Genomic DNA, 57,671 nt, shown 5'->3' on the forward strand with positions numbered 1-57,671 from the left:
AGCGACGGACCTCGGGACGCTCTTACACCACGTCTGCGCGCGCCACCCACACCCCGATTTTTGGCAACAAAACCGCAGGTCGCGGATGCCCAAAACAGGGGTCTGGTCGACAGGTCTCGGTTTTTCACCGCACTTCCGGATTGGGCGCTCATTTAGCAACCTTGGTGTCTCCACATCCCCTAAAAAAGTTCTTAAAACAGCCTTAAAGGCGTTCCAACTCGCGTTGACAGCGTATAATACGCAGGTTTGACTATGACAGAAGTGGATTTTGGGGGAGGAGTACGCCATGGAGGTGCTGGTTGTTGGCAACACCGCATATGTTGACGATGACTTTTGCGCCAAGGCATTCCCTGGGGACCACGTTAAGGTTGTAGCCGCGCAGGAAGCGCGCCGCGATGAGTCGTCGCCCCATGCCTCGTGGAAAGAGCTGCTTCAGCACTTGGAGCAGGCCTACGAGTTCGACCGCGTGGTCTACCTGTCTAATTACCTAACCCCGCATACCGATACCGTGGGCGATATCGAGCTGCTGCGCTCGGTCTTTCGTACGTGCGCGGGTCGCCGGGTCCAACTGCTGTATGTAGCGGGGCCCGCGGGTGCCGAGGGTGCCGCCGATGCCGCGGGGCGAACGGGCAAGGGCATTATCGCGCACGCAGCCAACGACCTGTGCCGCTACTACGCTGCTCGCGAGGGCGTTCAGACCAAGATCCTGCGCGTGCCGTTCCTGTATACCGCGTCTGCCGCGCTGGAAGACCCGTTTTTGGTGCCGATGTTCGACGCATGCTCAACCGGATCGGCCGCTCTGCAGGGCGCGCAGGATGCGGCGTTTCCCCTGCTGTGTGCCGAGGAGCTTTCGGTGCTGGTACGCCGTATCTTCGACAGCTGGGATGGCAACTTTGAGACGCTCGACGTAGCCGATACCTTCCATCATACGGCGGGCGAGGTGGGCGAGGCCCTTCAGGCACTGTTCCCAGGGCTCTCAGTTGCCTATGGCGATTCTGCCGGCTACGCCCTGCCCGCCAGCGACGTCGCTCGCGTGCACTATGGCTGGTTTCAGCGCTACGACTTGCTGCGCGACCTCTCGACCATTCAGGCTCGCTGGGATGCTGGCCGTGCAAAGAAGGTCAACCCCTTGCGCGCGGCCATCGACCGCATTCAAATGCGCACGCTGCCTGTCAAATGCCTGGAGACGGCAGCCGCCTGGGTGCTCTTTGAAGTGCTGGAGCGCTTGTTCTCCCAATCGACCCAGCTCAACGTGCTCGATTATCGCCTGCTCTACGTGGTGCTCATCGGCACGCTGTATGGCTTGGACTTTGGTCTGGTTGCGGCGCTGCTGGCGTCGGTGGGTTTGGCTGCGAGTTACTTTACTTTGTACGGCTATACCTTCCAGGGCCTGTTCTACGAGCCGTCCAACTGGCTGCCGTTTATCGCGTACTTTGTTGTGGGTGCCGTGTGCGGCTATGTGCAGCTGCGCAACAGCGAAGCCATTAGGGCGGAGCGCGATCAAAACGAGCTCGTGCGCAACCGCAATACGTTCCTTACGCAGCTCTACCACGACGCGATCGAGGACAAGCGTGCGTACAGGCGCCAGATCGTGGGTCGCCACGACAGCTTTGGCAAGATCTTTGCCGTGACGCAGGAGCTCGACGTGCTCAACCCACGCGACATCTATCGCAAGTGCTGCGAGCTTCTGGGCGAGATCCTCGAGAACGATTCGGTGACGATCTACCATGTTTCTGGCGGAGCATTTGCACGCTTGGTGGCAGCAAGTCCCGCGATTGCCGAAGATGCCGCACGCTCGCTTACGCTTGAGCAGCTTGCGCCCCTTTTGGGCGACGGGGGTCGTTCGAACCTGTGGGTGAACCGCGAGCTGACGCCGGGGCTTCCCATGTTTGGATACACGATCGAGCGCGACGGGGCACCCGCCGTGTTGATCTTTGTACGTCGCGCGGCCGAAAACCAAATGACCCTCTATTATCAAAATCTGTTCCGCATCTTGTGCGGCCTGGTCGAAAGCGCGCTGGGCCGTGCCTTTGACTACGAGGCGGTGGCACAGGATAAACGCTGCGTTGACGGCACTTGCGTGCTCAAGCAGGCTGCCTTTGGCCAAGAGCTCGCGGCCGAGCAGGCGCTGGCAGATGGCAAGATGGGCAGCTTTTTGCTCCTGCGCGTGGTACCGGGCATGGAGTCTGTCGGCGAGCTGGTGGGCGCAATTGGGTCGGCAATCCGCGAGAGCGATGCGGCGGGCTTGGTCGATGGCGACGTGCTCTACCTGCTTATGCGCCAGGCAAAGGCGTGCGATCTGCCCATTATCCGCGAGCGCCTGAGCGCAAAGCAGATTGCGGTGGAGCCCGTCGACGGCGAGGACATCGTGGCGCTGCTGCGGCATATTGCTGACACCGGTGACGGTGAGGGGGGTGCCGCTTGATCTCGCTTGTCGTTGCCGCCGTCTTGTTGCTGATTCATGCGCTGGTTTGCCTGGTGCTGTGGACGCTTATGAAGTTGGGCCTGCTGCCGGTGCGCGGGCATATGCTGGCTGTGATAGTGCTGGTGCCGCTGTGGGGCCCGTTGCTGGTGGTTCTGCTATCGGTCCGCGGAACGGCGTTTGGCGAGGGGCTGAAAGAGTCTGCGCTGGAGTCGCTGCGCTTCAACGACGACCTGCATCGTAGTATGTCGGTACCGAGTGGTGAGGACGATGCAGGCGTAGTGCCGCTCGAGGAGGCGCTCATCATCAACGACCCGGCAGAACGGCGCCGCCTAATGCTCTCCATGCTCACCGAGGAGCCCGACGCTTACCTGGCGCAGCTGCAGGCGGCTAAGCTTAACGACGACGTTGAGGTGGCTCACTATGCCGCGACGGCGGTGGTGCAGATCTCCAAGGAGTCCGACCTTAAACTGCAGCAGCTGGAGCGTGCCTTTAAGACGGACCCGAGCGCGCAAAACCTCAACGAATACTGCGATTTTCTTGGTGAATACTTGGGCTCGGGCCTGGCCGAGGGGCGCGTGGCTCAGATTCAGCGCCAACAGTACGCGCGTTTGCTTGCGCGTCGCTGCGAGCGCGAGGACACCCTTGAGCTTCGCATTCGATACGCGACGGCGCTGGCCGATGTCGGACAGATCGACGAGGCGCAGGCCGTGACCGACCAGCTGGTGCTCGATGTGCCCGAGGAGCAGGAGGTTTGGATGCTTTGTCTGCGCCTTGCGGTGATGCGCCGCGACGGTGACGAGGTCCACCGCGTGATCGATGCGATTGACAAACAGCATGTATACTTGAGCGCCGCCAACCGCGAGGAACTGGCGTTTTGGCGCAACGGAGAGGAGGCCCGATGAGCGTGGTACAGCATATCCGCGACCGTGCGGGCCATTTTCGCTGGATGGGGCTGCTTGTGGTGTGGGCGGTCTTTATTGCCATGGCGGCCGTGCTGCTGGTGGAGCGCGCCGGCGTGCAGTACAGTGCGGGCCAGCATAAGCTGGGGATGCTTGCCGCCAACGATGCAGTTCCGGCCTCCTCGGCAATATTTGGCCAAAAGCCCACGTGCCTGGTCATTACCGATTCCGATCAAGCTGGCGTCGAGGACGTAAAGGAGCAGTTCGACCAGATTCTGCTCGACATGAAGATCGCGCACCGCGACGTGGACCTTGCCGTGGATGGCGCAGATGCCATTCCCTCGCTGACCTCCTACGATCTCGTGATTTTGCTCATGCCGTCGCTCGATGGGCTCGGTACGCACCTGAGCGACATTATGAGTTGGGTGAGTGCCGGCGGTTCGCTTATGCTGGGCATGACGCCAGATAACTCGAACTACCTGCAGACTATTGCTTCCAAGCTTGGTATCGAATCGGCCGGATATGACTATGCGACAGCCGAAAGTATCGTTCCGAGCGAGGACTTTATGTTGGGCGGGGGAGATCGCTACGAGCTCTCGGACCCCTTTGATTCGTCGCTTTCGGTTTCGCTGCGCGAGACGGCTCGTGTGTGGGCTAAGACCGCCGATGCGGGCGCCCCACTCATTTGGTCGAATGACTGCGGTAGCGGTCGCACCGTGGTGTGCAATATCGGCATCTACGACAAGGTCATGCGTGGGTTCTATGCTTCGGCCATAAGCTTGCTGGGCGATGCCACGGCCTATCCGGTCATCAACAGCGCCGTCTTCTATCTGGACGACTTTCCCAGCCCCGTGCCCTCGGGCGACGGCACCTACATCAAGCGTGACTACGGCCTTTCCATTTCGGATTTTTACACCAAGGTCTGGTGGCCCGATCTGCAAAAGCTCGCGCAAAAATACGGCATTCGCTATACCGGCGTGATGATCGAAAACTACGAGGATGCGGTCAACCAGACCGAGCCCGCGCGCCAGGCCGATACCACGCAGTTCCGCTACTTTGGCGGCATGCTGCTGCAGATGGGCGGCGAGCTGGGCTTTCACGGCTACAACCATCAGCCTCTGGCGCTCTGGGATACCGATTACGGCACGCTGTATGACTACAAGACCTGGAAGAACAAGGAAACGCTCGTCGCATCGCTCAACGAGCTTATCGCTTTCCAGGACGAGGTGCTGCCCAACGCGCACGGCTCGGTTTACGTGCCGCCGTCAAATATCCTTTCGGCCCGCGCGCGCAAGCTTATCGGCACCGACGTTCCGCGCATTAAGACCATCGCCAGCACGTATTTTGAGGACGGTACCGACCTGCCGTACGTGCAGGAGTTTGGCGTGGCGAGCGATGGCATTGTGGAGCAGCCGCGTATTGTCTCGGGCGGCATGGTCGACGATTCCTACATGCGCCTGGCTGCCGTGTCCGAGCTCAACATGCACTACGTGAGCACGCACTTTATGCATCCGGATGACCTTTTGGATCCCGATCGCGGCGCCAAGGAGGGCTGGGAGGTTTACAAGGGCGGCCTGATTGACTACCTGGACTGGCTTACCAAGTCTGCTCCCGACCTGCGTCGCCAGACCGGCTCGGAATGCTCGGGCGCTATCCAGCGTTTTTCGTCCATGACGGTGAGCGTGGATACAAGTGCGGATGCCTGGACGCTCAGCTTGGGTAATTTCCACGACGAGGCGTGGCTTATGTTCCGCGCCAACAACGGCGAGCCGGGTGCAGTCACGGGTGGCGAGATTACGCATTTGACGGGCGACCTGTACCTGGTCAAAGCCACGGACAAGACGGTGACCATTGCGCGCAAGGAGGGTGGCGACAAATGAGAATCTGCTTGGTACTCGAGGGTTGCTACCCCTATGTGCACGGCGGCGTATCTACCTGGATGCACGGCTACATACAGGCCATGCCCGAGCACGAGTTTGTGCTGTGGGTGATTGGCGCGCATGCTGCCGACCGCGGTAAATTTGTCTACGAGCTGCCCGACAACGTGGTCGAGGTACACGAGGTGTTCCTGGACGATGCCCTGCGGCTTTCGGGTGAGCAGCACGAAGCCAGTTTTGACGACCGCGAGCGCGAGGCGCTACGCCGCCTGGTGTCGCTCTCCAATCCGGACTGGGACGTGCTGTTCGATATCTTCCAGCGCCGCCGCGTGCATCCGCTCTCATTTTTGCAGAGTCGCACATTTATGGATATCTTTCGCGACGTGTGCCTGGCCGAGTACCCCTACACGCCCTTTGCCGATGCATTCCACACCATGCGCTCCATGTTGCTTCCCGTGCTCTACCTGTTGGGCAGCAAGGTGCCGGTGGCCGATGTGTACCATGCCATCTCGACCGGCTACGGTGGCCTGCTCGCCTGCCTTGGCTCAAGCGTTCACCATGCGCCGGTGCTGCTGACCGAGCATGGCATCTATACCCGTGAGCGCGAGGAAGAGATCATTCGCGCCGACTGGGTGGTGCCCTCGTTTAAGGACCGCTGGATTCGCTTTTTCTACCTGCTTTCGGAGGAGATCTACCGCCGCGCCTTCCGCGTGACGAGTTTGTTCCATAACGCCCGCAAGACGCAGATCGATATGGCCTGCGATGCGGGTAAATGCCTGGTCATCCCCAACGGCATCCAGTTCGACCGCTTTAAGGACATTCCCTTAAAGCCCAATGACGGCTGGGTGGACATTGGCGCGGTGGTGCGCCTGGCGCCCATCAAGGACGTCAAGACCATGATCTATGCGTTCTTTGAGCTGCATGAGCGCCTGCCCAAGGTGCGCCTGCACATTATGGGCGGCGTGGATGACGAGGAGTACGGAGCCGAGTGCCATGCGCTCGTCGATACCCTGGGCGTGCGCGACTTGATCTTTACCGGGCGCGTCAACGTGGTCGAGTACATGGAAAAGCTTGACTTCACCATTTTGACGAGCATCTCCGAGGGCCAGCCGCTCAGCGTGCTGGAGTCGCTTGCAGCGCGCCGTCCCTGCGTGACGACCGAGGTGGGCTGCTGTCGCGAGCTTCTCGAAGGCGCCCCGGGCGATGACTTTGGCGTGGCGGGTTTTGTGACGCCGCCTATGTATCGCAAGGGCTTGGCCGATGCCATGGAACGCATGTGCACAAGCCGCGCTCGTCGCATTGAGATGGGGGAGCGCGGCCAGCGTCGCGTTGCCACGTACTTCTTGCACGAGCAGATGCTCGCCAACTATCGCGCGCTGTACGACAAGACGGCGCAAGCGTTTGACCTGCCCAGAGAGGGGGAGTAGCCGGTGGCCGGAATCGGTTTTGAGCTCAAGCGCCTGTTTAGGCGCAAGGGTCTGTTTGCCTCGATGCGCGCCTATGGCTACGCTGGCATTGTGTGCACGGGCCCCATGCTGCTGGGCGTGCTGCTCCAGGTGGGTATCCTGGTGCTGTGCGGTCTGTGGGGCGTGGGGCGCGCCAACCAGGATCTGCTGGTGTGCATGGTGACCTATACGCTGCTGGCATCGCTCACGCTCACAAGCTTTTTCTCCATGCCGGTCACGCGCTTTTTGGCCGACATGCTCTTTGCCGAGCGCGAGGATGAGATCCTGCCTTCGTTTTGGGGCTCCAACGCCATCATGCTCGTTGCGGGCACGGTGCTCTATGGCGTCTTTTTGCTGTTCTCGGGCGCCACGCTGCTGCAGGGGCTGCTGTGCCTGTGGCTGTTCAACATTATGATCGTCAACTGGAACGGCATGAGCTATCTCACGGCCATCAAAGATTACCGCGGCATCCTGTGCAGCTTTGCGGCTGCCATTGGCGTGGCGTGCCTGTGCGCCCTGGCAGCGCTGGCGCTGGGACTGCCGCCGGTCGAGGGCCTGTTGGCGTCAATCGCCCTAGGCTACGGCGTCATGCTGGCCTGGGACGTGGTGCTGCTGTACCGGTATTTTCCACGGAGTGACCGGAGTCCCTGGCGTTTTTTGCGCTGGCTCGACCAATTTATGCCGCTTGCGCTTACGGGGCTGTTTACCAACTTGGGGCTTTTCGTACACCTGGTTATTATCTGGGCGGGCCCTATTGGCGTGCAGATCAAAGGCCTGTTTTACGGGGCTCCTTACCATGACGTGCCGGCACTCATTGCGTTTTTGACCACACTCGTCACGACCGTCAACTTTGTGGTGTCGGTCGAGGTCAATTTCTATCCGCGCTACCGTGACTACTACAGCCTGTTTAACGACGGCGGCGTGGTGGGCGATATTGTGGTGGCCGAGGAGGAGATGCTCTCCACGCTCAACAGCGAACTGCGCTTTTGCGCGCTCAAGCAGCTGTTTGTGACCGCGGCGGTCATCTCGCTCGAGACCACAGTGCTCTCGGCCCTGCCGCTGGGCTTTAACAACCTTATGCACGGGTATTTTCGCACGTTATGCCTAGGCTACGGCCTGTATGCCGTGGGCAACACGATCCTGTTGATCTTGCTGTACTTTACCGACTACAAGGGGGCCGTGCTGGCCTCGGGCCTGTTTGCCGGTGTGGCGGGGCTCGCGACCGCCGTGTCGTTGCTTTTGCCGCAGCAGTTTTACGGCTTTGGCTTTTTGTTGGGTGCCGCGGTGTTTTTTTTCGTGGCGCTGCTGCGGCTCGATACCTATACCGCCAACTTGCCGTATCGTATCCTGAGCCAGCAGCCCATTGTGGCGACCGACAAAACGGGTCGCTTTACACAGCTGCGCCGCATGCTCGACCGTGCCGAACAGCGCTATGAGGAAGGCCGCCATAAGGGTGTGCCGCACGGCGGGTTTCAGCGCGCAGTAGTTCGCGTGTATCGCAACCATTGGGGAGGTTCTGATGATCGATAAGTTGATGTCTCGTCGCTGTCTGATCGAGGCGGCTGCCGGCGCGCTGCTGCTTTCGGGCTGCTCATCTCAGGACGAATCCTCGACCAAAAAAGTCAAAAAACAGGGCAAGATAAAAAAAGCCGATGCTTCCGACCAGTCCAAGCATTTGCGCGATAAAGATGAGCTGTACGAGGTCTACGACGACTCGGACATTGTGACCATGTACCTGACGGTCTCGCGCGGCAACAGCTCCGAGAACACCGACCACAGCTGGGCCGAGATCAATACGTACTCGGTGTATGACTATGCCGACATGGGCGTGACGCGCTATCAGGTTATGGGCCTGCTGCAGGCGGGCGACGAAGACGGCCCGGTGGCCGGCGAGGTTGGCTATGGCGAGGAAGCGCCCAATGCCACCGTGCAGGTGCGCGGCCAGACGTCGAGCTCCTACACGCAAAAGAATTACAAGGTGGAGCTCAAAAAAGGCAAGGGCACCTGGCGCCAACAGCGCGCGATTGCGCTCAACAAGCACATGGGCGAGGGTATGCGTTTTCGCAACAAGATGGCCTACGACCTTATCCGTGGGATTCCCCAGATGATGGGTCTGCGCACGCAGTTTGTGCATCTGTGGGTGTGCGACCAAACCGAAAAGTCCAACGATACCTTTGAGGACTACGGCCTGTTTACGCAGGTGGAGCAGCTCAACAAGACGGCGCTTAAGGCACATGGCCTGGATAAGAGCGGACACCTGTACAAGGTGAACAGCTTTGATTTCCATCGCTACGAGGACACCATTAAGCTTGCCGACGATCCCGACTACAACCAGGCAAGCTTTGAGGGCATGCTCGAGATTAAGGGCGATTCAGACCACACCAAGCTCATCGAGATGCTCGACGCCCTCAACGACGAATCGCAAAAGATCGATGACGTGCTCGACACCTACTTTGATACCGAGAACCTGGTCTATTGGCTGGCGTTTCAGATTCTGACGGGCAACTGCGATACGCAGAACCGTAACTGCTATCTGTATAGCCCGCTCAACTCCAATACGTGGTACATCCTCGATTGGGACAACGACGGTATGCTGCGTAAGCTGGAGCTTTCTCTTGCCGGGTTCTCGGACTATGCGAGCTGGGAGCGCGGCGTAAGCAACTACTGGGGCAACGTGCTATTCAATCGTGCGCTGCGCAGTAAGGCGTTTCGCAGTGAGCTCGACCGCGCCGTCAAGGACCTGCGCTCGTATTTGACCGAGGCACGCCTGGCCAAGATGATTAAACATTATCGCGAGGTTACCGAATCGCTGGTCTTTGCTTCGCCCGATATCGACAATCTGCCTGTCACCAAGGACGAATACGTGCAGATTGCCGCGGCGATTCCCTCCGAGATCGAGGAGAACTACAAGAGCTTTCGCGAGAGCTATAAAAAGCCCATGCCGTTCTACATTGGCGTGCCGCAGATCGATAACGGTAAGCTGCGCATGAACTGGGATGCGTCTTACGACTTTAAGGCGCGTGACATTCGCTATACCGTGGAGCTGGCGCGCGACTATGCCATAAGCGACGTGCTTTTTAAGGCCGAGGACGTGCTGCTTCCCGAGGTGACCTGCGATGCGCCCGATGCCGGCCAGTATTTTGTGCGCGTGCGCGCCACCAACTCAGACGGCTATACGCAAGATGCGTTTGACTACTATGTGACCGACGACGGCAAGCACTACGGCATGAAGTGTTTTTACGTGCAAGACGGCGGTAAGGTCGTGGAGGACACGTATGAGGAGGGCTAGCGCGCTGCTTGAGCGCCTGGCGGCACCTCCTGCGCGTACCACGCAGGAGCGTTACCGCCATGAACTCAAATATCTCATTAACGAGGGCGAGCACGCCGCGCTTGCCTGCCGCATGGTGCCGGTTTTTAAACTGGACAAGCATGCGCGGGCGGGTGGTTACACCATTCGCAGCCTGTACTTTGACGACTACTGCAACTCGGCCTACGAGGAAAAAGACGCCGGTATTCTCATGCGCAAAAAGTATCGCGTGCGCATCTATAACGGCAGCGACAAGGTGATTAAGCTCGAGCGCAAAAAGAAGTACGGCAGCTGGATCTACAAGGAGGACGCGCCACTCACGCGCGACGAGTTTGAGCAGATTCTGGCTAGCGACTACGACTTTTTGCTGAGGAGCCCCTATCCGCTCTGTCGCGAGTTCTACATCGAGTGCATTTGCAATATGATGCGCCCGCGGACCATCGTGGACTACGAGCGCGAGCCGTGGGTGATGGACGAAGGTACCGTGCGCATTACCTTTGATAGCAACGTGCGTGCGGCGGTGGGAAGCTTTGACATCTTTGACGCGACGTTGCCCGCGTTGCCCGTGCTGGAGCCCGGCAAGCTGGTGATGGAGGTCAAGTTTACCGAGTTTTGCCCGCAGCTGGTGCGCGATATGGTGCCGCCAGGTGCGGCCGAACTCACGGCGGTCTCTAAGTACTGCCTGTGTTACGAAAAGACCGCCTACCTGCGCGGATTTAATTACTGGGAATCGGATTTTGAGAACCGAGGGGATATTTAGATCATGAGCACCAGGGACTTTTTTAAGAACTCCGTCTTGGAGGCGTTTGGTCAGGTCGACCCTGCCAAGATCGGCCTGTCGCTGCTCGTGGCGCTCGCCATGGGCATCCTGATCTATTACGTGTACAAGCGCTTTTTTACCGGCGTAGTGTATTCACGCAGTTTTGCCGTAACGCTCGTGGGCATGTGCGTGCTCACCTGCATGGTCACGCTCGCGATCTCGACGAATGTGGTCATCTCGCTTGGTATGGTCGGTGCTCTGTCTATCGTCCGCTACCGTACGGCGGTCAAGGACCCGCTCGACCTGCTGTATCTGTTTTGGTCCATTACCACGGGCATTACGGCGGGAGCCGGTATGTATGCGCTCGTGGGGCTCACGGCGGTGGTGATCGTGGTGATGATTGCCGGCTTTGCGAGCCACCAGGACAAGGCGCGCGTGTACATGATGGTCATCCACTACACGGGGCAGACCACCGGCGATGATATCGTGCGTGCATTTGGGCGCACCAAGTTCACCGACAAATCCAAGACGATGTGCGGTGACAAGGTCGAGATGGCCGTCGAGGTGTTCTCGGACGGCGTTGACATGCCCTATGCCGACGCGATTCGCGCGCTCGACGGCGTTGAGGACCTGACGCTCATCCAGTACAACGGCGAATATCACGGCTAATTTTGTTCCGGCGTTCTAACGAACGCCGGACCGCTCGACGCTGCGCGGGCATCTGCCGGGCGATCTGCCGCTCAAACCGTCGCTCGCGTACATGAAGTACGCGTCGCTCCTCTTTCACGGCACCTCGCCACGACAGCTGCCCGCTCGCTGGCGCGTGCTCTTCCAGGATGGCTAATTTGGTTCAGTTTTATTATTTAAGGGACGGTGTCGCGTGGACGTGCAACAGTTAGAAGAGGCCTGGGCTGCAAGGGCTGGTGCGCGTGAGGCGCGTCTTGTTGCGGCCTCGCATGTGCCGGCGGCGCTGTCGATGCTGGGGATTGTGCAGCCCGGCGATCGCTTGGTGGCCTTTGCGGACGACTTTGCCGATGCGTTTGCCTGCGGCTTTGATGGCTGCGATGTTGCGCTGGTGGGGGAGCCCGCGGCTGCGGCGTTTGCTGCTGCGTCCGAGGGCTTTGATGCTTCGTTTGATGCCGAGGGGCCGCACCTGTGGTGGTTTGTCAACTCCATCGGCGGGTTTGGTCTGCGTGTGCCCGACCTTCGCGCTCTGGGCCGCGCGGCTCGTGAGTCGCATGCGCTGCTCGTAGTTGATAACACTGTGTCGGGCGTCTTTGGGTGCAACCCGCTGCGTCTGGGCGCCGTGCTTTCGCTCGAGGCGCTCGACCGCGTGTGTGCCGGCGTTGCGCCGCGCAAGCTCGTCGCCGCTTCGGTGGCGCGCTCGCAGCTTAAGCGCCATCGCGTGGATGCCGCCGCCGAGTGTGCGCATGCGCTTCTTGCGGATTGCGGTGCGTCTGCACTCGACCTTTCTGTTAATGAGGCTTGCATGCTGGAGCGGGGGCTGTCTTCGCTCGACGCTCGCATGCAGGCCCACTTCGATCGCGCCCGTGCGCTGGCCGAGTATCTGGCCGCCAACGAGATGGTACGCAACGTGCGCTATCCCGGGCTGACCTCGCATCCCGACCATGCGGTTGCAACGGGAATCCTCGAGCACGGCTTTGGCCCCGCAGTTGAGTTTGACCTTATCGAGCGTAGCGCGGGTGATCTCTTCGATGCTTTGCCGGGGGAGTTTCGCACATCGCCCGCCGGCGGCGCAACGACGCGCCTTTCGGCTCCACGCGGCAAGCAGGGGAGCACCATCCGCCTCTTCGCCGGTACCGACGATCCCCTGGTTGTAGCGTCCACCCTAGACAACGCCCTTCGCAAGTTAGCTACTCTTTGATGCTGGCGATGAGGTCGTCGGCTTTTGAGGCGATGACGTTGTTGATGTCGGTCTGCAGCTCCTCGTAGACCGCTATGGCTCGCTCGCCGGCGGGGGTAAGCGTGGATCCGCGGGCGCCGTCGCGCTCGATGAGCTTGCAGCCCAGCTGTCCTTCGGCCTCGTTCACAATGCGCCAGGCCTTGGAATACGCCATACCCATGCTCTTGGCGGCACGGTTGAGCGAGTGCTCGCGGGCAATACCCTGCAGCAGCAAGACGCAGCCGTGGCCGAACACGCCCGGCAGATCCTTGTCGCACGCTTGAATGACCAACTTTGCCGTTGTCTTGTACTCCATGTGCTCCACGTCTCCCCGCTAAAGTGTTTGCTGGGCAAACGCAAAGCCTGCGTCAAACCCTCGTGTGCTCTTTCTAAACCATGCATTGTAGCAGTCAAAGTGCGTTAAGATACTTCCCCAGTATTGGGCGCCCAAGGTTGGGCTGGGTCCTACGAGGCCTGCAGCCGACCGGTCGCATGGAAAAAGGAGAAACATGGCTACGTTCTTTCCCGGTGAGTCCCACACGTTTTCGGAGTATCTGCTGGTCCCTGGTTACTCGTCCTCGCAGTGCATCCCCAACAACGTCTCTCTTAAGACGCCGCTAACCCGCTTCAAGCGCGGTGAGAAGCCGGCAATCACCCTGAACATCCCCATGGTTTCCGCCATCATGCAGTCCGTCTCGGGCGTCGACATGGGTGTCGCGCTCGCTACCGAGGGTGGCCTGTCCTTCATTTACGGTTCTCAGACCCCCGAGTCCGAGGCCGCTATGGTCAAGGCCGTCAAGGATCACAAGGCCGGCTTTGTTCAGTCCGATTCCACGCTGACTCCCGACATGACCATGGAACAGGTCATCGAGCTCAAGGAGAAGACCGGTCACTCCACCATGCCGGTCACCGACGATGGCACCCCCAAGGGCAAGCTCCTGGGCATCGTCACCAGCCGTGACTATCGCCCCAGCCGCGATGACCACCAGAAGAAGGTCTCCGAGTTCATGACCCCGCGTGAGCAGCTTATCGTGGGCGACAAGAACATCAGCCTCAAGGTTGCCAACGACGTCATCTGGGACAACAAGCTCAACGCTCTGCCCATCGTTGACGACAACGATCACCTCATGGGCATCGTCTTCCGCAAGGATTACGACAGCCACAAGACCAACCCCAACGAGCTGCTCGACGGCGACAAGCGCTATATGGTCGGCGCCGGTATCAACACCCGCGACTATGCCGAGCGCGTGCCGCTGCTCATCGAGGCTGGTGCCGATGTCCTGTGCATCGACTCCTCCGAGGGCTTCAGTGAGTGGCAGAAGCGCACCATCGAGTGGATTCGCGCCAACTACGGCGAGGACGTCAAGGTCGGTGCCGGTAACGTCGTCGACGCCGAGGGCTTCCGCTTCTTGGCCGACTGCGGTGCCGACTTCATCAAGGTCGGTATCGGCGGCGGTTCCATCTGCATCACTCGCGAGACCAAGGGTATCGGTCGTGGCCAGGCCACCGCGCTGATCGACGTCTGCCGCGCCCGTGACGAGTACTACGAGGAGACCGGTGTTTACGTGCCCGTGTGCTCCGACGGCGGTATCGTATACGACTACCACATGACGCTCGCCCTTGCTATGGGTGCCGACTTTATGATGCTGGGTCGCTACTTCGCCCGCTTCGATGAGAGCCCGACCGAGCGCGTCAACGTCAACGGCCAGTACATGAAGGAGTACTGGGGCGAGGGTTCTGCGCGTGCTCGCAACTGGCAGCGCTACGACCTGGGCGGCGCGGCGAAGCTCAGCTTCGTCGAGGGCGTCGACTCCTACGTTCCCTATGCCGGTTCCCTCAAGGACGGCGTGGGCGGCACGCTCTACAAGGTCAAGTCCACGATGTGCAACTGCGGCGCCCTTTCGATCCCCGAGCTCCAAGAAAAGGCACGTCTGACCCTGGTGAGCTCCACCTCCATCGTCGAAGGCGGCGCCCACGACGTAGTCGTGAAAGACTCCCAGCAGTCTGTGTCTTATCGATAGGATAAGAGCTGCACATAAAGGTTGAGTTTCAACCACGTTATTTAGATAAAGCGAGATGCCTGCAAGTCGCAGGCATCTCGCTTGTCGTATTTGCTATCATCATGCGAGTTAACGATGTGGCGGGGCGTTCTTACCTTTGCTCACTGCAAGTTCCGCACGAGCCGAAGAGCACTTAATGTGCTCTTCGTGCGAGCAGGACTGTCCGCAGCAGCGAGTAAAGGTAAGAACGCCCCGCCCCAACCGAGATAACAAAGGAGCTGATATGTGCGATTGCACAGATCATAAGGACGAGATCCCTGCCTACGACGCGCAGGCCATTGAGTCCAAGTGGATGAAGGCCTGGGAGGACTCCAACCTCTTTGCCGTCGACACCGACGCCAGCAAGCCCAAGAAGTACGTGCTCGAGATGTTCCCGTATCCGTCGGGCGACCTGCACATGGGCCACGCGCGCAACTATACCATCGGCGATGCCATGGCCCGTCAGGCCCGCATGCGCGGCTACGATGTGCTGCACCCCATCGGCTTTGACGCCTTTGGCCTGCCTGCCGAGAACGCCGCCATCAAGCACAACACGCAGGCTGCCGCCTGGACGTATAAGAACATGGACCAGGCGCTCGCCACGATGAGGCGCATGGGCTTCTCCTACGACCTGGATCGCACCGTTAAGACCTGCAGCCCCGACTACTATCGCTGGGGCCAGTGGATCTTTGAGAAGATGTGGGAAAAGGGCCTGGTCTATCGTAAGAAGAATCCGGTTAACTGGTGCCCCACCTGCAAGACCGTTTTGGCTAACGAGCAGGTGACCGAGGGCAAGTGCTGGCGTTGCGGCACCGAGCCCGAGAAGCGCGACCTTGAGCAGTGGTACTACAAGATCACCGACTACTCCCAGGAACTGCTCGACGACTTGGAGAAGCTTCCCGGCTGGCCCGAGCGCGTCAAGCAGATGCAGGCCAACTGGATCGGTCGCTCCGAGGGCGCCGAGGTCGACTTTACCCTGTGCGATGCCGATGGCGAGCCTATCGAGGGCGACGAGGGCAAGATCACCGTCTTCACCACGCGCGCCGACACGCTCTTTGGCGTTTCCTTCTTTGTCCTGTCTCCCGAGTACGCCCGTCTGCACGAGCTCGTCGAGGGCACTCAGTACGAGGAGGCCGTCACCAAGATTGTCGAGGACTCCAAGCATATCTCTGCCGTCGAGCGTGCCCAGGGCACTCTCGAGAAGCACGGCGCCTTTACGGGCCGCTACGTGGTGAACCCCGTCAACGGCGAGAAGATCCCCGTGTGGGTTGCCGACTACGTCGTGGCCGATTACGGCACCGGTGCTGTCATGGCCGTTCCCTGCGGCGACCAGCGCGACTTTGAGTTCGCCCGCAAATACGATCTGCCGATCGTGCCGATCATCCTGGACGATGACGACCGCGCTGCCGTCGAGGCCAACGGCGAGACCATCGATACCTTCCATGCCGAGACCGTCGACTGGGATTGCGCCCATGCTGCCGAGGGCACGCTCGTCCAGTCCGGCAAGTACACCGGTATGCGCGGCGGCAAGCACTCCGAGGGCGAGGCTGCAATCGTTGCTGACCTCGAGGCCATGGGCTGCGGTCGTCGTAAGGTCGAGTTCCGTCTGCGCGACTGGCTCATTTCCCGCCAGCGCTATTGGGGCAACCCCATCCCGGCCATCCACTGCGAGCACTGCGGCATCGTGCCCGTGCCCGAGGACCAGCTGCCGGTAACGCTGCCCGAGAACCTGGACCTGGGCGCCGGCGAGACCCTCGCCGAGTGTAAGGAGTTCTACGAGACCACCTGCCCGGTCTGCGGCCGCCCGGCCAAGCGCGAGACCGATACCATGGACACCTTCACTTGCTCCAGCTGGTATTACCTGCGCTATACCGACCCGCACAACACCGAGCTGCCTTTCTCCCGCGAGGCCGCCGACCGTTGGATGCCCGTCGATAACTACATCGGCGGCATCGAGCATGCCATTCTGCACCTGCTCTACAGCCGCTTCTTTACCAAGGCACTGCGCGACCTGGGCCTGCTGAGTGTGGACGAGCCCTTCACCAACCTGCTGTGCCAGGGAATGGTCAAGGACGAGAACGGCGACACCATGTCCAAGTCCAAGGGCAATGTCGTGCCCCCGAGCTCGGTCATTGAGCCCTACGGCGCCGACACCATGCGTCTGGCGATCCTGTTTATCGCCCCGCCCGAGAAGGACTTCGACTGGGATCCCAAGGCCGTCGAGGGCGCCAACCGCTTCATCAAGCGCGCCTGGCGTATCGTGTGGCAGCTCGTCCAGTCCGGCGACGCCAACGTGGCCTTCGACAAGTCCGCACTCGACGAGGTCGCGATGAAGCTCTATCGCGAGCGTCACCGCACCATCGCCAAGTGCACCGAGGACTTCGATCGTGGCCAGTTCAACACCGCCATCTCGGCCGTCATGGAGCTCGTCAACGCGGCGAGCGCCTACCTCAACGCCACCGAGGGTGCCGCCCGCGACAAGGCGCTGTGCTACGGCGTGGCTAAGGATATCGTGAGCGTCCTTGCCCCCATCTGCCCGTTCTGGGCCGACGAACTGTGGCACGAGGCCCTCGGCTGCGAGGGCAACGCCTACACCGCCGCCTGGCCCGAGTTCGACCTGGCCGAGTCCATCGAGGATACGGTGCAGATCGTCGTCCAGGTGCTCGGCAAGGTCCGTGGCCGCATCGACGTCGCCCGCGACGCCTCCAACGAGGAGATGCAAGCTGCCGCTGAGGAAGCCGTTGCCAAGTGGCTTGAGGGCAAGACGGTCGTCAAGGCCATCTGCGTGCCCGGCAAGCTGGTCAACCTGGTGGTCAAGTAAGCGCTGCGCGTAAAGCTGACATGCAATAAACGAGGGACGGTCCGGTTGGGTCGTCCCTCGTTTTGTGTTGTCTGCCCTGCTTAGTCAGTGCGTCGCACCGTCTTCTACGGGATGTGTACCAGGTCCCTAAAGTAAACGTTGCCCGTTGCCTCTTCGAACATCCAAATGTTGAGGTAGATGTCGTTGAGTTCGTTGTTCACATCAAAGTCCGGGTCGTCGAAGGTGCCTACAAAGGCGAGCATGGCGCGCGTTTCCTCGCCCGCTGCGACCTGCTGGCGCATGCGCACATCGCGGACCACGCCGTTGACGTAGGCATAGGAGTCCACATCGCCAAACATCATGTCGACATCGGTATTGTTGGTCACCGTAAAGACGAGCGCCGCGTCTCCGTAGCCGTCGGTGTCCTTGCCCACGCAGGTAACATGGACGTTTTCGTCTGCCTCAAGGTCGATGGGGAACTGTTCTTGGGGGTCGGGACCCAAGCCCTGGGGATCGACGGTGTCTTCGTTTATTTTGTCGAAGCTCTCCGATGACGTCGTTTTCTCGATGGCTTTTGTGCTGCCGAGATCCGGTTCGCATGGTCCGGTTTTGCCATCGATGTTGTTGCAGGCCGTCAGAGCGAACGAACAGGCAGCTACGACGAGCGCGGTCGCGCAGAGGGTGCCTAGGCGTTCCATGGATCCTCCTTGCCGTGGAGATACTGGAAGGTTGTGTGGTCAATGCGTGCGGCAGGCTTTCTCGCTACAGAATGCCTCTCAGCTTTAGTCTGGCCGATGTGCGCCCAGGGATGGAATGCCCATAGGGCCCGATTCGGTCGGCGCTCTGGGACGCATGGCCCGTTTTGGTGCTGTTGAGGGTGCGCCGCATGGGGCTCCTCGGTCAATTGTCCTATTCTTGTGGAGAACCTGTGCGCACGCTGACCTGCAGATTCGTACTGTGCTTGCGCGTTTCCGCAGCTATTGGTATAGTTTGCTTGCAAATGAAGTTGTAATTGAAAGAAGTGGGGTTTCGGCCCCGCTTCTTTTTTGTATGGATGGAGGTGCCGCAATGGTCAAGACCAAGACCGAGCAGGCGATCATCGACGCGCTCGAGGCCGTCGCTCCCCAGCACGATGTCGACATCGTCGACGTCGAGCTCGTGGGCGCCACCAAGGCCCCCTGCGTGCGCGTGCGTATCGAGGGTGCTGAGGGTCAGAGCCTGTCGCTCAACGACGTCACGGCCAACACCAAATGGGTCGGCGATGTAATCGAGGAGCTCGACCCCATCTCTTCGAGCTATACGCTCGAGGTGTCGAGCCCGGGCATGGCGCGCCCGCTGCGCCGTCCGCGCGACTTTGCCCGCTTTGTGGGCGAGAATTGTGAGCTCACCTCCACCGCCACCGAGGGCCGTCGCAAGTACGCCGGCAAGATTGCCGCTGCGACCGAGACCGACGTGACCCTCGAGCTCGAGGACGGCGAGTCCGTCACCCTCGATTTCTCTGATGTTAAAAAGTGCAAGTTGAAGCCCACCTACGACTTCAAGCCCGCGAAGGAAGGAAAGTAAGATGGCAGCATCCGACATGATGTCCGCCCTGATGGAGCTTTGCCAGGAGAAGCACATCGACCAGCTCTACCTGATCGACCGCCTGGAGCAGTCGCTCGCCAAGAGCTATGCCGAGATCCTGCATCTTGAGTGGGGCGCCAAGGTGACCATCGACCGCACCACCGGCAAGATCTATGTCTACCGCCTGGAGCCGATCGACGATTCCATGGACGAGGAGGGCAACTTCACCGAGTTCGAGGAGATCGACGTCACCCCCAAGAACACGAGCCGCATCGCCGCCCAGCACGCCAAGGCAGAGATCAACGCCATCGTGCGCAACTCCGCCCGCGAGCAGATCTACGAGGAGTTCTCCGGCCGCATCGGTGACCTCATCAGCGGTACCGTGCTGCAATCCACGCCCGACTTCACGATCGTCAAGATTCGCGAGGGCGTCGAGGCCGAGCTGCCGCACTTCGATCAGCGCCGTTACGAGAACGAGCGCAACGAGCGCCCGATGGGCGAGCGCTACCTGCACAACCAGCACATCAAGGCCGTGATCATCGACGTTCGCGACCCCAACTCCAACCTGCAGCCGGTTCGCGGCGAGCACAGCCGTCCGCCGATTGTCATCTCCCGCACCCACCCCGAGCTCATGCGTCGTCTGTTTGAGCAGGAGGTGCCCGAGATCTATGAGGGCACCGTCCAGATCAAGTCGATCGCCCGCGAGCCTGGCCAGCGCTCCAAGGTCGCCGTCCACTCGCTCGACGACCGTCTGGATCCCGTGGGCGCCTGCGTCGGCCCCAAGGGCAGCCGTGTTCGCGCTGTCGTGGGCGAGCTCCGTGGCGAGCGCGTCGACGTCATCCTGTGGGATGCCGATCCTGCCGTCTACGTCGCCAACGCCCTGTCGCCCGCTAAGGTCACCCGCGTCCTCATCGACGAGGAGAAGGCCTACGCCGGCGTCATTGTGCCCGACGACCAGCTGTCCCTCGCTATCGGCAAGGAGGGCCAGAACGCCCGCCTCGCCGCGCGCCTGACCGGCTGGCACATCGACATCAAGTCCGAGACGCTTGCCGCCGACATCCTCAAGAATGTTCCCGTTCACGAGGAGCCCGCCGCCGACCTGATCGGTGACGAGGAGGACGAGGACGTCCGCCGCTGCGAGTACGTGTCCGAGGACGGCATCCAGTGCCGCAACCAGGCTCGTCCCGGCTCCCGTTTCTGCGGTGTCCACGACACCGACGCCTTCGATGATGCGGAGGACCTGATCTAGCGCGCGGTCGCGCCGGGCAGGTCCCGGCGCGTCTCTCACGCTCGTTCAGTCTCTAGGCACCCAAGGTGCCAGAAAGGGTAGGTGAAGTCATATGGCAAAAGTCCGTGTGTCCACCCTGGCCAAAGAGTTCGGCATGACCTCCAAGGAACTGATGGGTCATCTCGCCGATATGAAGATTCCCGCTAAGTCCGCTTCCTCCACTCTGGAGGACGCCTATGTCGCCATGGTCCGCAAACAACTCGCCTCGGTGATCGAGGCCCGCGCTCAGGAAGTCGAGGCCGCCAAGAAGGCCGAGGAGCAGGCAGCTGCCGCCGAGGAGGCCGCACGCGCCGCCGAGGCCGAGCGCGAGCGCATCGCTGCCGAGAAGGCACGCGAGGAGGAGCGCCGCCAGTTTGCCGCAGCTCAGGCTGCCGAGGAGGCCGCCCGTGCCGAGGCCGAGGCCAAGAAGAAGGCCGAGCAGGAGCGCCTTGCTCGCGAGAAGGAGGAGGCTGCCCGCGAGGCCCAGCGCCGCGCCGTTCCCGCTTCCGACTCCGGTTCGCGCTTCCGTTCGCTGCTCGACCAGATCGCCGCACAGGAGACCGTGCTCAAGGAGAAGAAGGACGCCGAGGACAAGGCCAAAGCTGAGCGCGCCGCCGAGCGCGGTAACCGTCGTGGCGGCAACAACGACCGCCGCGGTGGCCGTCGTAACGATCGCAACGCCTCTGACAACAACTCCGAGCGCAACGCCTCCGAGAGCCGTCCGCACAGCCATCGCACCAACGCCAGCAACAACGTCGCTGCCGGCATGGACTTCCCCAACCCCGATAAGCAGGGCAAGGGCAAGAAGCGCAAGGGCGGTCACAACAACGAAGAGGACCACTATAGCCGCATGGCTCGCGAGGCCGAGGAGTATAGCCGCGAGAAGGTACTCGAGGAGGCTCGTGCTGCCGTCGAGGAGGCCTCTCGCGAGTCCACCGGTCGCCGCAAGAAGCGCAAGGAGAAGCGCGAGCGCGAGGCTGCCAAGGCTCAGGAGGAGCGCAAGATAGAGGAGGCGCTGGCCCAGGGCGTGAACCCCGAGGAGCTCGACGCCATCAAGGTCTCCCAGGGCGTTACCGTCCAGGAGCTCGCCGAGGCGCTCGACGTTCCGGCCAACGACATCATCAAGCGCCTGTTCCTGCTGGGCACGCCGCTCACCATGACGCAGTCCATGTCCGACGACCTCGTCGAGCTCGTTGCCGACGACCTGGGCCGACAGATCAAGATCATCACCCCCGAGGAGGAGAACACCTTCTCGTTCTACGACGATCCCGCCGACCTTAAGCCGCGCGCCCCGGTCGTCACCGTCATGGGCCACGTCGACCACGGCAAGACGTCGCTGCTCGACGCTATCCGTCACACCGGCGTCGCTGCCGGCGAGGCGGGCGGCATTACCCAGGCAATCGGCGCTTCGCAGGTTATGATCAACGACCGCAAGATCACCTTCATCGATACCCCGGGCCATGCCACCTTTACGGCCATGCGTGCCCGTGGTGCCAAGGTGACCGATATCGTCATTCTGATCGTGGCTGCCGACGACGGCGTCATGCCCCAGACCGTCGAGTCGATCAACCACGCCAAGGCCGCCGGCGTACCCATCGTCGTCGCCGTCAACAAGATCGATAAGCCGGGTGCCAACCCCGACCGCGTGCGCCAGGAGCTCACCGAGTACGGTGTCATCCCCGAGGAGTGGGGCGGACAGAACATGTTCGTCAACATTTCGGCCAAGCAGAAGATCGGTATCGACGATCTGCTCGAGACCGTGCTGCTCCAGGCCGACGTGCTCGAGCTCAAGGCCAACCCTGACACCTTTGCCTCCGGCAACGTCCTCGAGGCCAAGCTCGACAAGGGCCGCGGCTCGGTCGCTACCGTGCTCGTGACCCGCGGTACCCTGCACGTGGGCGATACGCTGGTCGCCGGCCTCACCTACGGCCGCGTCCGCGCTATGCTCGATCCCAAGGGCCGCGCCGTCACCGAGGCCGGTCCCTCCGACGCCGTCGAGATCCTGGGTCTGCAGTCCGTCCCCAACGCCGGCGATGAGTTCCGCGTGTTCGAGGACGAGCGCGAGGCTCGCGCCCTGGCCGACGAGCGTTCGCTCAAGGCCCGCATCGAGGAGCAGAGCCGCGTGAAGCATGTGACGCTCGAGAACCTCTTCGAGACCATCGCCGACGCCGAGGTCAAGGAACTCAACCTGATCATCAAGGCCGACGTCCAGGGTTCTATCGAGGCCCTTCAGGACTCCCTCGACAAGATGGACCAGTCCGAGGTGCGCATCAACACGATCCACTCCGCCGTTGGCGCCATCAACGAGACCGACGTCGTTCTGGCCGACGCCTCCAACGCCATCATCATCGGCTTTGGCGTCCGTCCCGACGGCAAGGCCCGCTCCGCCGCCGAGCGCGAGGGCGTCGAGATCCGTTGCTACGACGTCATCTACAAGTGCCTCGAGGATCTCGACGCAGCCCGTATCGGCATGCTCAAGCCCACCGAGGTCGAGGTTTCCACGGGCACCGCGACCGTTCTGGACACCTTCAAGGTGCCCAAGGTCGGCATCGCCGCCGGTGTCCGCGTCGAAGAGGGCGAGATCGCCGCGACCGATTCCGTGCGTCTGGTGCGCGACGGCATCGTGGTCTTCAACGGCAAGATCGCCTCGATGCGCCACTACAAGGACGAGGCCAAGAGCCTCAAGAGCGGTTCCGAGGGCGGCATTGGCCTGGAGAACTTCCAGGACATCAAGCCCGGCGACCAGATCGAGGGTTACCGCATCGACCAGGTTGCCCGTACCGAGTAGGGGGTAGCGCTATGAAGCAAACGCAGGCAACCCGCCGTCTGGGCGAGCAGCTTCGCGAGAAGCTCGGTTATATCCTGCTCTTTGAGGTTTCCGATCCGCGTCTCGACCTGGTTACTTTGACCGCGGTCGAGGTCGCGGTGGACCGTTCGTTCGCGCGTGTGTTCGTGTCGTGCGATGCGAGCCGCTACGACGAGGTCATGGAGGCGCTCGCAAGCGCCAAGGGCCGTATTCGCAGCCTGTTGGCTCGCTCGCTCGATTGGCGTGTTACGCCCGAGCTCGATTTTCGCATCGATCGCTCGACCGATGAGGCTGAGCGCATCACGCGTGCGCTGGAAAACGTTCCCGCCACGCTTGCGATCGAAAAGGACGAGGACGGCTATCCGATAGCGGATGCCGCCCAGGAGGCAGCTTTAGATGACTAATTCCGCCGACCTCGCCTCGTGCGAGTCTGCAGATATTCAGCGACGCATCCTCGAGCTCATCGAGGGTGCGTCCTCCATTGCGATTTCGGGACATACTTCTCCCGATGGCGATGCCTTGGGCTCCGTGTTGGGTCTGGGCCTTTCGCTCATGAAGTTTTTCCCCAACAAGGACATTGCGCTGCTGCTGGCAGACGATGATCCGGTTCCGCGCATCTACCGCTTTATGGAAGGCTCCGATCGCCTGGTACCGGCATCTGCGTATACCGGCAATCCGGACCTGTTCATCTCGGTGGACGTGCCGGTCGTCGAGCGTCTCAATAATTCCGCCGAGGTGCTTCGTCGCTCCAAGCATGTGGTGTGCTTCGATCACCATCCGGCGCGCGAGGAGTTTGCCGAGCTCAGCCTGAGGCGCGTCGAAGCTGCAGCCTGCGCCATGATCATCGACCGCTTCTTGGACAATTGCGGCATTGTCGCACGTGATGGCGTTGCAACCTGCCTGCTGTGCGGCTTGGTTACCGATACCGGCCGTTTTCAGTACCAAAACGCCGACGCCGCCGCGTTCCATGCAGCCTCGCGTCTGGTTGCCCACGGTGCCGATCCGGCGCGTGTGGCACTCGAGGTCTACCAGAGCATGCGCGTTGAGTTTTTGCACCTCAAGTCCATCGTTATGGGCCGCATTAAGACGGTGGCCCACGGGCGCGTCGCGTATAGCTACGCGTACCAGAGTGACCTTGAGGCGTGCGGTGTCACCTCGGATGAGTGCGACGGTCTGGTTGACGTGGTGCGCTCGGTGATGGGCGTCGAGGTCTGCCTGTTCCTGAAGGGCATTGAGGGCGATACCAAGGTGCGCGGCAACCTGCGCTCCAAGGGTGACCTCAACGTGTCCGAGATCGCTGCTGCCTTTGGCGGAGGCGGACATCCCGCTGCCGCCGGTTTCTCCAACAACGGAACGATTCTCGAGACGCTCACCGTGGCACTTCCCATGCTGGCCGAACTGGTAGGGGAGGATCCCGCTTCGGTGACCGTCGAGCTTTAACTTTTTGGATGGTACATGGCTCGTCGTACGCCTTCTCAACTGAATATGCTGCTCGCCGTCGATAAGCCGGTGGGCTGCACGTCCCACGATGTGGTTTCGCAATGCCGGCGCGCCCTCCATGAGCGACGCGTCGGCCATGCCGGCACGCTCGACCCCATGGCATCGGGTGTCATGGTGGTGGGTGTGGGCCAGGCCACCCGTCTGCTGGGCATGCTCACGCTCGATACCAAAAGCTATGTCGCCGACATCTCGTTTGGCGCCGAGACCAATACCGATGATGCGGAGGGCGAGGCGGTCCGCACGGTGGCTGTTGCCAACGAGCTCCGCGATCCTGCCTATGCCCGTGAGCGCTTGGCCGCTATGCTGGGTCCGCAGATGCAGGTGCCGCCGGCGTTTTCGGCTATCTCGGTCAATGGCGTTCGCGCCTACAAGTCTGCTCGCGAGGGCAATGCGGTGGACCTACCTCCGCGCCCCGTCGAGGTCTATGCCGCCGACCTGATCGCCGTGGGAGGCGAAGGTGATACGTGTGTGTGGACCGTGGCGTTCTCAGTGAGCAAGGGTACCTATATCCGTGCGCTCGCTCGCGATTTGGGCCGCGCCTGCGAGAGCGCCGCGCACATTTCCGCGCTGCGCCGCACGGCCTCCGGTGTTGTTTCCATTGGCGCTTGTCATGCGGTCGAGGAGCTTTCTCCTGAGTCCGCGGCTGGCTTTGCCCTGGATCCCATTGCGGCCTTGGGCGCCACGCGTGTTGACTTGCCGGGCAATCTTGCCGACGACCTGCTCTGCGGCCGACGCATTCCCGTTGAGCGTGCGCTTGCCGATTTCGATTCCGCGAAGGCGCCTTTTGCGTTGGTGCTCGATGGGGGACTCAAGGCGCTTGCCCGCATTGAGAGTGGCCGCTTTGTCATGGAGCACGTGTTTCCGCAGGCAATCGGCGGTGTTCGATGATGTTGTCCGCTCGTGAGCTCGCGCGTATCTTTTTCGAGGGCGAGTCGGACGAGGCCCGCATCGTCACTGCCGATGCGTTTGATGAGTGCGAGCACTTGGGTGCTGCATCGATTGCCATCGGCGTGTTCGATGGTGTGCACCGTGGACACCAGGAACTCATCGAAGCGCTTGTCCGTGATGCCCGTGCCCATGACTGCAAGGCTGTCGTGGTCACTTTCGATCCCGACCCGGACGTTGTGGTGAGTCCTTCGCCCGCTCAAAAATTGATGACGACGGCCGACCGTCTACATGCCTTGGCTCAGACCGGGGTCGATGCGGTGGTGGCCGTTCCCTTTACGCCTGAGGTTGCGGCACTCGACCATGTCGGTTTTTTCGCACTGCTATCACGCGTGGTCTGCATTCGTTCGATTCGCGTTGGCAGCGACTTTAGGCTGGGTCGTGGCGGTGCTTCTGGTGTTGACGAGATGCGCGCCTGGGGTTCCGAGCACGGCGTTGACGTGTATGGTCACGACCTGCTTTGCGAGGGCGGTGAGGCCATTTGCGCCACCCGCATTCGTCATGAGCTGGGACAGGGCCATGTGGAGCTTGCTGCTGAGTTGCTCGGCCGCCAGTATATGGTGCGTGGCAGTGTTGTTCGCGGCCGTCACGAGGGTTCTGGCATGGGCTTTCCCACGGCAAACCTGCAGGTTCCCGACGGCATTCAGGTGCCTGCCGATGGCGTGTATGAGGGTCTGGTGCTGGTCGATGACACCGCGTGGCCTGCTGCCGTTAACGTCGGCCTGCCGCCGACGTATGCCGACGACGCCGCTTCATCGCATCTCGAGGCTAACTTAATTGGTTATACGGGCGACCTGTACGGCGCTTCCGTTTCGCTGGCGTTTACGCGCTGGCTGCGTCCCTCGCGTGTGTTCGATTCGCTGGATGAGTTGATTGCGACCGTCGAGGGTAACATCGAGGACATTCGTCACAACTTGGGTGAGCAGGGGGTGGGCATCCGTGATTAGCGATGAGGAAAAAGACCAGGTACGCGCTGCGTCCGACCTAGTTGCTATCGTGCAGGAAACGGTTGAGCTCAAGCCCCGCGGCCATGAGTTTTGGGGTTGCTGCCCCTTTCATGGCGAAAAGACGCCGTCCTTCCACATTATCCCTGCCACACAGGTGTGGCATTGCTTTGGCTGCGGCGAGGGTGGCGACGTCTTCACCTATATCATGAAGCGCGAGAACTTGAGCTTTCCCGAGTCAATCCGATATTTGGCCGATCGCGCGGGTATTGAGCTGCATGACACCGGAGATCGCCGCGAACGCGGTACCAAGCGTGCCCGCATCTACGATCTGTGCGCCGAGACCGCCCAGTTCTACCACACCATGCTTATGCGCGGTAAGGACGGCCGTCCACGCGAGTACTTTGCCAGCCGCGGCATGGGTGGCGACGTCTGCCGTCGCTACTGCCTGGGCTTTGCACCGGGCCGCAACGCGCTGGTGTCGTACCTGTCCCAGGCGGGTTTTACCCCGCAGGAGATGATCGACGCCAACGTTGCCGTGAGCCGCGGGCGCGGGCAGCTTGCCGACCGCTTCTACGACCGCGTGATGTTCCCCATCTTTGACGAGCAGGGTCACAACATTGCCTTTGGCGGGCGCATCATGGGTGACGGCCAACCCAAGTACCTCAATACCGCCGAGACGAGTGTGTTTCATAAAAAGCGAAACCTCTATGGCTTTAATTGGGCCAAGGAGTTTATCGTCGCGCAGGATACGGCCATCGTGGTGGAGGGCTATACCGATTGCATCGCCTGCTGGGAGGCGGGGATCAAAAACGTTGTCGCCACGCTGGGCACCGCGCTCACGGAGCATCACGTCAAGACGCTCACCCGCTTTGCCAAGCGTATCGTGTATATGTTCGATGGCGATGCCGCGGGCCAGAAGGCCGCCCGTCGCGCGATTCAATTTATCGAGCAGGATTCGATGGACCTGCGCTGCGTGGTGCTGCCCGACGGCAACGACCCCATGGAGTTCATCACAGCGCATGGTGGACAGGAGCTTCAGGCGCGCATCGACGCTGCCGAGCCGCTCATGGACTTTGTCTACCGTTCGCTGCAGGAGTCGAGTGACATCACCACGCCGGGCGGTCGTGCCAAGGCGCTGGAAGATGCGCTGACGCTTATTTATCCGCTGCGCGATAGCTATATGATCGACACATACTTTATCCAGATTGCCGATCTGCTGGGTTTGGATCTGGAGACGGTTCGCGCGAGTTCGGGTCGCGTGTTTCGCGATGTCGCCAAGCGCGAAGATGCGGAACGACGTCGTGAGCAGAACTATGAACGCCAGCGGGCGCAAGCCGAGCGCTCTGGTAGCGCGGGCGGTCGGACGTCTGGTTCGCAGGGGGCATCTCGCGGTGCTTGGGCATCGGGCGCGACGCCGCCGGTGTCCGCGCCGGTCGAAGAAGAGCCGTATGACTACGTCCCGCTCGATGCCTACGGTGCCGCGCCCGTGGAGGTCGTCGACGACCTGCCGCCGATCGATGTGCCTGATGGTATGGGTGCTGTGCCTGTGACTGATGGTTCGGGCGCTCCGGCTGCGGCGGCGCCGATGGTTCTTACTGATCTTGAGCGCAAGTCCTTGGCAGGGGAGCGCGAGCTGTTGACGATGCTTACGAGCTACCCCGACCTGTTCCGCACGTATGCCGACCGCATCTGCTCCATCGAGTGGGTTGACCCACGTCACGAGTCTATCGCATGGGCCGTGCTGGCAACGCCGCCGGGAACCGATCCGGCAGCCTGCATGGATGCGGCGCGCTCGGTGTGTCCCGAGGCGGCAACGCTTGTGAGTGCCGGGCGCATCTCGGCGACGAGCAAGCACCCCACCGAGACGAATATCGTTTTTATGCTCGATACGCTCGAGCTCTACACCATCAAGCGGCGCATGCGTGCCGCACAGGCCAAGCTGCGCCAGGACCGTTCGCTCGACGATGAGGCCCGTCGCGCGCTGACCGTGCAGGCCGCGCAGGATTCGCAGCGTCAACGTGAACTGCAAAAGTCGATCGGCGGCGTGGCGGACCCGTTCCGTTTGATTGGTCTGGAGGCCGCAGGCACCGAACAGGCCTAGATGTTGTGGTCAACCAGCGTATTCTCGCCTATATCCAGTCCTCTTTTTGGGTATAGACGTCTATGCGTGTGCTAAAGTATTGAGTCCTGTGGACTATGAAGGGAGAATCTGTGCCAAAAAAGACTGAGAGCACGGGTACTGGGCTGGAATCCTACGTTGCAAAGCTCATGGGCAACGGCTCAAACAGGACTTCGGTAACCGAGGACGAGATTCAGGTCGCCCTGAAGGATATCGATGTTTCTGACGAGCAGCTCACCGCGGTGTATTCCGCGCTGCGCAACAGCGGCATCCAGATTATCTCCGCGAGCGGTAACGACGACGCCCCCATGGACGTCGACGATGACGATAACGATACCGATACCGACGATTTCGATGACGACGACGAGCACGATTCCGGCTCGCTCGACGATCATGAGCTCAAGATGGCCCGTCAGGCCGACGCCGAGATGGGTTCTTCCAAGAGCAAGAAGAAGCGCACCGTGCGCACGTCCCGTTCACGCTCGCGCGTGCGTGGCATCGATGCCTCCACGGTGATGCTGACCGGCGATCCGGTTCGTATGTACCTCAAGGAGATCGGCAAGGTCGACCTGCTAACCGCCTCCGAAGAGGTCGATCTGGCCATGAAGATCGAGGCCGGTCTCGAGGCCACCGAGAAGCTCGAGGCTGCCGATGCCGGTGAGCTCGAGCTCACGCGTGCCGAGATGCGTCGTCTCACGCGCATTGAGAACGTGGGCCTCGAAGCCAAGCAGGCACTCATCAGCGCCAACCTGCGTCTGGTAGTCTCCATCGCCAAGCGCTACGTCGGCCGCGGTATGCTGTTCCTGGACCTGATCCAGGAGGGCAACCTCGGTCTGATCCGCGCCGTCGAGAAGTTCGACTACCAGAAGGGCTTCAAGTTCTCCACGTATGCCACGTGGTGGATCCGTCAGGCCATCACGCGCGCTATCGCCGACCAGGCCCGTACCATCCGTATTCCCGTGCACATGGTCGAGACCATCAACAAGCTTGTCCGCGTGCAGCGCCAGCTCCTTCAGGACCTGGGCCGCGACCCGACCCCCGAGGAGATCGGTGCCGAGATGGACATGAGCGCCGACCGTGTCCGCGAGATCCAGAAGATCTCGCAGGAGCCCGTGTCGCTCGAGACCCCCATCGGCGAGGAAGAGGATTCCCAGCTGGGCGACTTCATCGAGGACTCCCAGGCCATCGTTCCGCCCGATGCCGCCAGCTTCTCCATGCTTCAGGAGCAGCTCACCCAGGTGCTCGACTCGCTTGCCGATCGCGAGCGCAAGGTTATCGAGCTACGCTTTGGCCTTGTCGACGGGCATCCCCGCACGCTCGAGGAAGTCGGCCGCGAGTTTGGCGTCACGCGCGAGCGTATCCGCCAGATCGAGTCCAAGACCTTGGCCAAGCTCCGCCACCCGAGCCGCAGCAGCAAGCTCAAAGACTATATCGAAAGCTAGTCAAGCAAGAAGCGCCCTCAAGCACATCCGCTTGGGGGCGCTTTCATGTGGTCATTGGGGACGTCCTCAATGACTAAGTCGGAAAAATTCTCAAAAAAGTTCTTGCCCTGAGCTGATTCGTCCGTATAATAAACTTCGTTGCTTGAGAGCACGCACCTATTCCTCGGTAGCTCAATGGTAGAGCACGCGGCTGTTAACCGCGCTGTTGTAGGTTCGAGTCCTACCCGGGGAGCCAGAATTTCTCAGCCCATTCCGCTGGGCTTTTTAATTCCTCGGTAGCTCAATGGTAGAGCACGCGGCTGTTAACCGCGCTGTTGTAGGTTCGAGTCCTACCCGGGGAGCCAGGTTGTAGAACCCGTCGCTTATGCGGCGGGTTTTTTCATGCCGCGACCACTTGACTCGAACGTTGCCATATCAACATTTCGTGTCGAGGATGTAATCCCGCGACCCACCACCTCAACATGGCGCGGTCGTTGTAGAATATTGCAATGATTGCTCCCACGACATGGTGCCGCAAGCACCAGATAAGGAGATTCTTGTGTCTGAGACCATTAACGGCAGCCTGAGCGTCTCGAACGACGTTATTGCCGATATTGCCGGTTATGCCGCGATGACGTGCTACGGCGTTGTCGGAATGGCTGAGCAGCTCCAGGGCGCCGAGAGCGTGCGCCTGCTTGCCGGCCAGCGCCTCCGCAAGGGCGTGCTTGTCTCCGCCGACGAGAACGGCCTTACGGTCGATCTTCACGTCGTGCTCGAGAACGGCGTCAACATGAAGTCCGTCTGCCACAATCTTTCGAGCTCCGTTGCCTTCACCCTGCAGGAGATCGCCCAGATCGATCCCGCCAGCCTTAAGATCGGCATCCATATCGACGCGCTCAAGAGCCGTCTGAACTAGCATCCGAAAACGGAGATTCAAATACCCATGATTGCAAAGACCATTCGCACCTGTTTTCCGATCGCTGCGGCTGCCGTTTCCGACAAGGCCGAGGAGATCAACAAGCTCAACGTCTTCCCCGTGCCCGACGGCGACACCGGCACCAACATGTCGCTCACGCTCGCCTCGGTGACCAAGGAGCTCTCCGCCCTTCCCGCCGATGCCGACATGGAGGCCATTGCCGGCGCCATCACCCACGGCTCCCTGATGGGCGCCCGCGGTAACTCCGGCGTCATTACCTCGCAGATCCTGCGCGGCGTGGCCGAGGGCCTTGTCTCCGCCGACGAGCCCATTACGTCCGCCAACATCGCCTTCGCCTTCCGTCGTGCCGTCAAGGTGGCCTTCCAGGCCGTCCGCAAGCCCATCGAGGGCACGATCCTCACGGTGCTGCGCGATGTCTCGACCAAGGCCGACGAGTGCGAAAAGAAGAAGTTCTCGGCCGAGGATGCGCTCGACGCTATCGTCGTCGAGGCCTACCAGTCCGTCGCACGCACGCCCGACCTGCTGCCCGTCCTCAAAGAGAACGGCGTGGTCGACTCCGGCGCCTTCGGCTTTGCCATCTTCCTGGAGAACTTTGTGGCTGCAGCACTTGGTCGCAGCACCGTTGTCGAGGATTTCTCCGCTACGTTCGATTCCGCTGGCTCTGCACGCGACGCCGCTCTTGGCCGCGTTGAGATCGAGGCCAACGACGATTGGGAGGGCTCGGAGTTCCGCTACTGCAACGAGTTCCTCTTTAAGGCCGACGCCCCGTTTGACGAGGATGAGTGCCTTAAGTTCCTGGGTTCCATGGGCGACTGTGAGCTACTCGTGGGCGCCTACCCCGATTACAAGATCCACGTGCACTCCAACACCCCCAACCTGGTGCTCGAGCACATGCTTCAGCTTGGTCAGATCTACGAGGTCTTTATCCACAACATGGAGATGGAGGCCCACGACCGTACCGCCAAGATTCATGAGGACCAGGAAAAGGCCGCCGAGCCCGCCAAGGCGCTGGGCTTTGTCGCCGTTGCCGCTGGGTCCGGCGAGGCAGACATCCTCAAGTCCCTCGGCGTCGACGTGATCGTGTCGGGTGGTCAGACCATGAACCCCTCGACTGCAGACCTGCTGGGCGCTGTTGACCAGGTCAACGCGACCTCGGTCATCATCCTGCCCAACAACGGCAACATCCGCATGGCCGCTGAGGCCGCTGCCTCAGCCTGCACCGACAAGAAGGTCGCCGTCGTTCCCACCAAGACCGTTCCGCAGGCCTTCTCCGCGCTGTTCGCGGTCCTGCCCGATTCCGAGCTCGAGGATGCCGTCGCCGCTATGGTCGACGCCATCAGCGAGGTCCGCGATGGCGAGGTCACCCGCGCCGTGCGCGACTCCAGCGCCTCCGACGGTTCGCCAATTCACTCCGGTGACGTCATGGGCATCATGGCCGGCTCCATCGATGTGGTCGGCTCCGACGTGAAGCAGGTCACGCTCGATTGCATCAACCGCATGCAGGAGGAAGAGGAGGGCGACGCGCTGACGATTCTGGCCGGCGAGGAGCTGTCCGACGAGGCCTTCCAGGAGATCGTCGACGCTATCGAGGAGGCTCAGCCCAACCTGGAGATCGACGCCCATCGTGGCGAGCAGCCGCTCTATCCCGTGATCTTCTCGATCGAGTAGGCATCTGCCCATGTCCGAGCTCTGCTCCGTGCCGCGCGTCTCGGATCGCTTTGCCCAGAGCAATGCGCTCGACGAGGATATCGCGCGACTCAAATATGTTTCGGGTAAACGTGAGGAGGCCCTTCGCCGTCTGGGAATTCGGACGGTGGGGGACCTCCTTCTCCATATCCCTCATCGATACCTGGACTTTACGCGCTCCTGGTCCATCGAGATGGCGCCCATCGGTACCGTGTGCACCATCATCGCCACGGTCGACCGTATCGTTCAAAAGCAGCCGCGTCCGCGCATGCAGGTGACCGAGGTCTCACTCGTTGACGAGACGGGCGTGCTGCAGGTCGCCTTTTTCCGTCAGCCTTGGATTGCCCAGCAGCTTAAGCAGGGCGACCGCCTGGCCGTGATGGGCAAGGTCGAGTTTGCCTACGGTTTTAAGCAGATGACCTCGCCGCACTTTGAAAAGCTTGATGACGGGCGTGCTGCGGGCACCATTTTGCCGGTCCATTATGTGAGTGACGGCGTGAGCCAGGCATGGATGCGCCGCATCGTAAGTGGCGCGCTCGAGGTCGTCGGCAATCCCTTCGACCCGATTCCCGCACGCTTGCGCGTTAAACGTCGCCTGATGAGCGATGCTCGTGCGCTTCGATCGATCCACTTTCCTTCGAGCATGGCTGAGCGCGATATCGCGCGCGCACGGCTTGCCTACGAGGAGTGCCTCTACCTGCAGCTGGCGCTGCGCCTGCGCAACGACGGCAGCCTGGTCGATGTGGTGCCCTACGCCCACGCCGCGGGCGAGCACCTGGCCGCGCTTAAGCAGGCCCTGCCGTTTTCGCTGAGCGACGAGCAGGAGGCCGCGTTCCAAGATATCCTGCGCGATATGTGCGATGGCGGGCGCGTGATGAACCGCCTGCTGCTGGGCGATGTCGGTACCGGTAAGACCGCCGTTGCCGCCTGCGCGCTGGCTGTGGCTGCCGATAGCGGCACGCAGGCCTGCGTTATGGCGCCCACGGGCGTGCTGGCGCGTCAATATGCCGATAAGACCGGCCCCTTGCTCTTGCAGGCTGGCATGACCTGGGCGCTCCTGACGGGCGCCACGCCGGCGGCCGAGCGCGAGCGGATCCATGCCCAGCTGGAATCGGGCGAGCTCGATGTCCTCTTTGGCACCCACGCGGTGCTTTCGGATAACGTGGCGTTTAAGCATCTGTCGCTCGTGGTCATCGATGAGCAGCACCGGTTTGGCGTCGGCCAACGCAACGCCCTGCGTGCGAAGGGCCCTGGTGCCGATCTGCTCGTTATGACGGCAACGCCCATCCCACGTACGCTGGCGCTTTCGGTCTACGGCGATCTGGACACGAGCATCATCCGCCATCGGCCCGTCCCTGGCGCTGGCGTGACGACACGCGTGCTTACCGAGTCGAGCCGCGACCTTGCCTATGGCGCCATCCGCGAGGCGCATGAAAAGGGTCAGCAGGCCTACGTGATTTGCCCGCTCGTGGAGCCGAGCGACTCGGCCGATGAGCTTGAGGATGTGCCCGGTATCGTCCGTGACGACGAGGGTCGCGTAACCGTGCCCGTGCCGCTGCACGATACGGCAACCGAGCTCGACCGCCTACGCCTGGCGTTGCCGGGGCTTACCATCGAGCGTCTTCACGGCCGCATGCCGGCGGGGGAGAAGGATCGCGTGATCGACGCCTTCAAGCGCGGCGAGATCGACGTGCTCGTTTCGACCACGGTGGTCGAGGTGGGCGTCGACGTGCCCAACGCCACCGTCATGGTCATCGAGAACGGTGAGCGCTTTGGCTTGGCGGCCCTGCACCAGCTGCGCGGCCGCGTGGGCCGCGGCAGCGTGTCGGGCACCTGCCTGGTCATGACGCACTCCAAGGGCAACGGCGGCGCTTCGGCGGCGCAAGACCGTCTCCAGTCGCTCGAAAAGACCTCGGACGGCTTTACGCTCGCCCAGATGGACCTTCGTCTGCGCCACGAGGGCGAAATCCTGGGGTACCGCCAGCATGGCGGTGTGACTCTGCGCTTTGTCGACCTGGATGCCGACGAGGAGCTGATCGAGTGGGCCCATTTGGACGCGGTCGAGCTCTTGCGGTATGCTTGCAACCTTGACTCCGTGGCGACGCGCCCCCTGCGCGATGCGGTCGCCATGCGATATCGACACATTTTTAAGGAGGTCAGCGGAGGATGAGAATCATCGGCGGCGAATGGCGCGGTCGTAAGATCGAGGAGCCCCGTGGTCGCGATGTCACCCGCCCCACGACCGATCGTGTGCGCGAGGCATGCGCATCTATGGTCATGTCGGCATTTGACTTCGATCTGGACGAGGTCCGCGTGCTGGACGCCTTTGGCGGCTCCGGCGCCTTAGGGTTAGAGATGCTCTCACGTGGCGCCCGCTCGCTCACGACGTTCGAGATCGATCGGAATGCCGCGCGGCTCATTACCAAGAATATCGAGTCGCTCTGCCGTGACCGTGCGCGTTGGCGCGTGGTAACGGGCGACATGCTGGCGAGCGCCTCGCGCGGTCGTGTGCCGGGCGGCCCCTTTGATCTGGTCCTGCTCGACCCGCCCTATGCTTTTGGTGCCGAGCCGGTCGAGATACTGCTGCAGAACCTGGCTCAGCAGGGTCTGCTTGCACCTGGCGCTTATGCCCTGTTTGAGCATGCCGCCGCCGATGCGGGCGCGCATCCGGCAGGCTTTGAGATCGTGCGCGAGAAGCGCTACGGCATTACCTCGGTCGACCTGCTTCGTTGGGTCGGCGATGACGATGGTGAGGAAGATTGCGCCGGCACCGATGCTCACAACACCGATGCCATGACGGTTCAGGAGAACGCCCATGAGTGACACCATCAACCGCGTGATCGTCCCGGGCACCTTCGATCCCATCACGTTTGGCCATATCGATGTCATCCGCCGCGCCCGCCGCATCTTTCCCAGCGTGATCGTCGCTGTCGCCGAGTCGCAGGGTAAAAACGGTGTGGGCACCACGTTTATGCTGGATGAGCGCGTGGCGCTGGCTCGTGAGGCGCTCGGTGATATCGACGGCGTCGAGGTCCTGCCCTTTACCGGCCTCTTGGTCGACTTCGCTCGCGAGCAGGGGGCGGGGGCTGTGGTCAAGGGCCTGCGCGCCATGACCGACTTTGAGTACGAGCTGCAGCAGGCAGACCTCAACTATCGCTTAGATAACGAGCTGGAGTCTATCTTTGTCATGAGTGCGCCGCAGTACGGCTATATCTCGAGCTCGGTCGTTCGCCAGATCGCCTCGCTCGGCAGCGATGTATCGACGTTTGTCCCGCTCAACGTGGTCGAAGCGCTCAGACATCGCTTTTCGTGACGTTTTTTATTGCCTGGTGGCATGTGGTAAACTAGCACGATGATATGTTACCTATGAAAGGAGACCGGATGCCGGGCGAGAATTTTCCTGGCGATAGGATCGTCAGCTTGGTCGATGAGCTCGAAGGGCTGATCGAGGAAGCCAAGCCGCCTTTCGGCAAGAACGCTCAGTTCAAGGTCATCGACGCCGACGTGTTCTTCAACATCCTCGACGAGATCCGCATGAGCTATCCCGAGGAGTGGCAGAAGTCCCGCCGTATCCTTAAGGAGCGCGAGGAGCTTATGGCTTCCGCCGCCGCTCAGGCCGATTCCATCATCGCCGACGCTCAGCAGCAGGCCCTCACCATTGCCGGTGAGCAGGAGATCGTCCGCTTAGCCCAGCAGCAGGCCGACGACATCCGCGATCGTGCCCAGCAGTACGAGCGCGAGACGCGTTATGCTGCCGAGGACTACGCAGAGCAGGTCTTTACGCACCTGGAGGAGAACCTCAAGAGCCTGACCGGCACCGTTACCCGTTGCCGTCAGCAGCTCAACGAGGGTGCCGCCCAGCAGAATGGTCAGTGGTAATGGCTGAGTTCCCGAGCGTTACCGTCGATCTTTCCGAGCAGCTCGAGTTTCCTGGTGATTCGTATCCGCTGACCGGTAAGGTCGACGTCGCCACCTACATGGTGGGCGAGAAGGAGTATCAGCTACAGGACGGCATCGACTACGACGTTGTCTTTACCAATGCCGGTACCGGTGTCTTGCTCACGGGCATGGTTCGCGCGCACGCCACCGGCGAGTGCGACCGTTGTCTGGAGCCCGCCTCGTTTGATATCGCCGGCGAGATCGAGGAGTTCTACCTCTTCGAGGAGCCCGAGGATCCCGAGGCCTACGAGGACGGCTACGAGCTCCTGGGTGAGGACCGCATCGTCGATTTGGGTGAGCCCATCAACGACGCGGTCGTCATGGACACGCCGTTTGTGGTGCTCTGCAAGCCCGATTGCCGCGGTCTGTGCCCCACTTGCGGTTGTAATCTCAACGTCGAGCAATGCGATTGCGCCGCCCAGGCAGAGGCAGAATGGGCCGCTGCCACGGAAAATCCATTTGCAGCATTGAAGAATCTCAAGCTCGATGAGTAAAACTGTGGTAGTATCGCTACTTGCGCGTAATCGCCACACTGGATAGTTCATAAGGAAGGTCACTATGCCCGTACCTAAACAAAAGCAGGGTCGTATCCGCACTCACACCCGTCGTTCCGCCAACATGAAGATTTCGGCTGCGGCTCAGTCCACGTGCCCCCGTTGCGGCGCTGTCAAGCTTCCGCACCACGTGTGCCCCAGCTGCGGTTTCTACAAGGACCGCGAGGTTATCGTTACCGAGTAACGGTATACTCTGGATGCGATGCCGTTCCAAATGGAACCACAATGGCCGGCTCAATGAGTCGGCCATTTTTGTATAAGGAGCATGTATATGAGTAACGTTCGCGTTTGTGTAGACGTTGTGGGCGGAGACGAGAAACCTCAGGTTGTTCTCGATGGTATCGAGGCTGCGCTTGCCGCCGATCCCGATATCGAGGTCTTGGCAGCTGGCCCCGCTGAAATCGTCAATCCCTTTGCTGCTTCCCATGCACGTGTTGAGGCTCTTGAGGCACCCGACGTTATCGCCATGGATGACGATCCCATTCGCGCCGTGATGACCAAGCGTAAATCGTCGATCGTGCTGTCGTGCCGTGCCATCAAGAAGGGAAATGCGGACGCGTTCTTCTCCGCCGGCTCGACCGGCGCCATGACAGCTGCCGCGACCGCCTACGTCACACCGTTTAGATATATGGCCGAAGGCAAGAAGCAGCCGGTGCGTCCCTGTCTAACCAATGCGTTGCCCAATCGCGCCGGCGGTTTGACGGTGCTGTGCGATATGGGCGCCAACCCCGATGTCGAGGTCGATGACATGGTGCGTTTTGCCCAGATGGGTAGCGCCTATGCCCGCGTCGTCCTGGGCATCGAGCATCCCCGCGTGGGCCTGCTTGCCAATGGCACCGAGGACGAGAAGGGTTCCAACTTTACCAAGGCCTGCTTCCCGGCTATGAAAGCCGCCGTTCCCGGCTTTGTGGGCAACTGCGAAGGCACCGACCTCACCTCGGGCAATTTCGATGTCGTCGTTGCCGATGGCATGTCGGGCAATATTGCGCTCAAGGCCACCGAGGGCGCTGCCAAGTTTTTGCTGCAGGAACTCAAGGGTGCCTTTATGGCCTCGCTCGGCACCAAGATCGCCGCGCTGCTCATCAAAAAGCAGATGCGCGAGATTAAGACCAAGCTGTCTGGTGATGCCAAGGGCGGCGCGATTCTTTTGGGCCTGCGTGGCGTGGTCCTGATCGGTCACGGTGCCACCTCGGTCGAGGCCGTCAAAAACGGTACGCTCGCGGCGGCTGAAGCCGTGCGCGCCGGGCTGGTCGAGAATGTCGCCAACTCTATGGACGGTATCGTTTTGTAAGAGCGAGTTAGAGCGCTGTTATGTGCCTCGCGGCCTGCTTCGTGGGGTAGAATCAGAACCGTGTCTTGGTACCGCCTGGGCGGTACCATTCTTTTGGTATTCATGCACTATGAGAGGAAGCGCTATGGACCGCTCCGAAATCTTCGACAAGATCGCCGAGGTCGCTGCTGACGTTCTGGGCGTCGATGTTGCCGAAATTAGCGATGAGACCACCTTTGACGACCTCGATGCCAACTCGCTCGAGCGCCTGCAACTGGTTACGGCTATCGAGGACGAGTTCAATCTCGAGATCGATGACGAGACCCTGCTCTCGCTCAACTCTGTCGCCGACGCCGTCGACGCGATCGAAAACGCCAGGGAGGCTTAGGTCTTGGCTTTATCCGAACGACTTACGCGCGCCCAGGAGATTCTGGGCCACGAGTTCAATGACAAGGTGCTGCTGCGCGCGGCCCTTACGCATCCTTCGGCCGTCGAGGGCCAGCCGGTTTCTGCCAGCTATGAGCGTCTTGAGTTTTTGGGCGATTCCATTTTGGGCGCCGTCGTCGCCCGTTCGCTCTTTGAGTCCTATCCCGAGTTTGACGAGGGCAAGCTCACGCGCCTGAAGGTGTCGCTTGTCTCGGGCGCTACGCTATCCGAGGTGTCGCATGAGCTGGGCATCGACGACATCATCATCTTTGGTGCCTCCGAGACCGGTACCGGCGCGCGCGGCCTGCACTCGGCGCTCGAGAACGTCTACGAGTCGCTCGTGGGTGCGCTGTACCTGGATGCCGGCTGGGATGTTGCGGCGGACTTTATCCATCGTACGCTCAAACCGCACCTGGCCTCCGAGCGTGCCGAGCACCCCGCGAACCCCAAATCGTTCTTGCAGGAGTGCGTGCAAGCCGACGGTCACGAACCCCCGGCGTATAAGCTCGTTGGCTCCGAGGGCCCGGCGCATGCGCCCACCTTTACCGCCGTGGTGTTGATCGATGGTATTCGCCAGGGTCGCGGCTCCGGCTCCTCAAAGAAGGAAGCCGAGGGAGCCGCTGCACTTGAGGCACTTGACCGCATGGGCTACACCACCAACGGCGTGATTCTCAACAAGAAGCCTGTTTAAGCGAGGAACCGTGTATCTCAAGTCCCTCACGCTCAAAGGGTTCAAGTCGTTTGCCGACCGTGCCCATATGACGTTTGAGCCGGGCCTGACCGTCATCGTCGGTCCCAACGGCTCGGGAAAATCGAACATCTCTGACTCGATTCTGTGGGTCCTGGGCGAGCAGAGCGCCAAGCAGCTGCGCGGCCAGGCCATGGAGGATGTCATCTTCTCGGGCTCGTCAGCGCGCAAGCCGGTGGGTGTCGCCGAGGTCACGCTGGTGCTCGATAACTCGGACCATATGCTGCCCGTCGACTTTGACGAGGTCGCCATCACCCGTCGTATGTATCGCTCGGGCGAAAGCGAGTACCTCATCAACTCGAGTCCGTGCCGCCTGATGGACATTCAGGACATCCTGCACGATTCGGGCTTGGGCAAGGATACGCATTCCATCATCAGCCAGGGCAAGCTCGACGCCATTTTGCAGAGCCGCCCCGAGGAGCGCCGTGCCCTCATCGAGGAGGCCGCCGGCATCTCCAAGCACAAGCGCCGCAAGGAGCGTGCGCTCAAAAAGATTAAGTCGATGGACGAGCACCTGACGCGTGCCCGCGACATCAATAAGGAAATCGCCCGTCAGCTGCGACCGCTGGAGCGTCAGGTCGATCGTGCGCGCAAGTACAAAGAGCTGTCCTCGCGCGCGAACGAGCTTACGCAGATGCTAGCCGTCGACGAGCTGCGTTCGCTGCAGTCGCAGTGGAACGACTTGGAGAGCCGCTCCAAGGAAGGTGCCGCCGAGCTGGAGCTTGCGCAGTACCGCTTGGGCGAAAAGGAACGCGAGCTCGAGAAGCTCCAGGTCATGCTCGAGGAAAAGGGCCTGTTTGTGGGCGATCTGGGCGAGCAGCGCCGCCATATGCAAGACGTGGTCGGCCGCATTAACTCCGATATGCGCCTGCTCGAGGAAAAGGGCCACAACATGGTGTCGCGCCTGTCCGACATGCGCGGCCAGATCTCGAGCTCCGAGCATCAGCGTCGTCGCGTGGTAGAGGAGCTCGAGGACGCGCGTGCGCAGCTTGAGGAAGTGACCGGCGCGCACATGCAGGCCCAGGAGGACGTTGACGCCGCCGGACCTGCCGCCGCCGAGCTCCACGAGCGGCGCGTGACGCTCGACAATCAGATTTCGCAGCTTACGCGTGAGCAACGCGATGTGCAGCGTGTGGCCGATAACGCGGCGCTTGAACTCGCCAAGGTGAAGGACTCGCTGAGCAACGCCGAGGTCGAGGACAACATGTATGCCTCGCGCCTGGAGCAGATTGATGAACAGCTCGAGGAGGTTACAGCATCGCTTGATAGCCGTCGCGACCGTGCTGAGGAGCTTGAGAGTGCCCTTGAGGCGGCTCGTCAGGCCCAGAACGATGCGCGCGAGGCCACCGAGACGGCACGCGCTGCCCTCAAGGACCTGCGTAATCGCGAGAGCGAAGCGCGCAACAAGCTGTCCGAGGTTCGCTCGGAGCTTGCCAGCCAAAAGAAGCTCGATGCCCGCATGGCAGACAGCTCGCCGCTGGTGAGCCGTCTGGTGGGCGCGCTGGGCGACGATGTCTCAGGCCGTCTGGGCGACGTGCTCGAGGCTCCTCGTGAGCTTGAGGGCCTGGTCGAGCAGCTGCTTGCCGGCGATATCGATGCCCTACTGTTTGATGACGCCGCTACGCTTGAGCGTGCCGGTCGTGCTGCTCTGGACCAAAAGAAGGCCTCGGGCGAGGCACTGCTGATGGCGCGCGGCGTGAGTGGCTCTGCTGCCGCCGAGGGCGCTGCCGGTACGCGTCTGGTCGATCGTCTGTCCGTGCGCTCCGGTTATGGCCCGGTTGTCGAGGCCCTTCTCGGCGGCTATTACGTGGTCGATGACTTGGCTGCCGCGTTGGCTGCCCCTGTCGTTGACGGTGTGACTTACGTGACCCCCGATGGCGCCCGCGTCGCCTGCGGCGGCCTGGTGCGTGTGGGCCTCGATGCTGGCGAGGCGTCGGGTGCCTTGGAGCGCAAGCGTCGCATTCGCGAGCTGGAGGGCCTGGAGCCCGATCTAGCTGCTGTGTTTGAGTATGCTTCGGACCAAGTCGTTGAGGCTAACGCCGCCGTCGAGGAGGCACGTGCCGCCGAGGGCGATGCCGCCGGCGAGATCGCCCGTCTTGAGGGCGAGCGCCGCTCGCTGCTCTCCGAGATTGGCCGCCTGGAGCAAAGCGCCTACAACGCCGAGGTCGAGCGCGTGCGCATCTCCAAGCGCCGCGAGCAGGCCGCCGAGGCCGTTCGCGCTGCGCGCCCGCGCGTTGACGAACTCACCCGTTCGCGCGACGAGGCCCGCGCGCAGGCAGGCGACCTGGGTCTCCAGATTGCCGAAGCCAACGACGAGCTCGATCGCGTGCGTCGTGACGATTCCGAGGCAGCCGGCAAGCTCGCCGATGCCAAGGTCCGCCTGGCTCAGACGAGCGAGCGTCTGCGTTCGCTGAAGGGCCGTGTGCCCGACTTGGAGCATCGACTCGAGGGCATCGACCGCCGTATCCGCGGAACACGCCAGGCCTCGCGCTCACTCGAGCTGCTGCGCCTGCGTGTCGACCCCATGCACGAGCGCTATTCGGCCCTGCTGGATCGCGCATCGGATTGGGCCGCGCGTCTGCGTGATCAGGCTTCGCTCGAGGAGGCGGACTCGGCCTCGCTCAAGAAGACCATCGAAGACGCCAAGGCCGAGGTCTCCCGCGCCAAGGAGCGGGTCGATGCCGCCACGGCGACGCAAAACGAGTTCAAGGTTTCCCGCGGCAAGCTCGAGGTGCAGGTGGAGGCGGCCATCAAGGCCATTACCGCCGATGGCACTACGGTGCTCGAGGAAGCGCTCATGCTTCCTGCTCCCACCGACCGCGACGCCGCCGAGCGCGAGCTCAACCAGCTCGTGCGCCAGATTAACAACCTGGGCCCTGTGAACCAGGTTGCCATGGAGGAGTACGAGCAGCTCAAGCGCCGCGCCGATTACATCGAGGAGCAGCTGGCCGATCTGGAGAGCGCGCGCAAGGCGCTCACCAAGATCACAGTGGCCATTGATCGCAAGATGCGCAAGGCGTTTCTGGTGACGTTTGAGAAGGTCGATGCGAACTTCCGTGAGATCTTCGCCATGCTGTTCCCGGGTGGCCAGGCTCATCTTGAGATGACCGATCCCGAGCATCCTGCCGAGACGGGCATTGAGGTTGTGGCGCAGCCGCGCGGCAAGCGCATTACTAAGATGATGCTCATGTCGGGTGGCGAGAAGAGTCTGACGGCGCTCGCCCTGCTCTTTGCCGTGTACCGCACGCGCACGGTGCCGTTCTATGTGCTGGACGAGGTCGAGGCGGCGCTTGATGACGCCAACCTGTCCAAGCTCATCGGAGCCCTCGATGTGCTGCGTTCCGATACACAGCTCTTGGTCATTTCGCATCAGCGCCGTACTATGGAGGACGCTGACGTTCTCTATGGCGTCTCGATGCAAGCCGACGGCGTCAGCCGCGTCGTCTCGCAAAAACTCGATCGCGAAACCGGAAAGGTCGTGAATGCATAATGGGATTCTTTGACGCTCTCTCGCGCGGACTTGAGCGCAGCCGCGAGGCCCTCAACGAGGTCTTCTACTTTGGTGGCGAGGTCGACGAGGACTTTTGGGAGGACCTTGAGGACACCCTCGTCATGGGTGACATGGGTGCCGAGGTCGCTATTCAGGTCTCCGATGACCTGCGCGATGCTGCTGCCAAGAAGAACCTTAAGACCGCCCCGCAGCTTCGCCGCGCTCTGGCCGAGCAGCTTGAGGGCCATTTTGTGCCTGTTGAGCGTGATCCGTTTTCCGATACGCCGAGCTGCGTGCTGTTTGTGGGCATCAACGGCGCCGGCAAGACCACAACGGTCGGCAAGATTGCGAGCGCCATGGCTGCCCGCGGCAAGAACGTGGTGATCGGTTCTGCCGATACCTTCCGCGCCGCCGCCATCGAGCAGCTCGATGTGTGGGGTCAGCGCGCCGGCGTCCCCGTCATCAAGCGCGATCGCGGTTCCGACCCGGCGAGCGTGTGCTACGACGTGCTCGATGAGGCCGATAAGCGCGGCAGCGACCTGGTGCTGATCGACACCGCCGGTCGTCTGCACACAAGCCCCGAACTCATGCGCGAGCTTGCCAAGGTGGTTAACGTGACGCGTAAGCGCGCCGCCAATATGGCCGCCGGCCCCATGCCCGTCTCGGTCGTGCTCGTGATCGATGCCGCCACCGGCCAGAACGGTCTGAACCAGGCGCTCGAGTTTAACGAGGCGCTGGGCCTGGACGGTATTATCATGACCAAGCTCGACGGCACGGCAAAAGGCGGTATCGCCATGGCCGTGGCTGAGAAGCTCAAGCTCCCGATCCTGCGCATTGGCGTGGGCGAGCAGGTCGATGACCTGCAGGAGTTCAATGCCAAAGATTTCTGCCGCGCCCTGGTGGGCGAGTCCAATTAAGGAGTAACCAGTGTTTGATTCTCTGAGCGATCGCCTCAACGACACATTTGACCGCCTGCGCGGCAAGGGTAAGCTGACCGAGGCCGATATCACCTCGGCCATGCGCGACATTCGCATGGCGCTGCTCGAGGCCGACGTTAACTTTAAGGTCGTCAAGGAGTTCGTTGCTAAGACCAAGGAGCGCTGCATGACCGCCGAGGTCATGGAGTCGCTGTCGCCGGCGCAAAACGTCGTCAAGATCGTGCTCGACGAGCTCACCGAGATGCTTGGCTCAACCGAGAGCAAGCTCGTTTTTAGCAACCGCATTCCTAATGTCATCATGCTCGTGGGCCTGCAGGGCTCCGGTAAGACCACGGCTGCCGTAAAGCTTGCCTACCTGCTCAAGAAGCAGGGCCGCTCGCCGCTGCTCGCCGCGTGCGACGTCTACCGTCCCGCTGCTGCCGACCAGCTTGCCACGCTCGGTGGCGAGATCGGCGTGCCGGTCTTCCGCGGTGACGGCGAGCACCCGGTCGACATCGCCAAGGGCGCCATCCAGGAGGCCGTCGACCACCTGCGTGACGTGGTCATCGTCGATACCGCCGGCCGCCTGCAGATCGACGAGCAGATGATGCAGGAGGCCGTCGACATCAAGAAGGCCGTCAAGCCCGACCAGGTGCTGATGGTCGTCGACGCCATGACCGGCCAGGATATCGTCAACGTGGTCTCGACGTTTGCCGAGCGTACCGACTTTGATGGTGTGATTATCTCCAAGCTCGACGGTGACGCCCGTGGCGGTGGCGCGCTTTCGGTGCGTCAGGTGACCGGCAAGCCCATCAAGTTTGTGAGCATGGGCGAGAAACCCGATTCGCTTGAGCCGTTCTATCCCGATCGCATGGCCAAGCGAATCTTGGGCATGGGCGACGTTGTCGGCATCATCGAGAAGGCCCAGGAGGCCGCCGATGCCGAACAGCTCGAGGCTGCCGAGCGCATGCTGCGCGAGGGCTTTACCATGAATGACATGCTCGACCAGATGAAAGCCGTCAAAAAGATGGGCGGCATGAAGGGTATCCTGGGCATGCTCCCCGGTGGCCAGCGCGCGCTCAACCAGATGGGCGGTAACCTGGACGAGGGCATCTTCGACAAGAACGAGGCCATCATCATGTCGATGACCAAGGAGGAGCGTCTGCGTCCCTCCATCATCAACGGCCAGCGTCGCGCGCGTATCGCCAAGGGCGCCGGTGTGACCCCCACCGAGGTCAATAGCCTTATGAAGCAGTGGGGCGAGATGAACAAGATGATGGGCCGCATGCGCACGATGGCCAATCAGGCACAGGCCGGCGGCAAGAAGGGCAAAAAGGGCAAGAAAGGCAAGAAGATGCGCATGCCCAATATCCCTGGGCTGGACGCTATGGGTCTGGGCGGCATGGGCGGCCTGGGTACGGGCGGTCCCAAGTCTGATATGGAGCTGCTGCGCCAGATGGAAGCGCAGATGCGCAATAAGAAATAGGGCTGTAATTCCAGCTTGATATGGCAAAGGCCACTCGGAAGCTACCGGGTGGCCTTTGTTGTTGGCTTTGATAGTTGGGCTGCGTTCAGCGTCGCGCCCCGAGCTCGCGGTGCCGTGCCGTTAGTGGCAGCCGCAGCCCTCGTGGCCCTCGGGCTCGTGATGGCCGTGGCAGCTGCGGGACTCGCCATGTTCGTGGGCGTGGTCGTGGTCATGGCCGTGGCAGCTGCACGTGGCCTCGCCGTTTTGTGCGAGCGTTCCGGCGATAAGGGCCTCGACACAAGCGTCGCAGCTGCCCTGAGCTCCTGCGTACACCGTGATGCCGGCTTGGGCAAGCGCGTTGATAGCGCCACCGCCGATGCCGCCGCAGATGAGCGTGTCCACGCCACCGTTGGCGAGCAGGCCCGCAAGGGCACCGTGACCGGTGCCGTCGGTGCCCACGACCTGCTCGTTGAGTACCTTGCCATCCTGAATGTCGTAGATCTTGAACTGCTCGCTGCGGCCAAAGTGCATAAAGATGTTGCCGTTGTCGTACGTGGTTGCCACCCTCATGGTGTCGACCTCCTTTGCTGGCCATACGGCCGTTGCCGTGGTAATGGGGGAGTACGCGATATTGCCGCCTTCGATGATGAGCGCCCGACCATTGACCAACGCGTTTGCCACCTTGCGATGCGCGCGGCTGCAAATAGCCGCCACCGTGGCGCGCGCGATACCCATCTGCTTTGCGACTGCCTCTTGGTTAAGGCCTTCCAGGTCGCACAGGCGCAGCGCCTCGAGTTCGTCGACCGTCATGTCGATGGCGTCTCCGCTGGCTAGGCCGTCAGGGGTAAAGCCGCGGTATTCGGGGATGATCCCGACGCGGCGCAGTTTCTCGCGTCTTCCTGCCATACGTGCTCCTTATCTGACATATGTCAACAATAGAATAGCGAACGCGCAGATTTACGCAAGGAATTTCTGGCATATGCCAGAAAATGAAGGCATATGTTTGGGCTGTGGGGCCGCATGTGCCTGGGATACAATGAATCTCGCTTTTAGGCGACTGACAGGAGGGTCAATGAGCAAGGCTGATCAACAGTTTGTAACCATGTGCCGCGATATTCTGGACCATGGCACCACCACCGAGGGCCAAAAGGTCCGCCCGGTGTGGGAGGATGGCACCCCTGCCTATACCATTAAAATCTTTGGTGTCACGGCACGCTATGACCTGCGCGAGGAGTTTCCGGCGCTTACCTTGCGTCGTACGGCCCTCAAATCTGCCATGGATGAGATCCTATGGATCTATCAAAAGAAGTCCAATAACGTGCATGACCTCAACAGCCATATTTGGGACGAGTGGGCCGACGAGACTGGCTCCATCGGCAAGGCCTACGGGTATCAGATTGGGCAGAAGAGCCATTATGCCGAGGGCGACTTTGACCAGATGGATCGCGTGCTGTACGACCTTAAGAACACGCCGTACAGCCGCCGCATTATGACGAACACCTATGTGTTTAGCGACCTGTCCGAGATGCACCTGTATCCGTGTGCCTACAGCGTGACGTATAACGTGACGCAGCGTCCGCAGGATGATAAACCGACGCTCAACATGATTCTCAACCAGCGCAGCCAGGATATTTTGGCTGCGAACAACTGGAATGTGTGCCAGTACGCCATTTTGCTGATGATGGTCGCGCAGTCGGTCGATATGATCGCTGGCGAGCTGCTGCATGTGATTGCCGATGCCCACATTTACGACCGTCATGTCGATATCGTTCGCGAGCTTATTGAGCGTCCGCAGTTTGCTGCGCCCAAGGTAACGCTCAACCCCGATGTGCATGACTTCTATGCGTTTACGACCGATGATTTGATCGTCGAGGGCTATGAGCACGGCCCTCAGGTCAAGAACATCCCCATTGCGGTGTAGGTGACGCGCATGAGGTGTAAGCTTTCTGCCATTGTTGCCGTGTGTGACGATTGGGGCATTGGGTGCGAGGGTGACATGGTCGTGTCCAATCGCGCCGACATGCGCCATTTTGTGGCGTGTACCAAAGGTTGCCCGGTCATTATGGGACGCAAGACGCTGCTGAGTTTTCCCGGCGGACGTCCGCTCAAGAACCGCCGCAATATCGTGCTCACGCGCGATGAGGACTTTGCTCCCGAGGGCGTCGACGTGGTGCATAGTATCGACGAGGCGCTTGCCGCGGTTGCCGATGAACCCGTTGCGTGGGTGATTGGCGGCGGCGAGGTATATCGACAGTTTTTGCCGTATTGCGTGGAGGCCGAGGTTACGCATAACCATTGCGTGCATGACGTGGATACGTACTTTCCCGATTTGGATGCCGATCCCGCGTGGGAGATTGCGCGGCGTGACGGTGTTGCCACGATTGCCTCGGGCGAGGGAGACGAGGGTGTCGATTATGAGTTCGTGACGTATCGTCGCGTTGAGGCGTAAATCGTCTGGCGTGAACGGTATCATCGGGTTGTTTGAATGCATGGGGCGGCGCTTAGCGTCGCCTCGTTTGGTATAGATGTGCTGTAAAGAAGGGTGCGGGCTGGCTGCTATGACTGATGCCGTTGAGGTGCTGCGAATCGATTCTCTCGAGGACGAGCGGCTCGATGCCTACGTGCGACTGACCGAGCGTGAGCTTCGCTGCGTGCTGGAGCCGCAGAAGGGCATTTTTATCGCCGAGAGTGCCAAGGTCATCGAGCGTACGGTTCGCGCCGGATACCAGCCGGTGAGCTTTCTTTTGGGCGAGCGCTGGCTCGACCAGATGATGCCGCTGTTTGAGCGCCTGATTGTGCGCGAGGGCGCGGGTCCGGTTCCTGTGTTCGTTGCCTCCATGGAGCTTATGGAGCAGCTGACGGGCTTCAATGTGACGCGCGGTGCGCTCGCGGCATTCCGTCGTCCACGTCAGATTCCGGTAGCCGAGTTCTTGGGTGGCGTCGTCGATGCGGCGGGGGAGCGCCCGGTGCGCGTGTGCGTGCTCGAGGGCATTGTCGACCACACAAACGTCGGCGCGATTTTCCGCTCGGCGGCTGCGCTGAACGTCGATGGCATTTTGGTGAGCCCTACGTGCTGCGATCCGCTGTACCGTCGCTCGGCCCGCGTGAGCATGGGCACGGTGTTCCAGGTGCCCTGGACACGCATTGGCAGCGAAGCGCGCGTATGGCCGCATGATGGGCTGGCGGCGCTACACGATGCCGGCTTTTCGTGTGCCGCTATGGCGTTGACGGATGATTCGGTGTCGCTGGACGATCCCGCGCTCCAGGAGATTGACCGCCTGGCAATCTTTATGGGCACCGAGGGTGCTGGCTTGGGCGCCAAGACCATTGCAGGCTGCGACCGCGCCGTGCGTATTCCGATGGCACATGGGGTCGATTCACTCAACGTGGCCGCGGCAAGCGCTGTTGCCTTTTGGCAGCTGTGCCCGCATGTGAGCAACGAGTACCACTACCAGCCGGGGCTGTATCACTAGGCAGATAGTTAGCACCGGGCTCTGGTTCGGGGCGTTTCGGCCGACGTCGGTCGGTGCTAAGCTGGTATTGGCTTTGGTCTTAAATTGCCGTTTTGTTGTTTGACGTATGCTGGTGGGGAGGGCGTGTGGCTAAGAAATCTACGGCTATCGATGTAACGCAGGGTGTCATTTGGCAACAGCTGCTGTCGCTGTGCGTCCCTATCTTCTTTAGCTCGTTTTTTCAGCAGGCTTACACGCTTATTGGTACGTATATCGTCGGCCAGTTTGGCGGCAAGCTCGCGCTGGGTGGCATTCAAGCCACGATGGTGCTCACCGAGCTCTGCATTGGCTTTTGCGTTGGCGTTGGCGCTGGCTGCGCGGTCATTACCGGTCAGTATTTTGGTCAGCACGATGATGAGCGATTGAGTCGTTCGGTCCATACGGCCATGACGCTCGCGCTGGCGGGCGGTATTGTCATTTCCATTCTCGGCATGGTGTTTGTCGAGCCGATGCTTGTGCTGATGAATACACCGCATGAGCTGCTGGCCGAGGGTGTGGCGTATGCCCGTTGCTACTTTGCCGCCATGTTTGCAGCGCTGCTGCTCAATATGGGGACGGCGCTGTTGCGCGCCGTGGGCGACACGCGTGGTCCGGCGGTCATTATTGCCTCCGGCTGCTTCGTCAATGTGGCATTCGACATTCTTTTTGTCGCCGTGCTGCACATGGAAGCGCTGGGCTGTGGCATCGCGGTGGCGCTGACTATCTGCACCAATGCCACGATGATTTTGATTCGCATGATGCACGCTCCGGGGGCGTGGCGCTTGTCGCTATCCAAGCTCGGTATCGATCGCGGCATTTGCAAGAGCATGCTTTCGTGCGGTTTGCCGCTGGGCGTTCAGTCTGCGGCGTATTCCATCTCCAACGTTTTGATTCAGGTGTCGGTCAACTCATTTGGAGCCGATGTCACGACCGCTTGGGGTCTTTCCGGTCGCCTGGACGGCATTATCTGGATGGTGACCGAGGCGCTCGGCGTGTCGATCACCACGTTCTCGGCGCAGAACTTTGGCGCGCGCAATTACGATCGCATGCGAAAGGGATACCACACGTCGCTCGTGCTTTCATTTGTGCTTATTGGCGGCCTGTCTGCCGTGCTGCTGGTGTTCTCGGGCCCGCTTTCGCGTCTGTTTATCGACGATGCCGCGATTTCGGCCTACACCACGACGATTCTTCATTTCATCGCGCCGTTCTACGCGATCTTCTCGATTATCGAAAACGCGTCCGGCTCCATCCGTGGCGCCGGCGTGAGCTTCCAGCCTATGATGCTCACGATCTTCGGCACGGTCGTGCTCCGCGTGGCGTGGGTGTTCGCGATTATGCCGCTCGACCCCTCGCTCGAGCATCTGCTGCTGGTCTACCCCGTAACCTGGCTCATCACGGCCACGATGTTCACCATCTACCACCACAGCGGCAACTGGCTCGGCCGCGCCACCGCCTAGTCATTGGGGACGTTCTTAAACGACTAGTATTCGATGCCTTGGCGGGCTAGGAGGCCTTCGTCGAAGTAGTGTTTGACGGGGCGCATTTCGGTGACCAGATCCGCAAGATCGGCGAGGGGGAGCAGGCCGCGGCCGGTGAGTACGAGCTCTGTTGTGGCAGGCTTTGTCGCAATGAGCGCCTCGACATCCTCGCGCGTCACAAAACCGCGGCGCATCGCCTCGCCGAGTTCGTCCAGAATGAGCACATCGACCTGAGAGATTTGTTCGCGTGCCAGCTCCATGATCTGCGCGGCGCACGTCTCGGGCGTGTCACGGTCGGCCTGCACGATACGCAGTCCCAGGCGCGGCGCGGCATCGTGCTCGGCGCAGTGTAGCTTCTTTGCAAACTGCAGCATAAGCACGTTGAGTCCAAATCCCGTGGCGCGCATAGCGAGCCCCAGCGCGGCCGTGGTCTTGCCCTTGCCGTCGCCCGTATAGATTTGAACCTTGCCGACTTCCAGTGATGCCATCTCTATCCTTTCGTGCCCGGCGTCGGTTTATCGCCGTCCCGGTTGGGTATTCTAGATAGCATTATCAACCCCAGTAGATGGAGTTCAAGCAGATGGAGATGGATGACAACAAACGTAGACGGAATATGATCCTCTACGTGCTCATCGCCTTCGTCGTCTACCTCGTGCTCTCGACCGTTCTGTTCCCCAACATCGGTCACACGCAGCAGATTACGAAGACCGATTACTCGACGTTTGTCAAAGCGCTCGATAAGAAGAGTGTCGACAAGGTCGAGTACAACACGGACGATTACACGATTTATTACACCAAGAAGGGCGAGGACGAGAACATCGCCTACAAGACGACCGGCGTGCCGAATGACGCGGGCTTTACCGATCGCGTGCTTGAGTCCGGTGCTTCGCTTGAGTCGGTCGTTCCCGATAAGAACTCGGGTCTGATGACCTACTACCTGCTCACCCTCATTCTTCCCATGGCGATTTTCTTCCTGATCGGCTGGTGGCTCAACCGCCGCATGAAGAAAGCCATGGGTGATGACGGTCCGTCGATGAACTTTGGCGGCGGTGGTTTTGGCGGCGGTGGACTGGGCAAGTCCGGCGCGCGCGTGATCGCCTCCAAGGACGTGGGCGTGACCTTTAAGGACGTCGCCGGCCAGGAAGAGGCCAAGGAGTCCCTCAAGGAGGTCGTCGACTTTCTGGAGAAGCCGCAGCGCTACGAGGAGATCGGCGCTAAGCTGCCGCGCGGCGCTCTCCTTGTTGGCCCTCCGGGTACCGGTAAGACCCTGCTCGCCAAGGCTGTTGCCGGTGAGGCGGGCGTTCCGTTCTTTAGCATTTCGGGTTCTGAGTTCGTCGAGATGTTCGTCGGCCGCGGTGCCGCCAAGGTGCGCGACCTGTTTAAGCAGGCCAAGGAAAAGGCCCCGTGCATCGTCTTTATCGACGAGATCGATACCATCGGCAAAAAGCGTGACGGCGGCGGCTTTAGCGGCAACGACGAGCGCGAGCAGACGCTCAACCAGCTGCTGACCGAGATGGACGGATTCGATAACCACAAGGGTATCGTCGTCCTCGCTGCGACCAACCGTCCCGACAGCCTTGATCCGGCCCTGCTGCGCCCCGGCCGCTTCGACCGCCGCATCCCCGTTGAGTTGCCCGATCTGACCGGCCGTAAGAACATCCTCGAGCTTCACGCCAAGAGTGTGAAGACCCAGCCGCCGATCGATCTGACCGCGATCGCCCGCGCCACGCCCGGTGCCTCGGGCGCCGACCTGGCCAACATCATCAACGAGGGCGCCCTGCGCGCCGTTCGCGAGGGTCGCAAGCGTGCAACCCAGGACGACTTCGAGGAGTCGGTGGAGGTCGTCATCGCTGGCCAGCAGCGCAAGTCCACGGTGCTGTCCGATCACGAGAAGCAGGTCGTTTCTTACCACGAGATCGGCCACGCCATCGTTGCCGCTCGCCAGAAGGGCTCCGCGCCGGTCACCAAGATTACCATCGTGCCGCGTACGAGTGGCGCTCTGGGCTACACCATGCAGGTCGAGGAGGACGAGCGCTTCTTGACCACGCGCCAGGAGGTGCTCGACAAGCTCGCCGTTTACTGCGGCGGACGTGCTGCCGAGGAGCTCATCTTTGGTGAGATGACGACTGGCGCGGCCAATGATATCGAGCAGGCCACCAAGCTCGCCCGCAACATGGTGACGCGCTTTGGTATGTCGGAAGAGTTTGGCATGATGGCGCTCGGTACCGTACAGAATGCCTACCTCAACCAGGACACGTCGCTCACCTGCGCCCCCGGTACGGCCGAGCGCGTCGACGCGATCGTCGCCAAGCTGATTGAGGATGCGCACGACCGCGCCCTGCAGATCCTCAAGGAGAACAAGTTTAAGCTCCATGAGCTGGCTCGTTATCTGTACAAGAAGGAGACGATCACGGGCGAGGAGTTCATGAATCTCCTCACGCGCGAGAATCCACTGATGCCAAAGCAGCAGTAAAGCCGCGGCCGAGCCAGTAAACGCCGACGCCCCATTTGAGCAGCTTTCTCAAATGGGGCGTTTTGCTTGAGAGGGATGGAAATGAAGATCGTGGTAAGCGCCTGTTTGATGGGCGAGAGCTGCAAGTATAACGGGCTCGACAATTACCACCGCGCGTTGGTCGAGGCTTGCGAGCGTACGGGGTCCGAGGTCTTGTTGGTGTGCCCCGAGGTCTTTGGCGGCCTTCCCACGCCGCGCAAGCCATCCGAGATTGCGAACGGCGAGGTCCGCACCTGCGAGGGCGTCTCGGTCGATCGCGAGTTTCGTCTGGGCGCCCAACGTGCGCTCGATATGTGCGAGCAGGCGGGCGGCCCGTCCGAGATCGCTGCGTGCGTCTTGCAGGACCGTAGCCCCTCGTGCGGTGCGGGTCGCGTCTACGATGGCACCTTTAGCGGTACGCTCACCGCGGGTAACGGCGTTTTCGTTGACTTGCTCCTGCGCCACGGGTACCGTGTGATCCCAGCGAGTGAATTCGACCTCAGCATGCTGGAACATTGTCCATAGCACTCGAACCCAACACTTCCTCACGGGTGACCGTTTTGGCATCATCCGTGAAGTTGATTTTGAGTACGACCCGGTCATCAAAGACGTAGACCGAGTTGACAGGCGCCGTACCCAGGCAGCCCCTCCCCGCGGCTCCCGCGCGGGAACGCGTACGCGGCCCTCCCGTCTCTTGCGCCCCTCCTGCCCCAAACCCTGCTAGGAACGAGTGCAGCAAACTGGTATTTTCAAATTAGTCTTTGCAAATTACCTTTGAACCTTCACCATCAATTACAATTCCCTGACAGTTGTTAATTGGGCATAGATTCAAATCCGAAAACTCAGTCATTATTTTCTCGGTAGCTTTCTTAAATGGTGCTGTAAGATAATGCGGAACTATATAGAAATCAATCAAATCAAGCCCTGCATCATCTTCCTGTGAGTAGTCCTCCGGCTTTTCATCCATTTGCTCGATATATTGGATGCTTGGAGCGCATACAATCGCACCTGCCGATTCACCAATCATCAGTTTTCCCTTTGCCAATTCTTTCTTCAACAGCTCATCCGTTCCCGTTTTACGGAGCTGGTCTAAAAGGAAAAAAGAATTTCCGCCGGTAAAATAGATCACATCCGTATCTTCAAAAACAGACTGTATTGTTGAATAAGCCTCCGTTGAAATATCAATTTCAGTTACGATTGCTCCCAACTTTTTGAATAATTTTCGAGCCGAGCCGACATAACCGGTGTAGCCTTCACGCAGCGAAGCTGTTGGAATAAATGCGACTTTTTTATTTTCAATTTCTTCCTTTATCAGACTTCCTACACTTGAAAAGTGAGAACATAAAAACAGTTTCATCAATATTCTCCTTTATATATAAATTCTTATTTGTTGAACTAAGCCGTGTATACCATACTCTCCAATGAAAGAACGCCCTGATATAGCGAAATTTTGCCGTTTTCCTGCGTACGTGCGTACACACTCCACAGGAATTCTAAGGGGCCTGCCCCCTTGGCACACGGACTTTGGAACAAAGTCTAGTGTGTTACGCCTTGCCAGAGGTGTACAGGCTCCCGGTATGCACGTACGAAGCAATTGCCATCAATGTGCCATATAAGTGGCGATCAAGTTCGCATAAAGCGACCTTGATCCCGCAAAATAAAAGGCAGGATACCATCACCACGATGATACCCTGCCTCTGTTCGTTCCTGTTTACCGTTCCGAGTAGTCCTTCCGCAGAATTTCCGATAAACAAAAAACGTACCCGAACCCTTTCTCGTAAAGAATCGGGTTCGAGTACGAACTGAATGCTGGAGCAATAAAAAACCACCAGAAAGGTGCCTGTCCCCTTTGTGGTGGTTTTGGGCCAGTCCTAGAGCGTGTGGCCGTAGGTGTTGGCAGCCTTGATGGCGGTGGCGAACTTTTCGTCGGTGAAGGGCTCGGGGTTTCCCTGCTTCCACTCGTTGGTGGCGTGCGCATACTCGCACAGGGCGGGGATATCGGACTCGGAAAGCCCGACATGCTCAAGCGTCACGGGCAGCCCCATCTCCTTGTTAAAGGCTGCGTAGCGCTCAAGGTTCTCGGTATCGCCCGTGTAGGCAAACAGCACCAGCACGCCCAGGCTCACGACCTCGCCATGCAGGTAGGTGCCCTCGCGCGGAATGCTGCAGGTGGCGTTGTAGAACGCATGCGCCACGCTCGAGTTGTAGTAGTAATCGTTTTGGTTGGTCAGGTTGGAGACGTAGCCCGTGTTGACCACGATATCGAGCGCGATCTGCTTGACGGCTTCGGTCGACAGGTTCTGGCGAACGTCCTCTAGACCCTGCACGCCATAGGTAAACAGCGGCTCGGAGCAGGTGTGGGCGAGTGCCAGGCCAAGTCCGGCGGTGTGCTCCAGGTTGCCGGCGCTCGTGGCGTACTCGACCTCGGGCTGCTTGGACAGGGCATCGCCCACGCCCGCCCAGAAGTACTCCGCCGGAGCCTCGGCGATGATCTTGGGGTTGATGAAGATGTGCGCGGGGCGGTTTGGGTACGAATAGCCCTCGAGCGAGCCGTCGTCGTTGTAGACAACGGCAATGGCGGTCGCGGCCGAGCAGTTGGAGCAGATCGTCGGTACCGTAAAGACGATCTTCTTGAGCTCGATGGCCGCTGTCTTGACGGTGTCGAGCGCCTTGCCGCCGCCGCATGCGATAAGAACGTCGGCTTCTTGGCAGGCAGGGGAGTTCACAACCTTGGCGATATTGGCGCGCGTACTGTTGGTGCCGTAGACGCGCGTCTCCAGAATCTCGACGTCGGTGCCCTCCAGCGCCGCTTCGATACCGGGAAGCGCCGCTGCCAGTGCTCGTTTACCACCGATAATCGCGACCTTGGTCGCTCCGTACTCGTCCAGTGCGCCGGGCAGCTCGTCAAAGCAGTCCTCGCCGACGGTGTAGTCGCTCATTCCAATCGTGCGCATAGCAGCCTTCTTTCGTTAGATAAAGTGCTTTCAGGTATTTTGCTCCAAGAGAAGGCTCACTGCCGCGAGAAATTTCGAACGTATAAAACCAGTGTTGAGGGTTTTTTGCCGGCGTTGACCGTGTTACCATACACGCATAAGCGTTGATGGGGACGAGTAGTCGGCCATCCGCATGCTACAGAGAGCGGGGAGCGCTGAGAACCCGTGCATGCGACCGATGAAAATCACCCCGGAGCTGCGGTCCCAACGGACGTGCCGCGCAGGTTCGTCTTAGTAGACATCGCCGAGATGGTCGTCGATACAGACCAGCCGAGTAACGGATGCGAGCGCGCGAATACGCGGGCGAGGGCATCTAAGCTGGGTGGTTAAGCGAAGAGCTTTTGCGGGCGTGCAGCCCGTTTGTGGCGCTTCGTCCCAGCTTGTAGGGACGGGCGCTTTTTTGGTGCCCAGAGGGCGTGCGCGCCCATGACAAGAAAGGGGTACCGTGGCAAACGAGTACAAGCAGACGATGAATCTGCCTAAAACCGGATTTCCCATGCGTGCCGGTCTTTCCAATTCCGAGCCCAAGCGACTCAAGGACTGGCAGGACAACAAGGTCTACGAGCAGGTTCTGAAGAAGAACGAGGGTCACAAGAAGTTCGTGCTGCACGACGGTCCTCCGTACGCCAACGGCCCGATCCACATCGGCCATGCCATGAACAAGATCTCCAAGGACATGATCAACCGTTACTGGATGATGCAGGGCTATGAGGTTCCCTATGTCCCCGGTTGGGACTGCCACGGTCAGCCGATTGAGCACAAGGTCGAGGAGAAGCTCGGCACCGAGAAGTTCAACCAGACCTCCACGGCTAAGATCCGTGAGCTCTGCAACAAGTTCGCTGTCGAGAACATCGAGCTGCAGAAGGCCGGCTTCCGTCGTCTGGGTGTGCTCGGCGACTGGGACAATCCCTACCTGACGCTCTATCACCAGCACGATGCCGCCGACATCGAGGTCTTTAAGGCCATGTTCGATAAGGGTATGATCTATCGCGGCCACAAGCCGGTTCACTGGTGCAAGCACTGCCACACCGCGCTGGCCGAGGCCGAGATTGAGTACTCCGACGAGACGAGCCCGTCCATCTTCGTGCGCTTTGAGATGACTTCCAAGCCCGCCGGCCTCGAGGACTTCGACGGCCCGGTCGACTTCATCATCTGGACGACCACGCCGTGGACCATCCCCTCCGACCAGGCCGTTTCCCTTAAGCCCGGCGCCGCCTATGTCGCCGTTGAGCACGAGGGCCGTGCCGAGGTCATGCTCGAGGACCTGGCTCCCAAGTGCTGCGAGGAGTTTGGCTGGGAGTACACCCCGGTTATGGTCGACGGCAAGCCCTATGTGGTTCCCGCCGAGACCTTCCACCACATCCACTACAAGCAGCCGATCTTTGACGGCGTTGAGGGCGTGGCGCTGCTGGCCGATTACGTCGGTGTCGATGACGGTACCGGTATCGTCCACAACTCGCCCGGCCACGGCGTCGACGACTACTTTGCCTGCCTCAAGGAGGGCATCACCGACATCTGCATGCCGGTCGACGACGACGGCAAGTTCTACACCGGTGAGGAGTTTGGCACCGGTGGCCCCTTCAGCGGTATGGATACCGACGAGGCCAACCCTCACATTATCGAGTTCCTACGCGAGCGCGGCACCCTGGTCCTCGAGAAGAAGATCACGCACAGCTATCCGCACTGCTGGCGCTGCAAGCACCCGGTGCTCTTCCGTGCTACCGACCAGTGGTTCGTCTCGATGGACAAGACCGGCTTGCGCG

Annotated in this window: 47 protein-coding genes and 2 tRNA genes (1 of these 49 running past the window's edge); 43 read left to right on the forward strand and 6 right to left on the reverse strand. The window is 60.8% G+C overall.

Features of this window, described 5'->3' with window-relative positions; genetic code table 11:
- Positions 1-286 precede the first annotated feature (286 nt).
- The 9 genes from DXA43_RS02355 to DXA43_RS02395 all read left to right on the forward strand — a co-directional run bounded on the left by DXA43_RS02355 (position 287) and on the right by DXA43_RS02395 (position 12,598).
- Positions 287-2,425: a DUF4118 domain-containing protein gene (locus DXA43_RS02355; RefSeq protein ID WP_117806142.1), complete on the forward strand. Its 2,139-nt coding sequence runs from the start codon at positions 287-289 to the stop codon at positions 2,423-2,425.
- Complete coding sequence (locus tag DXA43_RS02360; RefSeq protein WP_117806143.1) at positions 2,422-3,327, forward strand: hypothetical protein; 906 nt, start codon at positions 2,422-2,424, stop codon at positions 3,325-3,327. The genes DXA43_RS02355 and DXA43_RS02360 overlap by 4 nt, the downstream gene beginning before the upstream one ends.
- A complete protein-coding gene (locus DXA43_RS02365) occupies positions 3,324-5,204 on the forward strand; it encodes a DUF2194 domain-containing protein (RefSeq protein WP_117806144.1) in 1,881 nt (626 codons plus the stop codon). The genes DXA43_RS02360 and DXA43_RS02365 overlap by 4 nt, the downstream gene beginning before the upstream one ends.
- Positions 5,201-6,628 (forward strand): GT4 family glycosyltransferase PelF, encoded by a 1,428-nt coding sequence (gene pelF, locus DXA43_RS02370; RefSeq protein WP_117806145.1) that lies wholly within the window; start codon positions 5,201-5,203, stop codon positions 6,626-6,628. Before DXA43_RS02365 ends, pelF begins: the two co-directional genes overlap by 4 nt.
- Positions 6,629-6,631: 3 nt before the next feature.
- Positions 6,632-8,176: an exopolysaccharide Pel transporter PelG gene (pelG, locus tag DXA43_RS02375; protein ID WP_117806146.1), complete on the forward strand. Its 1,545-nt coding sequence runs from the start codon at positions 6,632-6,634 to the stop codon at positions 8,174-8,176.
- Positions 8,166-9,935: a CotH kinase family protein gene (locus tag DXA43_RS02380; protein WP_117806147.1), complete on the forward strand. Its 1,770-nt coding sequence runs from the start codon at positions 8,166-8,168 to the stop codon at positions 9,933-9,935. The genes pelG and DXA43_RS02380 overlap by 11 nt, the downstream gene beginning before the upstream one ends.
- Complete coding sequence (locus tag DXA43_RS02385) at positions 9,922-10,713, forward strand: polyphosphate polymerase domain-containing protein (RefSeq protein WP_117806148.1); 792 nt, start codon at positions 9,922-9,924, stop codon at positions 10,711-10,713. The genes DXA43_RS02380 and DXA43_RS02385 overlap by 14 nt, the downstream gene beginning before the upstream one ends.
- Before the next feature lie 3 nt (positions 10,714-10,716).
- On the forward strand, positions 10,717-11,382 hold the full coding sequence (locus DXA43_RS02390; RefSeq protein WP_117806149.1) for a DUF4956 domain-containing protein: 666 nt from the start codon (positions 10,717-10,719) through the stop codon (positions 11,380-11,382).
- 211 nt (positions 11,383-11,593) lie between these two features.
- On the forward strand, positions 11,594-12,598 hold the full coding sequence (locus DXA43_RS02395) for a PLP-dependent transferase (protein ID WP_117806150.1): 1,005 nt from the start codon (positions 11,594-11,596) through the stop codon (positions 12,596-12,598).
- Here the strand turns inward: DXA43_RS02395 and DXA43_RS02400 are convergent.
- Positions 12,588-12,932, reverse strand: a complete 345-nt coding sequence (locus DXA43_RS02400) for a winged helix-turn-helix domain-containing protein (protein WP_117806151.1) — start codon at positions 12,930-12,932, stop codon at positions 12,588-12,590. The two genes, DXA43_RS02395 and DXA43_RS02400, sit on opposite strands and share 11 nt — an antisense overlap.
- Before the next feature lie 193 nt (positions 12,933-13,125).
- Here DXA43_RS02400 and DXA43_RS02405 point away from each other — a divergent pair, with 193 nt between their 5' ends.
- Both DXA43_RS02405 and leuS read left to right on the forward strand, forming a co-directional pair.
- Positions 13,126-14,637 (forward strand): IMP dehydrogenase, encoded by a 1,512-nt coding sequence (locus DXA43_RS02405; RefSeq protein ID WP_117736274.1) that lies wholly within the window; start codon positions 13,126-13,128, stop codon positions 14,635-14,637.
- Between the two features lie 262 nt (positions 14,638-14,899).
- On the forward strand, positions 14,900-17,476 hold the full coding sequence (gene leuS, locus DXA43_RS02410) for a leucine--tRNA ligase (RefSeq protein WP_117806152.1): 2,577 nt from the start codon (positions 14,900-14,902) through the stop codon (positions 17,474-17,476).
- A 104-nt stretch (positions 17,477-17,580) separates the two neighbouring features.
- Here the strand turns inward: leuS and DXA43_RS02415 are convergent, their stop codons facing one another.
- A complete protein-coding gene (locus DXA43_RS02415) occupies positions 17,581-18,153 on the reverse strand; it encodes a hypothetical protein (RefSeq protein WP_117806153.1) in 573 nt (190 codons plus the stop codon).
- 370 nt (positions 18,154-18,523) lie between these two features.
- Between DXA43_RS02415 and rimP the strand changes: the two genes are divergently transcribed.
- The 25 genes from rimP to ffh all read left to right on the forward strand — a co-directional run bounded on the left by rimP (position 18,524) and on the right by ffh (position 45,476).
- On the forward strand, positions 18,524-19,018 hold the full coding sequence (rimP, locus tag DXA43_RS02420; protein WP_117564814.1) for a ribosome maturation factor RimP: 495 nt from the start codon (positions 18,524-18,526) through the stop codon (positions 19,016-19,018).
- Between the two features lies 1 nt (position 19,019).
- Entirely contained in the window at positions 19,020-20,267 is a 1,248-nt protein-coding gene (nusA, locus tag DXA43_RS02425) for a transcription termination factor NusA (protein ID WP_006234042.1), read from the forward strand.
- 91 nt (positions 20,268-20,358) lie between these two features.
- Complete coding sequence (infB, locus tag DXA43_RS02430; RefSeq protein ID WP_117806154.1) at positions 20,359-23,073, forward strand: translation initiation factor IF-2; 2,715 nt, start codon at positions 20,359-20,361, stop codon at positions 23,071-23,073.
- Positions 23,074-23,084: 11 nt separating this feature from the next.
- Positions 23,085-23,495, forward strand: coding sequence for a 30S ribosome-binding factor RbfA (gene rbfA, locus DXA43_RS02435; protein ID WP_117629486.1), 411 nt, complete (start codon positions 23,085-23,087; stop codon positions 23,493-23,495).
- Positions 23,488-24,531, forward strand: coding sequence for a bifunctional oligoribonuclease/PAP phosphatase NrnA (locus tag DXA43_RS02440; protein WP_099431635.1), 1,044 nt, complete (start codon positions 23,488-23,490; stop codon positions 24,529-24,531). The genes rbfA and DXA43_RS02440 overlap by 8 nt, the downstream gene beginning before the upstream one ends.
- 15 nt (positions 24,532-24,546) lie before the next feature.
- Positions 24,547-25,479, forward strand: a complete 933-nt coding sequence (truB, locus tag DXA43_RS02445) for a tRNA pseudouridine(55) synthase TruB (RefSeq protein ID WP_117806155.1) — start codon at positions 24,547-24,549, stop codon at positions 25,477-25,479.
- The gene (gene ribF / locus DXA43_RS02450) at positions 25,476-26,483 is read left to right on the forward strand and encodes a riboflavin biosynthesis protein RibF (RefSeq protein WP_233539997.1); all 1,008 of its coding nucleotides are present in this window, start codon (positions 25,476-25,478) and stop codon (positions 26,481-26,483) included. The genes truB and ribF overlap by 4 nt, the downstream gene beginning before the upstream one ends.
- A complete protein-coding gene (gene dnaG / locus DXA43_RS02455; protein ID WP_117806156.1) occupies positions 26,476-28,584 on the forward strand; it encodes a DNA primase in 2,109 nt (702 codons plus the stop codon). The genes ribF and dnaG overlap by 8 nt, the downstream gene beginning before the upstream one ends.
- Before the next feature lie 110 nt (positions 28,585-28,694).
- Complete coding sequence (rpoD, locus tag DXA43_RS02460) at positions 28,695-30,044, forward strand: RNA polymerase sigma factor RpoD (RefSeq protein WP_055286388.1); 1,350 nt, start codon at positions 28,695-28,697, stop codon at positions 30,042-30,044.
- 160 nt (positions 30,045-30,204) lie between these two features.
- A tRNA-Asn gene (locus DXA43_RS02465) sits at positions 30,205-30,279 on the forward strand.
- Between the two features lie 34 nt (positions 30,280-30,313).
- Positions 30,314-30,388, forward strand: a tRNA-Asn gene (locus tag DXA43_RS02470).
- A gap of 161 nt (positions 30,389-30,549) precedes the next feature.
- Positions 30,550-30,939: an Asp23/Gls24 family envelope stress response protein gene (locus tag DXA43_RS02475; RefSeq protein ID WP_199580511.1), complete on the forward strand. Its 390-nt coding sequence runs from the start codon at positions 30,550-30,552 to the stop codon at positions 30,937-30,939.
- A gap of 27 nt (positions 30,940-30,966) precedes the next feature.
- Positions 30,967-32,628: a DAK2 domain-containing protein gene (locus DXA43_RS02480; RefSeq protein ID WP_117806157.1), complete on the forward strand. Its 1,662-nt coding sequence runs from the start codon at positions 30,967-30,969 to the stop codon at positions 32,626-32,628.
- Between the two features lie 10 nt (positions 32,629-32,638).
- On the forward strand, positions 32,639-34,816 hold the full coding sequence (gene recG / locus DXA43_RS02485; protein ID WP_117806158.1) for an ATP-dependent DNA helicase RecG: 2,178 nt from the start codon (positions 32,639-32,641) through the stop codon (positions 34,814-34,816).
- Positions 34,813-35,469 carry a 16S rRNA (guanine(966)-N(2))-methyltransferase RsmD gene (rsmD, locus tag DXA43_RS02490; RefSeq protein ID WP_117765711.1) on the forward strand — a complete coding sequence of 219 codons (657 nt, stop codon included), beginning with the start codon at positions 34,813-34,815 and terminating at the stop codon, positions 35,467-35,469. Before recG ends, rsmD begins: the two co-directional genes overlap by 4 nt.
- The gene (gene coaD / locus DXA43_RS02495; RefSeq protein ID WP_117806159.1) at positions 35,462-35,959 is read left to right on the forward strand and encodes a pantetheine-phosphate adenylyltransferase; all 498 of its coding nucleotides are present in this window, start codon (positions 35,462-35,464) and stop codon (positions 35,957-35,959) included. The genes rsmD and coaD overlap by 8 nt, the downstream gene beginning before the upstream one ends.
- Before the next feature lie 68 nt (positions 35,960-36,027).
- Entirely contained in the window at positions 36,028-36,525 is a 498-nt protein-coding gene (locus tag DXA43_RS02500; protein ID WP_040358176.1) for an ATPase, read from the forward strand.
- Positions 36,525-37,079 (forward strand): DUF177 domain-containing protein, encoded by a 555-nt coding sequence (locus DXA43_RS02505; protein WP_117564150.1) that lies wholly within the window; start codon positions 36,525-36,527, stop codon positions 37,077-37,079. The genes DXA43_RS02500 and DXA43_RS02505 overlap by 1 nt, the downstream gene beginning before the upstream one ends.
- 64 nt (positions 37,080-37,143) lie before the next feature.
- Positions 37,144-37,323 (forward strand): 50S ribosomal protein L32, encoded by a 180-nt coding sequence (rpmF, locus tag DXA43_RS02510; RefSeq protein ID WP_022094017.1) that lies wholly within the window; start codon positions 37,144-37,146, stop codon positions 37,321-37,323.
- 87 nt (positions 37,324-37,410) lie between these two features.
- A complete protein-coding gene (plsX, locus tag DXA43_RS02515) occupies positions 37,411-38,430 on the forward strand; it encodes a phosphate acyltransferase PlsX (protein WP_117806160.1) in 1,020 nt (339 codons plus the stop codon).
- 124 nt (positions 38,431-38,554) lie between these two features.
- Complete coding sequence (locus DXA43_RS02520) at positions 38,555-38,797, forward strand: acyl carrier protein (RefSeq protein WP_055309519.1); 243 nt, start codon at positions 38,555-38,557, stop codon at positions 38,795-38,797.
- Between the two features lie 3 nt (positions 38,798-38,800).
- A complete protein-coding gene (gene rnc, locus DXA43_RS02525; protein ID WP_117806161.1) occupies positions 38,801-39,526 on the forward strand; it encodes a ribonuclease III in 726 nt (241 codons plus the stop codon).
- Positions 39,527-39,536: 10 nt separating this feature from the next.
- Positions 39,537-43,073, forward strand: coding sequence for a chromosome segregation protein SMC (gene smc, locus DXA43_RS02530; RefSeq protein ID WP_117806162.1), 3,537 nt, complete (start codon positions 39,537-39,539; stop codon positions 43,071-43,073).
- A complete protein-coding gene (gene ftsY / locus DXA43_RS02535; protein WP_117564147.1) occupies positions 43,073-43,990 on the forward strand; it encodes a signal recognition particle-docking protein FtsY in 918 nt (305 codons plus the stop codon). Before smc ends, ftsY begins: the two co-directional genes overlap by 1 nt.
- A 10-nt stretch (positions 43,991-44,000) precedes the next feature.
- Positions 44,001-45,476 (forward strand): signal recognition particle protein, encoded by a 1,476-nt coding sequence (gene ffh / locus DXA43_RS02540; protein ID WP_055251122.1) that lies wholly within the window; start codon positions 44,001-44,003, stop codon positions 45,474-45,476.
- 120 nt (positions 45,477-45,596) lie between these two features.
- Here the strand turns inward: ffh and DXA43_RS02545 are convergent, their stop codons facing one another.
- Positions 45,597-46,361: a DUF134 domain-containing protein gene (locus DXA43_RS02545; protein ID WP_117806163.1), complete on the reverse strand. Its 765-nt coding sequence runs from the start codon at positions 46,359-46,361 to the stop codon at positions 45,597-45,599.
- Positions 46,362-46,527: 166 nt separating this feature from the next.
- Between DXA43_RS02545 and thyA the strand changes: the two genes are divergently transcribed.
- The 4 genes from thyA to DXA43_RS02565 all read left to right on the forward strand — a co-directional run bounded on the left by thyA (position 46,528) and on the right by DXA43_RS02565 (position 50,403).
- Positions 46,528-47,376, forward strand: a complete 849-nt coding sequence (gene thyA, locus DXA43_RS02550) for a thymidylate synthase (protein ID WP_117806164.1) — start codon at positions 46,528-46,530, stop codon at positions 47,374-47,376.
- 9 nt (positions 47,377-47,385) lie between these two features.
- A complete protein-coding gene (locus DXA43_RS02555) occupies positions 47,386-47,904 on the forward strand; it encodes a dihydrofolate reductase (RefSeq protein WP_117635132.1) in 519 nt (172 codons plus the stop codon).
- 109 nt (positions 47,905-48,013) lie between these two features.
- The gene (locus tag DXA43_RS02560; RefSeq protein WP_117806165.1) at positions 48,014-48,928 is read left to right on the forward strand and encodes an RNA methyltransferase; all 915 of its coding nucleotides are present in this window, start codon (positions 48,014-48,016) and stop codon (positions 48,926-48,928) included.
- A gap of 125 nt (positions 48,929-49,053) precedes the next feature.
- A complete protein-coding gene (locus tag DXA43_RS02565) occupies positions 49,054-50,403 on the forward strand; it encodes an MATE family efflux transporter (RefSeq protein WP_117806166.1) in 1,350 nt (449 codons plus the stop codon).
- A gap of 23 nt (positions 50,404-50,426) precedes the next feature.
- On the opposite strand, the gene DXA43_RS02570 is transcribed toward DXA43_RS02565, so the two are convergent.
- Positions 50,427-50,912, reverse strand: coding sequence for a cob(I)yrinic acid a,c-diamide adenosyltransferase (locus tag DXA43_RS02570; protein WP_117806167.1), 486 nt, complete (start codon positions 50,910-50,912; stop codon positions 50,427-50,429).
- A gap of 92 nt (positions 50,913-51,004) precedes the next feature.
- Between DXA43_RS02570 and ftsH the strand changes: the two genes are divergently transcribed.
- On the forward strand, positions 51,005-52,897 hold the full coding sequence (gene ftsH, locus DXA43_RS02575; protein WP_195363938.1) for an ATP-dependent zinc metalloprotease FtsH: 1,893 nt from the start codon (positions 51,005-51,007) through the stop codon (positions 52,895-52,897).
- 81 nt (positions 52,898-52,978) lie between these two features.
- Complete coding sequence (locus DXA43_RS02580; protein ID WP_117806169.1) at positions 52,979-53,440, forward strand: DUF523 domain-containing protein; 462 nt, start codon at positions 52,979-52,981, stop codon at positions 53,438-53,440.
- 229 nt (positions 53,441-53,669) lie between these two features.
- On the opposite strand, the gene DXA43_RS02590 is transcribed toward DXA43_RS02580, so the two are convergent.
- Positions 53,670-54,272 carry a Type 1 glutamine amidotransferase-like domain-containing protein gene (locus DXA43_RS02590; protein WP_117806171.1) on the reverse strand — a complete coding sequence of 201 codons (603 nt, stop codon included), beginning with the start codon at positions 54,270-54,272 and terminating at the stop codon, positions 53,670-53,672.
- A 514-nt stretch (positions 54,273-54,786) separates the two neighbouring features.
- The gene (locus DXA43_RS02595) at positions 54,787-55,869 is read right to left on the reverse strand and encodes an iron-containing alcohol dehydrogenase family protein (protein WP_117806172.1); all 1,083 of its coding nucleotides are present in this window, start codon (positions 55,867-55,869) and stop codon (positions 54,787-54,789) included.
- A gap of 508 nt (positions 55,870-56,377) precedes the next feature.
- Here DXA43_RS02595 and ileS point away from each other — a divergent pair.
- Positions 56,378-57,671, forward strand: partial view of an isoleucine--tRNA ligase gene (gene ileS / locus DXA43_RS02600; protein ID WP_370448003.1) — the beginning only. 1,484 nt of this gene lie beyond the right edge of the window; only the first 1,294 of its 2,778 coding nucleotides appear in the window; the start codon lies at positions 56,378-56,380; the stop codon falls past the right edge of the window.

It is taken from the genome of Collinsella sp. OF02-10 (assembly GCF_003463445.1).
Classification (GTDB): Bacteria; Actinomycetota; Coriobacteriia; order Coriobacteriales; family Coriobacteriaceae; genus Collinsella.

Excerpts from the sequence above, each read along its gene's own strand:
- coaD (WP_117806159.1), top strand. The coding sequence starts at position 35,462 with ATGAGTGACACCATCAACCGCGTGATCGTCCCGGGCACCTTCGATCCC.
- DXA43_RS02545 (WP_117806163.1), bottom strand. The coding sequence starts at position 46,361 with ATGGCAGGAAGACGCGAGAAACTGCGCCGCGTCGGGATCATCCCCGAA.
- ftsY (WP_117564147.1), top strand. The coding sequence starts at position 43,073 with ATGGGATTCTTTGACGCTCTCTCGCGCGGACTTGAGCGCAGCCGCGAG.
- ftsH (WP_195363938.1), top strand. The coding sequence starts at position 51,005 with ATGGAGATGGATGACAACAAACGTAGACGGAATATGATCCTCTACGTG.
- plsX (WP_117806160.1), top strand. The coding sequence starts at position 37,411 with ATGAGTAACGTTCGCGTTTGTGTAGACGTTGTGGGCGGAGACGAGAAA.
- leuS (WP_117806152.1), top strand. The coding sequence starts at position 14,900 with ATGTGCGATTGCACAGATCATAAGGACGAGATCCCTGCCTACGACGCG.
- DXA43_RS02365 (WP_117806144.1), top strand. The coding sequence starts at position 3,324 with ATGAGCGTGGTACAGCATATCCGCGACCGTGCGGGCCATTTTCGCTGG.
- recG (WP_117806158.1), top strand. The coding sequence starts at position 32,639 with ATGTCCGAGCTCTGCTCCGTGCCGCGCGTCTCGGATCGCTTTGCCCAG.
- DXA43_RS02385 (WP_117806148.1), top strand. The coding sequence starts at position 9,922 with ATGAGGAGGGCTAGCGCGCTGCTTGAGCGCCTGGCGGCACCTCCTGCG.
- DXA43_RS02595 (WP_117806172.1), bottom strand. The coding sequence starts at position 55,869 with ATGCGCACGATTGGAATGAGCGACTACACCGTCGGCGAGGACTGCTTT.
- DXA43_RS02355 (WP_117806142.1), top strand. The coding sequence starts at position 287 with ATGGAGGTGCTGGTTGTTGGCAACACCGCATATGTTGACGATGACTTT.
- DXA43_RS02520 (WP_055309519.1), top strand. The coding sequence starts at position 38,555 with ATGGACCGCTCCGAAATCTTCGACAAGATCGCCGAGGTCGCTGCTGAC.
- rbfA (WP_117629486.1), top strand. The coding sequence starts at position 23,085 with ATGAAGCAAACGCAGGCAACCCGCCGTCTGGGCGAGCAGCTTCGCGAG.
- DXA43_RS02380 (WP_117806147.1), top strand. The coding sequence starts at position 8,166 with ATGATCGATAAGTTGATGTCTCGTCGCTGTCTGATCGAGGCGGCTGCC.
- DXA43_RS02555 (WP_117635132.1), top strand. The coding sequence starts at position 47,386 with ATGAGGTGTAAGCTTTCTGCCATTGTTGCCGTGTGTGACGATTGGGGC.
- pelF (WP_117806145.1), top strand. The coding sequence starts at position 5,201 with ATGAGAATCTGCTTGGTACTCGAGGGTTGCTACCCCTATGTGCACGGC.
- DXA43_RS02480 (WP_117806157.1), top strand. The coding sequence starts at position 30,967 with ATGATTGCAAAGACCATTCGCACCTGTTTTCCGATCGCTGCGGCTGCC.
- rsmD (WP_117765711.1), top strand. The coding sequence starts at position 34,813 with ATGAGAATCATCGGCGGCGAATGGCGCGGTCGTAAGATCGAGGAGCCC.
- DXA43_RS02590 (WP_117806171.1), bottom strand. The coding sequence starts at position 54,272 with ATGAAACTGTTTTTATGTTCTCACTTTTCAAGTGTAGGAAGTCTGATA.
- DXA43_RS02390 (WP_117806149.1), top strand. The coding sequence starts at position 10,717 with ATGAGCACCAGGGACTTTTTTAAGAACTCCGTCTTGGAGGCGTTTGGT.
- rpmF (WP_022094017.1), top strand. The coding sequence starts at position 37,144 with ATGCCCGTACCTAAACAAAAGCAGGGTCGTATCCGCACTCACACCCGT.
- rimP (WP_117564814.1), top strand. The coding sequence starts at position 18,524 with ATGGTCAAGACCAAGACCGAGCAGGCGATCATCGACGCGCTCGAGGCC.
- truB (WP_117806155.1), top strand. The coding sequence starts at position 24,547 with ATGGCTCGTCGTACGCCTTCTCAACTGAATATGCTGCTCGCCGTCGAT.
- DXA43_RS02505 (WP_117564150.1), top strand. The coding sequence starts at position 36,525 with ATGGCTGAGTTCCCGAGCGTTACCGTCGATCTTTCCGAGCAGCTCGAG.
- DXA43_RS02440 (WP_099431635.1), top strand. The coding sequence starts at position 23,488 with ATGACTAATTCCGCCGACCTCGCCTCGTGCGAGTCTGCAGATATTCAG.
- DXA43_RS02500 (WP_040358176.1), top strand. The coding sequence starts at position 36,028 with ATGCCGGGCGAGAATTTTCCTGGCGATAGGATCGTCAGCTTGGTCGAT.
- DXA43_RS02405 (WP_117736274.1), top strand. The coding sequence starts at position 13,126 with ATGGCTACGTTCTTTCCCGGTGAGTCCCACACGTTTTCGGAGTATCTG.
- DXA43_RS02580 (WP_117806169.1), top strand. The coding sequence starts at position 52,979 with ATGAAGATCGTGGTAAGCGCCTGTTTGATGGGCGAGAGCTGCAAGTAT.
- ribF (WP_233539997.1), top strand. The coding sequence starts at position 25,476 with ATGATGTTGTCCGCTCGTGAGCTCGCGCGTATCTTTTTCGAGGGCGAG.
- nusA (WP_006234042.1), top strand. The coding sequence starts at position 19,020 with ATGGCAGCATCCGACATGATGTCCGCCCTGATGGAGCTTTGCCAGGAG.
- DXA43_RS02415 (WP_117806153.1), bottom strand. The coding sequence starts at position 18,153 with ATGGAACGCCTAGGCACCCTCTGCGCGACCGCGCTCGTCGTAGCTGCC.
- infB (WP_117806154.1), top strand. The coding sequence starts at position 20,359 with ATGGCAAAAGTCCGTGTGTCCACCCTGGCCAAAGAGTTCGGCATGACC.
- thyA (WP_117806164.1), top strand. The coding sequence starts at position 46,528 with ATGAGCAAGGCTGATCAACAGTTTGTAACCATGTGCCGCGATATTCTG.
- DXA43_RS02400 (WP_117806151.1), bottom strand. The coding sequence starts at position 12,932 with ATGGAGTACAAGACAACGGCAAAGTTGGTCATTCAAGCGTGCGACAAG.
- DXA43_RS02475 (WP_199580511.1), top strand. The coding sequence starts at position 30,550 with ATGGTGCCGCAAGCACCAGATAAGGAGATTCTTGTGTCTGAGACCATT.
- DXA43_RS02560 (WP_117806165.1), top strand. The coding sequence starts at position 48,014 with ATGACTGATGCCGTTGAGGTGCTGCGAATCGATTCTCTCGAGGACGAG.
- DXA43_RS02570 (WP_117806167.1), bottom strand. The coding sequence starts at position 50,912 with ATGGCATCACTGGAAGTCGGCAAGGTTCAAATCTATACGGGCGACGGC.